Annotated in this window: 39 protein-coding genes, 1 tRNA gene and 1 pseudogene (1 of these 41 running past the window's edge); 14 read left to right on the top strand and 27 right to left on the bottom strand. The window is 67.1% G+C overall.

Annotated elements, in window-relative coordinates:
* The 9 genes from hisB to B2742_RS11965 all read right to left on the bottom strand — a co-directional run.
* Positions 1 to 511 carry the beginning of an imidazoleglycerol-phosphate dehydratase HisB gene (gene hisB, locus B2742_RS11925; protein WP_292066533.1) on the bottom strand. The gene continues 926 nt to the left of window position 1, outside the view, so the window shows 511 of its 1437 coding nt (coding positions 1-511); its start codon is at positions 509 to 511; its stop codon lies beyond the left edge, outside the window.
* Complete coding sequence (gene hisD, locus B2742_RS11930; RefSeq protein WP_292066535.1) at positions 508 to 1815, bottom strand: histidinol dehydrogenase; 1308 nt, start codon at positions 1813 to 1815, stop codon at positions 508 to 510. The genes hisB and hisD overlap by 4 nt, the downstream gene beginning before the upstream one ends.
* Complete coding sequence (gene hisG / locus B2742_RS11935; protein ID WP_292066537.1) at positions 1815 to 2696, bottom strand: ATP phosphoribosyltransferase; 882 nt, start codon at positions 2694 to 2696, stop codon at positions 1815 to 1817. Before hisG ends, hisD begins: the two co-directional genes overlap by 1 nt.
* Positions 2697 to 2706: 10 nt before the next feature.
* A complete protein-coding gene (locus B2742_RS11940; protein ID WP_292066539.1) occupies positions 2707 to 3024 on the bottom strand; it encodes a YerC/YecD family TrpR-related protein in 318 nt (105 codons plus the stop codon).
* A 75-nt stretch (positions 3025 to 3099) separates the two neighbouring features.
* On the bottom strand, positions 3100 to 4155 hold the full coding sequence (locus B2742_RS11945) for a 2-oxoacid:ferredoxin oxidoreductase subunit beta (protein WP_292066540.1): 1056 nt from the start codon (positions 4153 to 4155) through the stop codon (positions 3100 to 3102).
* Positions 4152 to 5990, bottom strand: coding sequence for a 2-oxoacid:acceptor oxidoreductase subunit alpha (locus B2742_RS11950; protein WP_292066542.1), 1839 nt, complete (start codon positions 5988 to 5990; stop codon positions 4152 to 4154). The genes B2742_RS11945 and B2742_RS11950 overlap by 4 nt, the downstream gene beginning before the upstream one ends.
* The gene (locus B2742_RS11955) at positions 5987 to 7768 is read right to left on the bottom strand and encodes an FAD-dependent oxidoreductase (RefSeq protein ID WP_292066544.1); all 1782 of its coding nucleotides are present in this window, start codon (positions 7766 to 7768) and stop codon (positions 5987 to 5989) included. Before B2742_RS11955 ends, B2742_RS11950 begins: the two co-directional genes overlap by 4 nt.
* A 351-nt stretch (positions 7769 to 8119) precedes the next feature.
* A complete protein-coding gene (locus B2742_RS11960; RefSeq protein ID WP_292066546.1) occupies positions 8120 to 9070 on the bottom strand; it encodes a LysR family transcriptional regulator in 951 nt (316 codons plus the stop codon).
* Positions 9071 to 9152: 82 nt separating this feature from the next.
* Positions 9153 to 9956, bottom strand: coding sequence for a CPBP family intramembrane glutamic endopeptidase (locus B2742_RS11965; protein WP_292066548.1), 804 nt, complete (start codon positions 9954 to 9956; stop codon positions 9153 to 9155).
* Positions 9957 to 10427: 471 nt separating this feature from the next.
* Here B2742_RS11965 and B2742_RS11970 point away from each other — a divergent pair, with 471 nt between their 5' ends.
* From B2742_RS11970 to B2742_RS11980, 3 genes are all read left to right on the top strand, one after another.
* Positions 10428 to 10883, top strand: coding sequence for a FixH family protein (locus B2742_RS11970; protein ID WP_292066550.1), 456 nt, complete (start codon positions 10428 to 10430; stop codon positions 10881 to 10883).
* A 204-nt stretch (positions 10884 to 11087) separates the two neighbouring features.
* Positions 11088 to 11495 (top strand): hypothetical protein, encoded by a 408-nt coding sequence (locus B2742_RS11975; protein WP_292066552.1) that lies wholly within the window; start codon positions 11088 to 11090, stop codon positions 11493 to 11495.
* Positions 11496 to 11591: 96 nt separating this feature from the next.
* A complete protein-coding gene (locus tag B2742_RS11980) occupies positions 11592 to 12350 on the top strand; it encodes a helix-turn-helix transcriptional regulator (RefSeq protein WP_292066553.1) in 759 nt (252 codons plus the stop codon).
* 224 nt (positions 12351 to 12574) lie between these two features.
* Here B2742_RS11980 and B2742_RS11985 read toward each other — a convergent pair whose 3' ends face one another.
* The 4 genes from B2742_RS11985 to B2742_RS12000 all read right to left on the bottom strand — a co-directional run bounded on the left by B2742_RS11985 (position 12575) and on the right by B2742_RS12000 (position 15754).
* Positions 12575 to 12724, bottom strand: a complete 150-nt coding sequence (locus tag B2742_RS11985) for a hypothetical protein (protein WP_292066555.1) — start codon at positions 12722 to 12724, stop codon at positions 12575 to 12577.
* A gap of 77 nt (positions 12725 to 12801) precedes the next feature.
* Positions 12802 to 13761, bottom strand: a complete 960-nt coding sequence (locus B2742_RS11990) for a CPBP family intramembrane glutamic endopeptidase (RefSeq protein ID WP_292066557.1) — start codon at positions 13759 to 13761, stop codon at positions 12802 to 12804.
* On the bottom strand, positions 13755 to 15206 hold the full coding sequence (locus tag B2742_RS11995; protein ID WP_292066559.1) for an MFS transporter: 1452 nt from the start codon (positions 15204 to 15206) through the stop codon (positions 13755 to 13757). The genes B2742_RS11990 and B2742_RS11995 overlap by 7 nt, the downstream gene beginning before the upstream one ends.
* The gene (locus B2742_RS12000; protein WP_292066561.1) at positions 15203 to 15754 is read right to left on the bottom strand and encodes a hypothetical protein; all 552 of its coding nucleotides are present in this window, start codon (positions 15752 to 15754) and stop codon (positions 15203 to 15205) included. The genes B2742_RS11995 and B2742_RS12000 overlap by 4 nt, the downstream gene beginning before the upstream one ends.
* A gap of 127 nt (positions 15755 to 15881) precedes the next feature.
* Here B2742_RS12000 and B2742_RS12005 point away from each other — a divergent pair, with 127 nt between their 5' ends.
* A complete protein-coding gene (locus B2742_RS12005; RefSeq protein ID WP_292066563.1) occupies positions 15882 to 16769 on the top strand; it encodes a LysR family transcriptional regulator in 888 nt (295 codons plus the stop codon).
* 139 nt (positions 16770 to 16908) lie between these two features.
* On the opposite strand, the gene B2742_RS12010 is transcribed toward B2742_RS12005, so the two are convergent.
* A complete protein-coding gene (locus B2742_RS12010) occupies positions 16909 to 17469 on the bottom strand; it encodes a Pycsar system effector family protein (RefSeq protein ID WP_292066564.1) in 561 nt (186 codons plus the stop codon).
* Between the two features lie 152 nt (positions 17470 to 17621).
* Positions 17622 to 18437: a metallophosphoesterase gene (locus tag B2742_RS12015; protein ID WP_292066566.1), complete on the bottom strand. Its 816-nt coding sequence runs from the start codon at positions 18435 to 18437 to the stop codon at positions 17622 to 17624.
* Positions 18438 to 18623: 186 nt separating this feature from the next.
* On the opposite strand from B2742_RS12015, the gene B2742_RS12020 reads away from it, so the two are divergent.
* Positions 18624 to 20864, top strand: coding sequence for a CHASE2 domain-containing protein (locus tag B2742_RS12020; protein WP_292066570.1), 2241 nt, complete (start codon positions 18624 to 18626; stop codon positions 20862 to 20864).
* 6 nt (positions 20865 to 20870) lie between these two features.
* On the opposite strand, the gene B2742_RS12025 is transcribed toward B2742_RS12020, so the two are convergent.
* Both B2742_RS12025 and B2742_RS12030 read right to left on the bottom strand, forming a co-directional pair.
* The gene (locus tag B2742_RS12025) at positions 20871 to 21689 is read right to left on the bottom strand and encodes a FecR family protein (RefSeq protein ID WP_292066572.1); all 819 of its coding nucleotides are present in this window, start codon (positions 21687 to 21689) and stop codon (positions 20871 to 20873) included.
* Positions 21686 to 22966 carry a hypothetical protein gene (locus B2742_RS12030; RefSeq protein ID WP_292066574.1) on the bottom strand — a complete coding sequence of 427 codons (1281 nt, stop codon included), beginning with the start codon at positions 22964 to 22966 and terminating at the stop codon, positions 21686 to 21688. Before B2742_RS12030 ends, B2742_RS12025 begins: the two co-directional genes overlap by 4 nt.
* A 269-nt stretch (positions 22967 to 23235) precedes the next feature.
* Here B2742_RS12030 and B2742_RS12035 point away from each other — a divergent pair.
* The 3 genes and pseudogenes from B2742_RS12035 to B2742_RS12045 all read left to right on the top strand — a co-directional run.
* Positions 23236 to 23364, top strand: a pseudogene (locus B2742_RS12035) (IS6 family transposase); the annotation flags it as partial.
* A gap of 324 nt (positions 23365 to 23688) precedes the next feature.
* The gene (locus B2742_RS12040; RefSeq protein WP_292066577.1) at positions 23689 to 24672 is read left to right on the top strand and encodes a helix-turn-helix domain-containing protein; all 984 of its coding nucleotides are present in this window, start codon (positions 23689 to 23691) and stop codon (positions 24670 to 24672) included.
* A 466-nt stretch (positions 24673 to 25138) separates the two neighbouring features.
* Positions 25139 to 32314: a hypothetical protein gene (locus B2742_RS12045; RefSeq protein ID WP_292066579.1), complete on the top strand. Its 7176-nt coding sequence runs from the start codon at positions 25139 to 25141 to the stop codon at positions 32312 to 32314.
* A 254-nt stretch (positions 32315 to 32568) separates the two neighbouring features.
* Here B2742_RS12045 and B2742_RS12050 read toward each other — a convergent pair.
* Positions 32569 to 32658: transfer RNA gene (locus B2742_RS12050), tRNA-Ser, on the bottom strand.
* A gap of 148 nt (positions 32659 to 32806) precedes the next feature.
* Between B2742_RS12050 and msrA the strand changes: the two genes are divergently transcribed.
* Positions 32807 to 33457, top strand: coding sequence for a peptide-methionine (S)-S-oxide reductase MsrA (gene msrA, locus B2742_RS12055; RefSeq protein ID WP_292066581.1), 651 nt, complete (start codon positions 32807 to 32809; stop codon positions 33455 to 33457).
* A 2-nt stretch (positions 33458 to 33459) separates the two neighbouring features.
* Positions 33460 to 33801 carry an MmcQ/YjbR family DNA-binding protein gene (locus B2742_RS12060; protein WP_292066582.1) on the top strand — a complete coding sequence of 114 codons (342 nt, stop codon included), beginning with the start codon at positions 33460 to 33462 and terminating at the stop codon, positions 33799 to 33801.
* Here B2742_RS12060 and B2742_RS12065 read toward each other — a convergent pair.
* The 8 genes from B2742_RS12065 to flgF all read right to left on the bottom strand — a co-directional run bounded on the left by B2742_RS12065 (position 33798) and on the right by flgF (position 40154).
* Positions 33798 to 35597 (bottom strand): DUF885 domain-containing protein, encoded by a 1800-nt coding sequence (locus tag B2742_RS12065; protein ID WP_292066585.1) that lies wholly within the window; start codon positions 35595 to 35597, stop codon positions 33798 to 33800. The two genes, B2742_RS12060 and B2742_RS12065, sit on opposite strands and share 4 nt — an antisense overlap.
* A 49-nt stretch (positions 35598 to 35646) precedes the next feature.
* Positions 35647 to 36057: a hypothetical protein gene (locus tag B2742_RS12070; RefSeq protein WP_292066587.1), complete on the bottom strand. Its 411-nt coding sequence runs from the start codon at positions 36055 to 36057 to the stop codon at positions 35647 to 35649.
* 122 nt (positions 36058 to 36179) lie between these two features.
* Positions 36180 to 36608 carry a hypothetical protein gene (locus tag B2742_RS12075; RefSeq protein WP_292066589.1) on the bottom strand — a complete coding sequence of 143 codons (429 nt, stop codon included), beginning with the start codon at positions 36606 to 36608 and terminating at the stop codon, positions 36180 to 36182.
* Positions 36609 to 36646: 38 nt separating this feature from the next.
* Positions 36647 to 37114 carry a hypothetical protein gene (locus tag B2742_RS12080; RefSeq protein ID WP_292066591.1) on the bottom strand — a complete coding sequence of 156 codons (468 nt, stop codon included), beginning with the start codon at positions 37112 to 37114 and terminating at the stop codon, positions 36647 to 36649.
* Between the two features lie 149 nt (positions 37115 to 37263).
* Entirely contained in the window at positions 37264 to 37998 is a 735-nt protein-coding gene (flgH, locus tag B2742_RS12085) for a flagellar basal body L-ring protein FlgH (protein WP_292066594.1), read from the bottom strand.
* Positions 37999 to 38012: 14 nt separating this feature from the next.
* Complete coding sequence (locus B2742_RS12090; RefSeq protein WP_292066596.1) at positions 38013 to 38618, bottom strand: flagella basal body P-ring formation protein FlgA; 606 nt, start codon at positions 38616 to 38618, stop codon at positions 38013 to 38015.
* On the bottom strand, positions 38615 to 39403 hold the full coding sequence (gene flgG, locus B2742_RS12095; RefSeq protein WP_292066598.1) for a flagellar basal-body rod protein FlgG: 789 nt from the start codon (positions 39401 to 39403) through the stop codon (positions 38615 to 38617). The genes B2742_RS12090 and flgG overlap by 4 nt, the downstream gene beginning before the upstream one ends.
* Positions 39404 to 39419: 16 nt before the next feature.
* Entirely contained in the window at positions 39420 to 40154 is a 735-nt protein-coding gene (flgF, locus tag B2742_RS12100) for a flagellar basal-body rod protein FlgF (RefSeq protein WP_292066601.1), read from the bottom strand.
* A 176-nt stretch (positions 40155 to 40330) separates the two neighbouring features.
* On the opposite strand from flgF, the gene B2742_RS12105 reads away from it, so the two are divergent.
* The 4 genes from B2742_RS12105 to B2742_RS12120 all read left to right on the top strand — a co-directional run bounded on the left by B2742_RS12105 (position 40331) and on the right by B2742_RS12120 (position 43437).
* Entirely contained in the window at positions 40331 to 40984 is a 654-nt protein-coding gene (locus B2742_RS12105; RefSeq protein WP_292066604.1) for a flagellar basal body-associated FliL family protein, read from the top strand.
* A gap of 2 nt (positions 40985 to 40986) precedes the next feature.
* Positions 40987 to 42069: a flagellar motor switch protein FliM gene (gene fliM, locus B2742_RS12110; RefSeq protein ID WP_414633064.1), complete on the top strand. Its 1083-nt coding sequence runs from the start codon at positions 40987 to 40989 to the stop codon at positions 42067 to 42069.
* The gene (locus B2742_RS12115) at positions 42069 to 42614 is read left to right on the top strand and encodes a DUF6468 domain-containing protein (protein ID WP_292066606.1); all 546 of its coding nucleotides are present in this window, start codon (positions 42069 to 42071) and stop codon (positions 42612 to 42614) included. The genes fliM and B2742_RS12115 overlap by 1 nt, the downstream gene beginning before the upstream one ends.
* Positions 42615 to 42681: 67 nt before the next feature.
* A complete protein-coding gene (locus tag B2742_RS12120) occupies positions 42682 to 43437 on the top strand; it encodes a MotE family protein (protein WP_292066609.1) in 756 nt (251 codons plus the stop codon).
* Positions 43438 to 43458: 21 nt separating this feature from the next.
* Here B2742_RS12120 and B2742_RS12125 read toward each other — a convergent pair.
* On the bottom strand, positions 43459 to 44193 hold a 735-nt coding region (locus B2742_RS12125; RefSeq protein ID WP_292066611.1), incomplete at its 5' end, for a DMT family transporter.

The following is a 44193-nucleotide window of genomic DNA, read 5'->3' on the forward strand; positions in this document are numbered from 1 at the left end:
GGGCGAGCGTTTCCGGCTGGCCGAGGGCGGCGCCGACGCGGGCGCCGGCCAGGCCATATGCGAGCGAGAGGCTACGCAGGACGATCAGGTTGGCGTGGTCCTGGAGGACGGTCGTGGCCGATGGGGCGTCCGCGAACTCGGCCATGCCTTCATCGATGACCAGCAACGCCGGGGCGACCCGTTCGGCCATTTCGGCCACCGCCTCGGGCGAGCCGAGGGCGCGGAGGATGACGACACCGGTCGCCGCGCCGGCGGCGGGCGGAGCGTAGAGGGCGGCGAGGGCGCGATACGGCTCGGCGTCGGGGGCCTCGACGCGCTGTCCGTCACGGGCGGCGAGGCGGAAGACCAACTCGAGGCCGTGGGTCAGGCCGCGGACCGGCAGAACGCTTTCGGCGCTCACGCCATAGATCTGGGCCATGCGGGCGGCCAGCGCGCGCGGCTCGGCCGGATATCGGTCGAGGCCGTCGCCGCCGGCGACCAACGGGGGGAAGGGGGCGGGCAGGTTGTTCATGCGCCGGTCCTCAGATCCGCGGCGCGGGCGTGGGCTTCCAGTCCCTCCAGCCGGGCGAGGCGGGCGGCGACGGGCGCGAGGGCGGCGGCCCCGGCCTCGGTCACGACCTGGACCGACATGGTGGTCATGAAGCTGGCCGTGGTGACGCCGCCCATGGTGCGCGCGGCGCCGTCGGTGGGCAGGACGTGGCTGGGGCCGGCGGCGTAGTCGCCGAGGGTCTCGGCCGCGAAGCCGCCGACGAAGACGGCCCCGGCGGCGGAGATGCGGCTAACCAGTTTGTCGGCGTCCACGGTCTGCAGGGCGAGGTGCTCCGGCGCATAGAGGTTGGCGACCTCGCAGGCCTCGGCGACGTCGCGGACGCGGATGGCGCGGCCTTCGGCGAGGGAGGCTCGGGCGATGTCGGCCCGGGGCAGGGTCGCGAGTTGCTGCTCCACCTCGGCGAGGATGGCGTCGATGTTGGCCCGGCTTACAGAGACGAGGATGACCTGGGCGTCGGCGTCGTGCTCGGCCTGGCTGAGCAGGTCGGCGGCGGCGATTTCAGGGTCGGCGTCACGGTCGGCGATGACCAGCAGTTCGGACGGACCGGCGGGCATGTCGACGGCGGGGCCGCCGGGCAGGTTCGACGCCTGCTTCTTGGCCTCGGCGACCCAGGCGTTGCCGGGGCCGAACAGCTTGTCGCAGGGTTCGATGACGCCGTCGTCCAGTTCGGCGCCGAAGGTCAGGGCGGCGATGGCCTGGGCGCCGCCGATCAGCCAGAGCGCATCGAGTCCGGCCTCGGCCGCGGCGAAGATCATCGCCGGGTGCGGCTCGCCCGCGGCCGAGGGCGGGGTGACGGCGATGCGGCGGCCGACTCCGGCGACACCGGCGGGGATGGCCAGCATCAACAGGGACGAGAACAGCGGCGCCGAACCGCCGGGGACATAGAGGCCCGCCGAGCGCAGGGGACGCCAGACGAGGCGTGAGCGGACGCCGGGAATGATCTCGACGTCGGGGGTGTCCTCCGGTCGTGTGGCCTCGTGGAAGATGCGGATGTTCTCGGCCGCCATGCGGATGGACCGGGTGTCGGCGGGCCGCAGGGCGTCGCGGGCGGCAGCGACGCGGTCGGGCGTCAGCTCCAGCCGGCGCGGTGCGGCGCCGTCCAGTTTCAGGCTCCAGTCGGTCACGGCAGCGCCGCCGCGCGCGCGGACGTCGTCCATGATCTCGCGCACCGTATCGGTCACGCGCGACTCGGTGCGGCGGCGGGGACGGGCCAGGGCCTCAAGGCGGCCGGCGGCGTCGAGGGTGCTCCAGTCGATACGTCGCATCACATCATCTTCTCGATCGGAAGGACGAGGATGGCCGAGGCGCCGGCGGCCTTGAGCCGTTCCAGCGTCTCCCAGAAGACGGCCTCCTGACAGACGGCGTGGACAGCGACGGCGTCGTCGCGGCCGGACAGGGGCATAACCGTTGGCGCGCCGGCGCCGGGCAGGATGGCGGTGATTTCGGCCAGGGCCGAACGGGGGGCGTTCAGCATGACGTATTTGGCGCCCTGCGAGGACACCACCCCGGCCATGCGCTCGACGATGCTGTCCAGCAGGTGCTGCAGGCCGGCCTCGGGCGCGACGGGCGATTTGATCAGCACCGCCTGGCTGTCCAGCACCGTCTCCTTCGCCGCCAAGCCGTTGGCCTCCAGCGTCGCGCCGGTCGAGACCAGGTCGCAGATAGCGGAGGCGAGCTTCAACCGGGGCGCCACCTCGACCGCGCCGCGCATGGTGACGATGTCGGCGGAGACGCCCTGCGCATCCAGATAGCGGCGCAGGATTTTCGGATAGGAGGTGGCGATGCGCAGACCGTCCAGCGAGGCCGGGCCGTCGTAGGCCAGGGTCGGGGGGATGGCGATCTTGAGGGTGCAACGGCCGAAGCCCAGCGGCATCAGCACCTCGGCCGTCGGGCCGCCGTTGCGGACCTCCTCCAGCACATTCTCGCCGACGATGCCGAGGTCGCAGACGCCGTCTGCGACGAATGTGGGAATGTCGTCGTCGCGGACGCGCAACAGGTCGATCGGGTAGTTTTCCACCCGATAGAGCAGGTCGTTGTTGCCCTTGACCACGCGCAGGCCCGCGTCGCGGACGAGGTCGAGGCTGCGGTCGGACAGGCGGCCGGATTTCTGGACGGCGATACGCAGCCGCCCCTGGACAGTGCTCATGACGGGGTACTCAGACTTTCGGGTTCAGACGGTCCAGCACCAGGCGGTAGCCCTGATGCGGCATCTCTTTCAGGAAGCGGGCGACCCGCACGACGGTGGTCGGGCTGGCCTGGGCCTCGGCGGCGATCTCGCGATAGGACTTCCCGCCGGCGTCGAGCAGGCGGGCGACCTCCCAGCGCTCGGCGAAGGCCCGCACCTCGGACGGGGTGCACAGGTCGGCCAGGAAGGCGTCGACCTCGTCCCGCGTGTTCAGCGACAACAGGGCGTCATAGAGGGCGACGCGGCTGTTGGCCGTGGCGGCGGCGTTGCGGGGGAGGGTATCGGTCATGGCGCGTTCCACTATGGTGTAACGCTGGAACGGTCAAGCGGATAAATCTCGCGGTGCTGCAATGGGCTCCGAAGATTAACGCAGCGCCGCGTTGATCCGGTCGAGGGCCGCCGCGCCCGGGGTCAGCTCGGCGTCGGACAGGGCGTTGAGCGGCCGGGCGACCGTCGCCAGCGCGTCATGCAGATCTTCCGACTCGGGGTCGACATAGAGCAGGCCGGTGACGATCTCACCGACGGCCTGTCGTTCGTGCAGATAGGCCATGGCCTTGACCCGGTCCGTCGCGTCGTAGTCCTGGGCCACCTTGCGCAGCATCAGGATCGAGCCGTCGTGCTGGGCGACTTCCACCAGAGAGCCGGGCGCGTAGGCGGCGGTGACGGGTACGCGGCCGAGGATCACGTCCAGCCGGTTGACCGCCTCATTGTGCTCGCGCACCCAGTCGAAGCTCTTGGTCGAACCCTTGTGGTTGTTGAACGCCACGCAGGGGCTGAGCACGTCGATGAAGGCCGCACCCTTGTGGGTCAGGGCCGCCTTGATCAGGGGGACCAACTGGTCCTTGTCGCCGGAGAAGCTGCGGCCGACGAAGGTGGCGCCCAGTTGCAGGGCCATGGCGACCAGGTCGATCCCGCTGTCGGAATTGACCACGCCCTTCTTGGACTTGCTGCCCTTGTCGGCGGTGGCGGAGAACTGGCCCTTGGTCAGGCCGTACACCCCGTTGTTCTCGACGATATAGGCCATGTTGACCCCGCGCCGCATGGCGTGGGCGAACTGGCCCAGACCGATCGAGGCGCTGTCGCCGTCGCCGGAGACGCCCAGATAGATCAGCTCGCGATTGGCCAGATTGGCGCCGGTCAGGACAGAGGGCATCCGTCCGTGCACGGTGTTGAAGCCGTGGCTGGCGCTGAGGAAATAGTCCGGCGTCTTGGACGAGCAGCCGATCCCCGACAGCTTGGCGAGGCGATGGGGCTCCAGATCAATCTCGAAACAGGCCTGGACGATGGCGGCGCTGATCGAGTCGTGGCCGCAGCCCGCGCACAGGGTCGAGACCCGGCCCTCGTAGTCGCGGCGCGTGAAGCCGAGCGCGTTGGTCGGCAGGGAGGGATGATGGAACTGTGGCTTGACGATGTAGGTCATTGCGCCATCTCCCCGGCCGCAAGGGCGTCGACCGCGCCCATCCCCCGGGCGAGCTCGGACTGGATGAACCGCGCGGTGATCGGCGAGCCGTCGTAGTTGAGCACCTTGACCAGACGGGCCGGATCGACCCCGCCCTCGTTGATCAACAGGGTGCGAAGCTGGGCGTCGCGATTCTGCTCGACCACGAAGACCAGTTCGTGATGGGCGATGAAGTCGAACACCTCGCCGGGGAAGGGGAAGGCGCGGACGCGCAGGGCGTCCACGTTCAGGCCCTGTGATTCCAGACCCGCCAGGGCCTCGTCCATCGCCGGTGAGGTCGAGCCGTAATAGATCACGCCGAAGGAGGTCTGTTTCGGGGCCCTGCGCAGGATCGGCGCGGGTACGAGCGTTCTGGCGGTCTCGAACTTGCGCAGCAACCGTTCCATGTTGTCGACATAGACGGACCCCTCCTCGCTGTAGCGGGCATAGGGATCGCGGGAGGTGCCGCGGGTGAAATAGGCGCCCTTCGACGGATGCGTCGCCGGCAGGGTGCGGAACGGGATGCCGTCGCCGTCGACATCCTTGTAGCGGCCGAAGTCCGCGCCCGCCTCGAGCATCTCGGCGGTCATGACCTTGCCGTGGTCGAGGCGGCGGCTGTCGTCCCACCGGAAGGGTTCGACCAGCCATTCGTTCATGCCCATGTCGAGGTCGAGCATGACGAAGACCATGGTCTGGAGCCGGTCGGCCAGATCGAAGGCCTGGGCGCCCATTTCGAAGCATTCGCCGGGACCTTCGGGCAGCAGCAGGACGTGTTTGGTGTCCCCGTGGCTGGCGTAGGCGGCCGACAGAATGTCCGACTGCTGGGTGCGGGTCGGCATGCCTGTGGACGGTCCGCCGCGCTGGACGTCGAAGATCACCGCGGGAATCTCGGCGAAATAGGACAGGCCGATGAATTCCTGCATCAGCGAGACGCCTGGCCCCGAAGTGCAGGTGAAGGCGCGCGCGCCGTTCCAGCCGGCGCCGACGACCATGCCGATCGAGGCGATTTCGTCCTCCGCCTGGACGATGGCGTAGCGGGCTTGCCCGGTTTCCGGATCGTGACGCAGCTTGCCACAGTAGTCCGTGAAGGCTTCCGCCAGCGAGGTCGACGGCGTGATGGGGTACCAGGCGCAGACCGTGGCCCCGCCGTAGACTGCGCCGAGCGCCGCCGCGGTGTTGCCGTCGACGAAGATCCGGTCGCCCACCGCATTGGCCCGCTCCAGCTGCAGTCCGAGCGGTTGGAGGGTCTGTTTCGCGTGGTCGAAGCCGATGTGCAGGGCCTCGATATTGGCCGGGATCATCGCCGGCTTCGAGGCGTAGGCCTCGGCCAACAGGCTTTCGACCACCTCCTGCTCGATGCCGAGCAGGAAGGTCAGGGCGCCCAGGCAGATGATGTTCTTCATCACCTTGCGCTTGGACGGCTCGACGTAGGCGGCGTTGCACAGGGCCGTCAGAGGGACGCCGACGACGGTGATGTCATCGCGGAACCGGCTCGGCGGCATCGGCTTGGTGGAATCGTAGAACAGGTAGCCGCCGGGATCGATCTCGGCGACGTCGCGGTCCCAGGTCTGGGGATTCATGGCGACCATCAGGTCGACGCCGCCGCGCCGGCCGAGCCAGCCGTGGCCGCTCACCCGGATCTCGTACCAGGTCGGCAGCCCCTGAATGTTCGACGGGAAGATGTTCCTCGCGGCCACGGCCACGCCCATCCGCAGGATGGCCTTGACGAACAGGCCGTTGGCGCTGGCCGAGCCCGAGCCGTTGACGTTGGCGAACTTCACCACGAAGTCGTTCACCGCCCGGGTCGGCCCCGTCATTTCGAGCACCCGCCGGCGTGGGTCATCTCGATGATGACCTTCTGCATGTCCCAGGCCCCCGTCGGGCAGCGCTCGGCGCACAGGCCGCAGTGCAGGCAGACGTCCTCGTCCTTCACCAGCACCCGTCCCGTGGGCAGGGCGCCGGAAATGTAGAGGTCCTGGGTCAGGTTCAGGGCCGGCGCCTTGAGGCGGGGGCGCAGGTCCTCTTCCTCGCCATTGACGGTGAAGGTGATGCAGTCGGTCGGACAGATGTCGACGCAGGCGTCGCATTCGATGCACAGCGGCGTGGTGAACACCGTCTGGACGTCGCAGTTCAGGCAGCGCTGGGCTTCGGCCAGGGCGAGGGCGGCGTCGAAGCCCAGCTCTACCTCGGCCTTCACATTTCCCAAGGCTTCGGCGATCGGCAGCTGGGGCACGATCTGGCGATCATCGTCGGAGATGTCGTTGTCATAGCTCCACTCGTGGATGCCCATCTTCTGGGATGAGACCAGCACGCCGGGCGGCGGTCTGAGGCGCACGTCATTGCCGCGGCAGAAATGGTCGATCGAGATCGCCGCGTCGTGACCATGGGCCACGGCCCAGATGATGTTCTTGGGCCCGAACGCCGCGTCGCCGCCGAAGAAGACCTTGTCGTTGGTCGATTGAAGCGTGGTCTCATTGACGACGGGCATGCCCCATTCATCGAACTCCAGACCGATATCGCGCTCGATCCAGGGGAAGGCGTTCTCCTGACCGATGGCCACCAGCACGTCGTCGCATTCGATGTGCTGATCCGGGGCACCGGTTGGTTTCAGTGTGCGGCGGCCCTTGTCGTCGATCACCGGCGTGACCTTCTCGAAGGTGACCCCGGTCAACTGGCCGTCGGCATGGGTGAAGGCCTTGGGGACGAGAAAGTTGAGGATCGGGATGCCCTCGTGCGTCGCGTCCGTCTTCTCCCAGGGCGAGGCCTTCATCTCCTCGAACCCGGAGCGCACGACGACCTTGACGTCCTCGCCGCCGAGGCGGCGGGCGGTGCGGCAACAGTCCATGGCGGTGTTGCCGCCGCCCAGAACGATCACCCGCCGGCCGATCTTCTCGATATGGCCGAACGAGACGCTCGAAAGCCAGTCGATGCCGATGTGGATATTGGCGGCGGCTTCCCGTCGGCCCGGCACGTCCAGATCGCGTCCGCGGGGCGCCCCGGTGCCGACGAAGACAGCGTCGTAGTCTTCCTTGAGCAGCGCGCCCAGGCTGTCGATACGCTCGCCCAGCCGCATCTCCAGGCCAAGGCCGGTGATGTAGCCCATCTCCTCGTCGATCACGCTTTCGGGCAGGCGAAACCGCGGGATCTGGCTCCGGATCATGCCACCCGATTTGGCGTCCGCGTCATAGACGACCACGTGATAGCCGAGTGGGGCGAGGTCCCGCGCCACGGTCATCGAGGCCGGACCCGCGCCGATGCAGGCGATCTTCTTGCCGATCCGGTTGAGCGGCGCGACCGGCATGCGGGCGGCGACATCGCCCTTGTTGTCGGCGGCGACGCGCTTGAGCCGGCAAATGGCCACCGGCTCGTCCTCGACCCGCCCTCGGCGACAGGCGGGCTCGCACGGGCGGTCGCAGGTCCGCCCGAGGATGCCGGGGAAGACGTTGGACTTCCAGTTGACCATATAGGCGTCGGCGTGGCGCCCTTGGGCGATCAGCCGGATGTATTCGGGAACGGGCGTATGGGCCGGACAGGCCCACTGGCAATCGACGACCTTGTGGAAATAATCCGGCGCCTCGGTGTTCGTGGACTCCAACGCGTGGAACTCCTCTTCCCCCGCTCCCGCGCCTGGGTGGGAAGAGCTGTCCGAATACACAGGACCGCTCGCCCTACGCACGCAACAGAAGCTCGAGCGACCATTCAGACCGCGCCCGTAGTCTCAATCAGTACGTCCGGGGGCGCCGCCCGTCCAGCGGCAACCTGTGCCCGTCGCCGGGCCCGGCGACGGGAACGCTAAGCCCGTTCGGCTCGCGTTGTGCGGTCCGCTGTGCCGCGATCCGCTCCGCCGCATCGGGCCGGTCCCCGACATGGATGCCGCGGGTCATGGTCACATGGGCCTGTTCGAACGCTCCGGCGCCCGGGAGCGGGCGCGGCCGGTACGTCCTGATCACCCCCTGCGGCGCGAGAGCTCGAGAGCCAGAAAGTCAAACACCGTGCGCATCCGCGCGCTGGTGTTCAACTCTCGATGGGCGACAAGCCACATGGGCACGATAAAGGGCGCCATCGAGGGCATCACCCGGCGCACCAGAGGCTCGGCGTCACCGATGTCCTCCGTAATCAGGCCAATGCCCGCGCCGTTCTTCACGAACTCCCACTGGACGAGGTGGTTGTCACAGATCACCGGAAAATTCCTGCGGGTGACGCCCACGCCGACGGCGTTCAGCGCCTTCATCAGCACATCGGTGCTGGCGAAACCGAGGAAGTCGGCGACCCTCAGATCGTCAAGCGACTGCAGTGGGCCGAGCGTGTCCAGGTAGGACCGGGAAGCATACATGTAGGCCTTGTCGTCCCGGATCTTTCTGGCGATCAGCTCCTGCTGGGTCGAAGCGACATTGCGGATGGCGATGTCGGCTTCGCGGCGACGCAGATCCGATGACGCGTTCGACGCGACGATCTCCACCTCCAGGCCGGGATGCGCCTTGCGCAGTCTGGCAATGATCGGCGGAAGCAGAAAGGCGGAATAGGCCTCGCTCGCCGTGATGCAGATCGGCCCGTCGAGCGACTGCGACTGACCGGAAGCGGCGATCGACAGACGGGTCGCCGCCTCGCCCATGCCTCGGACATGCTCCAGAAGTTCAAGACCGGCCGGGGTGAGCACCAGCCCACGACCGATGCGTTCGAACAGCACCAGGCTGAGCTCTGCCTCCAGGGCCTCGACCTGGCGGCTGAGCGTGGGCTGGGTGAGACCGAGGGCGCGCGCCGCCGCCGTCAGCGACCCCTCCTCGGCCGTGACCAGGAAGGCTCGGGCCCTGTTCCAGTCGAAGTTTACTGATCGCCATTCCATGCAGATCTGTATGGCCTGAATCCATTTCCCTGCAATCCCTGCCGGTCCACGCATGGGTATAGCGACGATCTCAAGTCCGGGGCGTTCGTCGTGAGAGCTACCGAGGAGCGGCTTTCGACTGGCCGGCGTTGACCTGTCAGCACCGTGCTGGATGTGTCGACAAGTGACCGGCCCGCCATGCTAGCCAAAGCGCCGCGGCACCCAATGTGGAGCAGATGGCGACCGCGGGTAGCGAGGCTTCTGGGCCGAACGCGCCGCCCGTAAGCCAATCGGGCAGACCGCTGCGGGCCGTGCTGCGAGACATCGCACTGCCGAAGTCGCCCCCTGATACCGCGGCGCCAAACAGGTAGCCTTGAGTGAAATTCCAGGCGGCATGAAAGCCGATCGAGACCCAAAGCCGTCCAGTCAGTGCGTAGAATGCGGCCAGCATGATGCCGGCTTCAATCGCGACGCAGGCCGCTGTGAAGAGGGTCGCGCCAGGATTGCCGATGTGTCCTGCCCCAAACAGCAGAGCCGAGACGATGAAGGCAGGCCAAGGGCCAAACCCCCGCCAGATCAGCCGCAGCAAGATCCCGCGAACCAGCACTTCCTCGAAGACCCCGGACTCAAGGGCCAGGCTGACGGCTCGCCAGGCCGGCGCCGGGCCCAGGAATTCGAAGTCATAGAGGCGAAAGCCGATCATGATCGCCATGACCGCGGAAAAGGTCAGGGCCCCCAACAGCCCGCCCGCCAGCAGACCAAATGGCGCCGCCTTGAGAGCAAGCTCGCCGGGCGCCCGGTCTTCTCCGAGTCTCACCAAAAGGGCGTAGGCGCCCAGAATGATCAGACAGCCCAGAACATGGGCGACGAACTGGGTCGCCGGGTCGTCCGGCAAGACCTGCGAAAGGAATTCCATGCTGGGCCCGAAGGCCAGGGCGACAGCCAGAATGAGCGCGAGCATCCAACCGACTGTCCGCGCCCAGAGGAACTTTCCGGGCCGCAAGACACGTCGGTTCCCCAGATCCACCGGGATGAACTGGTGGAGGATTCCTCGGCCTGTGACCGAGGGCGGTCGGCCGCTCATTCGCGAATTTTCATGGGCCATCACGGAAGCTCTCTTTGAGTAGGCCGAGGGTCGGAATGCGTTCCGTAGGGGAGAAGGCGTTTTCAGTTACCGCGTCTGCACATGCGGGGGTTTGGACGGACCCGGCCGAAGAGGCTTGAACGAAACGGCTATTCGCAGGCGTCGCTGCTTTTCAGTTTACACGGCGCTCACTCGCAACGAGCGGCGGGTCCCTGATGTCAGCCCTTCCGTTCAAGCCGCTCAAACAGGCGCCCCCCAAGCTCCCGACCTCACCGGCCGATGACGTGGAAAGCCTATGCCCATCAACCAAACCCACCTGCTCGCGTGCAGCCCAAATGGCGAAGCGTGATGTGGTACGAACAATCCCCACGCGCCGAGGGGAGCTTCTGCAGAAGCCTGCGCGCACTAACCGCCGCGGTATTCGGCCTCACGTCGTCGGGTACTGCAGCGGCCGCCCGAGATCATGACCCCTCCCTGAGACGAACGAGCGACAGGGCCCTGTTCCAGATTCACATTTCCAGCGACTTCCTTCCCATCCCTATCCGGCGGATCCACACTTGGACGGTTCAGGTTTCCAATCAGGACGGACGCCCCGTTGAGGGCGCTTCGATCGAAATTGCCGGCGGGGGGCCGGTGCATCACCACGGACTGCCAACCCGGCCACGGGTTACGGCGACCGGCAGTCCCGGCGTCTACAAGATCACCGGGGTTCGTTTCCCGATGACCGGGCGGTGGATTTTGAACCTGGCCATCCATACTCTCGACGGTCGATCTGACACCGTGACCTTCAAAGTCATTCTCTGACGCGCCCGCGGCCATCAGCCTGACTGCTCTTTCACCGATGCACTCGGGTCGGGCCGGGGGGGGGCTGGATTGGACGGGTGACGCACAATGCCGATCCTCATTAGCGCCAGATTTCCGTCAACCTGGCCTTCGGGTTTCGGCCCTTGCGTTCAAGACCCGTCCCTATGGCGGTCCTAAGCGAGGTCGAGACAAGGAGAAGTCGATATGGAATTCGCAATCGGCGTGGGTTTGGCGCTTCTGGCGGGCCTGTTCCTGTCGTGGGTGGGGATGGACAGGGATCGGGCGGCATACCCCGTGATCCTTATCGTGATTGCCGTACTCTACGAACTGTTCGCGGTGTTGGGCGGCTCAACCCCTGCATTGTTGTCAGAGCTCCTGCCGACGGCCGTCTTCGTCGGCGTGTCCGTCCTGGGCTTCCGCACAAGCCTGTGGTGGGTGGTCGCCGGCCTCATCGGGCACGGCGTTTACGACATCTTCCACCCGGCAATCTTTACGAACCCGGGCGTGCCCACGTGGTGGCCGATGTTCTGCATGGCCTACGACGTAGCGGCCGGCGTTTTCCTGGCCTGGCGGCTCACGCGCGGCCGCGGTCTCCAGGCCCAGTTTGCCTGATTGATCAGGGCCGCAGGGTGGCTCCCATCCTGCGGCCCTGTCGTCGTAGTCCTTCCAAGCAAGCTTCACAGCAGTTAAGTCTTCCGTATGGAGGTCTTGGCGCAAACGCGTGTTGTGCTGTGGGAAGGCGGCAGCCTTTGGCTGGTCGATGCTGCCCGCTTCGAGGGGGAAACCCGAAGCACCGATTTCCACGCCCACCACGCCATTCAGGTCACCCTCGGTCTTGGCGGTCAGTTCCGTCTGGTCGGTGACGACGGCGCCAGTGTAACGCGAGATGGGGTGGTGGCCGCGGATGCCCTTCATCGGTTTGAGGCGGAGGGGCGCTTCGCACTTCTTTTCGTTGAACCCGAGAGCCGGCTCGGTCGAGCGGTCGCGGCCCGCCACATCCAGGGGATGCTCACTGAGCTTGCACCGTCGCCAATCCTTGCGGCCGAACTGGACGCATTCAAGACGTCCGACTGGCGAGCCCCGGATAGCGAGATTGTCGCATGGGGACGGAGGCTTGTCGGCGTGCTGGCGGCCGATGAGCGCGCCGAGATACCCGACTATCGGATCCGAAAGGTCATTGCGTGGGCAAGTGAACGGCTTGATCGGACGCTGAGCCTGGCTGACGCCGTCCCGATCGCGGGCCTTTCGTCGAGCCGGCTACGGCACCTGTTCGTCGAGCAGACCGGCTTGCCGTTCAAGACCTACCTGCTGTGGTTGCGGCTCAGCCAAGCTGTCGCGGTCGTGGCGACGGGGTCACCGCTTACCGCGGCGGCGCATGAGGCCGGGTTCTCGGATTCAGCGCATCTCAGCCGTACTTTCAGGCGGATGTTCGGGGTCGCCCCCACTGCTCTGCGGATGCTGACCTGATCCTTCGATCAAGCGAAAACGCGGGGCGGGCGCCGGTGAGCAGCGCCAGGAAGTCTGGGGTTTCTCAGACGGCCAGGCCGCAGATTTGGATGCTGATGCGGCGCGAGCAGCCTGCTCCTGTGCCAGGCTTGGACGATCGACCGAGCGGGCTATTCCTCGAGCAGCGCCGTGCCCGAAACGTAAAGACGGGCCGACTGTGAGATCGGCCCGTCATTCGGCGCTCCTCAGTTGGAGGCGCAGTTCGTCTCAGTGGTGCAGCGGCAGTCGTCGCCGCACTGGCAGTCGGGACCGCAGGCGCAGTGGCCTTCGGTGGCGCAGGAGCCCTTGGCGGGCGCCAGATCGGCCTTGGGGGTGTTCTGATCGGCGTTGGGCATCGAAGTCTCCTCAGTTCTTGTTGTCGATGCTCAGGTTCTAACCTCGGACCCAGCCCGCTTCTTGAACGCAAGGGCTGTTATCGAACAGGGGTCTTCGGGGGGTGTTTGCTGCTCGGAGCTTGGCGTCCGACAAGCGGGTCCGCCAGGCTCGACGGTCCCTTCGGAAAGCTCCTCGACAAGACGGCCGCGAAGACCAGGACGGCAATCAGGCCCGGCAGACTGGCCTCAAGGCCGAAGGCGCCGCCGGTCAGCCAGTCCATGCCGGCGGCCTGGACCGGGACCAGCAGGCTCGGCTCGGCCGCGCCGCTCACTCCGAATCCCAACAGAACGCCCTGGGTGACATTGGCCGTGAAGTGCAGGCCGATCGGCAGGGCGAGGCTCCGCGTCCGGACATAGGCCATGCCGAAAAGAACCGAAGCGGCGAAGATGTTGACGCCGGCCCAGATCTTCGTGGCCCCCTCCATCCCGGGATTGCCAAGGTGGGTCAGGACGAAGAAGGCGCCGATCACCAACTGCGCCGGCCACAGCCCGATCCCGTCGATGAGGCGCTGGAACAGAACGCCCCGGAACAGCAACTCTTCGGCCAGGGCAACGCCGGCCATGAGCAGGATGGCCGACCCCAACGCGGAAGGGTTCGGCGGCGCGATCTCCCACTGGACCCAGCCCCCCAGCGTCAGGAACAGGGCCGGCGCCGCCATCAGCAGACCACCAAGGATGGCGCCCAATCCGAACTGGGTGAGCCAGCGGACGTCGGCGCGACCGGTCACCTCGGAGACGGGTCTTCGGCGCAGGGCCTGGATCGCCACAGTCGCGAGAATGATGATGAGCGCCTGCTCGTAGATCGTGATCTCGCGGCCGAGATGGGCGGAAAGGACGATCGTCGGGGCCAGCAGCGCGGCAAGAAGAACCATAAAGGCCGCGACCCACCAGCCGTTCCGAAGTCGGTGATCGCGGTCGACAAAAGCTGCAGCAAACCATTTTGGCATGAGGGGTCTCCCTGGCCGTTGTGGGCGGCGATAGGCCGCAAGCTTTACCATGAGCGCGCCGTCAGGATCGCTCCGGCACCGCGATCACCGTCTCGGAAACGGGAGAGGCTGACCAATCCGGCGATGAGAGCGAGAGCGGCGCCGATCCCCAGTCCGAGGCGGGGAGCCGCTTCGCCGGGCGTCAGTGTGAACAGCAGCGTCATGAGAACCGCCCCGGCGGTCTGCCCGGTCAGCCGGGCCGCGCCCTGCAAGCCGCCAGAGGCGGCGCTCCGTTCGAGCGGAGCCGACAGGAACATGTTGCGATTGTTCGGGGTCTGGAACAGGCCGAAACCCATGCCGCACGCTGCCGCGAAGAAGAGCATCGGCCGGACGTCCTGCGCCAGGGGCCACAACGCAGCCACCATCAGTCCCAGGGCGAGTAAGGCCCCGCCGGCCGCGCACAGCCAGGCCGTCGGGAACCGGTCCGCGAGCCGGCCTGAGGCGATCGCGGTCACGGCGACGCTGAGCGGCCAGACCGTCATGTAGAACCCCGTGGCGGAGGCGCTCTGACCAAGTCCATGCTGGAGGTAGAAGGGCAGCGCCACCATGGCGGCGGCCTGGCCTGAGAAGCAGAAGACCGAAGCGATCACGGAGAGGCGCAGCGACCGTCCACGCAGAAGGTCGAGCGGGATGAGCGGGGCCGCCTTCGGCATCTCCCTGCGGAGGAGCAAAACAAGGCACGCCAGACCGGCCGCGGCCACGGCGCCCGCCATGAACGGGCGCGACGGCGAAAGCTGCGCGCCGATGAAGAGGCCACCGAACATTCCGCCGCTGAGACCCATGCTGATCAGGTCGAGGCGATGGGAGCCAGCCGGCGTTCGGGGCAGCTGCCGGCAGGCAAGAAGGACGGCGACGCCCAGGGGAATATTGAGCGCATAGAGCCAGGGCCATTGAGCGTGGGAGAGAATCAGCGCGCCCACCCCGGGACCGGCCGATGAGGCTAGGGCGACCGTCAGCGCATTCCAGCCGATGGCCGCGCCCAGCCGCTGGGGAGCCACCGAAAATCGCAGCAGCGGAACCCCGAGCGCCATGATGGCGGCGCCCCCCAGCCCTTGCAGGGCCCGGCCCGCGACCAGCCAGGCGAGCGTTGGCGCAATCGCGCAAAACCCTGAGGCGAGCATGAACAGCAGGGCCCCGAGGGTGAAGACCGGGCGGTAGCCGAACCGCTCCCCCAGGGCCGCGCACGGCAGCAGGGCGACCAGCAGGGCCGTCTGATAGGCGGTGACGACGAGCACCGCCAGGGCCGGAGTGGCGCCGAGGGCGTTGGCGATCGTCGGCAGCGCCAGGTTCGTCATCCCGGCGTCCAGCACCACCAGGGTCATCGCGGTCAGAACAGCGGCGATCGCGACGAGGCGTACGGGCGTGGGTGGTCTGCGCTTGGGCGCCGCGCGCCGTTCAGAACACCGCACCCGCATCGACCCGGCGGGACCCGCCGGATCCGGGTCCAGCGGCATCATGCGCGCGCCGGGCCCGGGACCCAGAACCCCTTGTCTTCCACGTAGCGGGTCAGGCGATGATGCTGCCGATCCTCCACCCGCAAGTCGCGTTCCGTAAAGCGGAACAGCAGGGCGGTATCGCTGACGCACCGGGTGTCGTGAATGTCCCCGGGCAAATAGAGCTGGGCTTCCCCGGCCCGAACCAGCGTGCTGTTCCGCTTGACCAGCCGGACCGCGCCGTCCTCGTCCTCGATCCGGGCGTAGGCGCCCATCTCGATCTCGCCTTGCTGGATGCCGTAGAGGACCCAGCTCCGGCCATGGTCGTGCGGCGGCCGATAGAGCCCGGCCTGTTCGGTGTGGGCGAGAAGCACAAATCCATGGTCCGGGTCGCGATAGAGCTCCTCGTTGGCAGGGGCATCCCTGTGCAGCGCGCCGAGCCAAGCCTCGCCGGAGGGTGCGCTGAGCAGCGTCTCCATCCGCCTCTGACAGGCTTGACCCAGCTCACTGGTCAGCGGCCCCCACTGGGACCGGACACCTTCGATAAATGCCTGCAGTGCTGTCTTGCCCATGATCGTACCTCCGTTCGGGAGCATGGGCCGGAGGGTACGGTCTCGCGGTTATTGCGGAAGACGCAGCAGTTGCAGTTTATTAGTGCGTCAGACGCCACAATAGGCGCCGGCCGCCCGGGACTGAGCCATGTCGCCTCCGGATCTGAACCTGTTGATCACCCTCGACGCCCTGTTGACCGAGGGCAGCGTCGCCGGCGCCGCCCGGAGGCTGCGTCTCAGCCCCTCGGCCATGAGCCGCGCGTTGTCCCGCCTGCGCCAGACCACCGGCGACCCGCTCCTCGTCAGGGCCGGCCGCGGCCTGGTCCCGACGCCCAGGGCGATCGAGCTGAGGGACCGGGTCCGCCAGATCGTTGATGAGGCAGGGGCGGTGCTGCGTCCTGACGACCACCTCGACCTCGCGACGCTGATCCGCACCTACACCGTCAGGACCAGCGACGGATTTGTGGAGAATTTTGGCCCTCGCCTGCTCGCCATGATCGCCGCGGAAGCCCCGGGGGTCCGCCTGTTCTTCCTCCAGAAGACAGACAAGGACAGCACCCCTTTACGCGACGGGCGCGTCGACCTCGAGACCGGCGTCATCGAGGAGACTACAGGCCCGGAAGTGCGCAGCCAGGCCCTTTTCCGGGACAGGCTGGTCGGCGTTGTACGGAAGGAACATCCGCTCAGCCGCGCGGCCGTCACGGCCACCGGGTATCTGAAAGCCTCCCACGTTGTGGTGTCCCGCAACGGTCTGGAGGAAAGCGCCGTCGACAACCCCTTCCTGCCGCCGGGTACGCAGCGGGCGGTGGCTACGATCGTCAGCGGCTTCTCCGCGGCCCTGTCGCTGGTCCGGGCGTCGGACCTCGTGGCCACAGTTCCGGACCGGCATACCCGCAACCTGCGTGAAGGCCTGTTCAGCTTCTCCCTTCCGCTGGATTCTCAGGCTTTCACGGTTTCGATGCTGTGGCACCCGCGAATGGACGCCGATCCCGCTCACCGCTGGCTACGGGGCTGTGTTCGAAAAGTCTGCGCCTGAACAACCACCCGCACCGGCCGCGCTTCACGGCCATCACCCAATGGTCGTCATCCCAACGCCGCGCCAGCTGCGGATATCGGGTCGCCAGCCTGGGACGAGCTCTCCGTGCGCGTCCAGGGGTGGGCGGTCTCCGGTCCCGCTATTTCAGGAAAACGAGCTCGAACAGGAAGGCGCCGAAGGTGCCGACCAGACCGGCCAGGAACGCGGCATAGGCGAACGAGAGATAGCGATATTTCTTGAACTGCAGCACCCGCCCGTTCTGGTAGAGATCGCGCGCCATGACCCTGTATGTCGCCTCTTCGGATCGGAGGGTGTCGATGATGTGGTCGATATAGTCGTCTTCCGGAATGCCGGAGAAGGCGCCGAAGAAGACCACATTGGTGTTCGGCCCGATCGTCGCGGGCGGCTTCATGATCTTCGGGCGCAGGGCCAGGACCGAGAAGAGGGTCGCAAGAAACGAGAACGAAGCGAGGATCAGCAGGGGCACGGTGGCCCGGCTGGATGTGATCTCGTTGATGGCGAGGGTGAAGACCACGAAGGTCGCCCCCATCAGGATCGAGGCCTTGCTGTCGGCCATCTCCGACAGGGCGATATGGCCCGACTGGGCCGTGACGAGGAGGTTGTGGACCTCCTTGGGGAACTCGTAGTCGGGATGCCCGACGGGCGGGCGCGTGGAGACGGCGGACTTTTCCCTGGGCATCGGCCGAACCTCGGGCAGCGGTTATCCTGAAGCGACCGGCCCGGATACCCGAAGCGGTCTCCATGACGACCTTAGACGCGAACGCGGCCGGTTCACAACGCAGGTGGCCCCGACCCTGCTCCCGGGGCTGGAGAGCGTGGTCGGAGCTCGCCCTATTGGGCCCGGATTCGGCCGGTCCTGGCGTCCAGCGTGGCCAGAACGCGATGCTCGCCCGCCGTTCCGAAATGGCTGGTCAACGGGCCGCCCGTCCACAGGTGCAAGGCGAAGCCCGGATCCTCCTCGACGATTCGCGGCCGATCGCGATCCGTCCCGCGCGACTCGTCCTCGAGGTCCAGCACGACCTGCGGCGCGCAGGGCGGCGCGACGATCAGGGGGTGACCCGCGAACTGGGTGACGAGCGGACGGTGGAGATGCCCGGCGATCAGTCCGACGACCTGTGGCCGGGCCGCCAGCGCCGCCGCGAGACGTTCCGACCAGACGCCGTCGACGCCGACGTCCATCCAGGCGATCCCTGATTTCACGGGCGGATGGTGGAGGGCGATCAGCGTCGGCGTATCGGGCCGCGCCTCCAGGCGTGTGGTCAGCCACGCCGCGCGCCGATCGCAGAAGGCTCCGCCATGGCGGCCGGTCTCCACCGTGTCCAGCACCAGGATACGAAGGCCTCCGGACTGGGCCTCGTACTGGACGAAGCCGTCGCCATCGGGCTCCACGCCCAACCCTTCGATGAAGACCTCGCGCAGGTCGTGATTGCCCATCACCGGCAGGATCGGGGCCGAAAGGGGGGCGAGAAGATCCTTCAGCCGACGGTAGCAGGATGCGTCGCCACCCTCCGTCAGATCACCGGTGGCCAGCACCACATCCGGGCCGATCTCCACAAGCCGGGCCACCACCGTGCGCAGACGCGCCACATTGAGCTCAGAGACTGCTCTCCCGCCGATATGCAGATCCGTGATCTGAGCGATCAGCATCGTCGCGAAGTCCCGTCCATGGCGCGCCGAGGTCCTTGATGTCAGAAGCGCCGCGGCCAAGCTAGGCCCCGCGCGCTATTGGGCTGTCCAACCCCGCCATGGCTGCATTAGGCTGGCCACGTCGTCGCTGCTTGGCTTGCGACTGGAAAGCGTGACCGCCGGACCGGGCAAGCAGCTGGAGCGACCATGTCTATCAGGGCGGCGCTGGGGAAGTGGCGGCACGGCGTATCGCCGCCGATGCTCGGCATAGCGGCGCTGTTCGCAATCACCATCCTGCAGGTGATCGGCGTCCCCATCGCGGACCGCATCGGCCTGGCCGTCTTCGACGCGTATCAGCGCGCCGCGCCGAGACCCTATGAGGACGCGCCGGTCCGTATCGTCGACATCGACGACGAGTCCATCCGGCGCCTGGGTCAATGGCCGTGGCCCCGCGAAGAGATTGCGGTCCTGACCGACCGGCTGACCGAGGCGGGGGCCGCCGTCATCGCCTACGACATCGTCTTCTCCGAACCTGACCGGACAGCCCCGGGCCGCCTCGCGGAACGGCTGCGCACGAGCGGCGACCGCGAGGCGGCCGCCGTCATCGCCCGCCTGCCTGACCCCGATGAAACCCTGGCGCGCTCCCTGGAGGCGTCGCCGGCGGTGCTGGGCTATTTCCTGACCCATGACGGTCACGCGCAGGCGCCGTCGCCCAAGGCCGGAATCGCGATCGCGGGCTCTTCGCCGACGAGCGTACCCGCCTTCTCCCATGCCATCATGCCCTTGCCGGGACTGTTGGAAAGCGCGTCGGGCGCGGGGTTTGTCAGCACCATCGGCGACGCTGACGGCATTGTGCGGCGCGCCCCCCTGATCGCGCGTCAGGGCGATGAATTCGTACCCAGCCTTTCGCTCGAATCCCTTCGTCTGGCGCAACAGGCCGGTTCCATCATGGTCAGAACGAACAACGCCAGCGGCCAGCGCGGAGGGGATGGCGGGGACGTGGTGGCGGTACGGGTCGGACAGTTCGAGATCCCGACCACGGCCCAGGGTGAGATGTGGCTGCGCTTCACGGGCCCCCAGCCCGCTCGCGTGGTGCCGGCCTGGCGCGTGATGGAGGCCCGGATGACGCCGGCGGAGCTTGAAGCCGCCTTCGCGGGCCGGATCGTCTTCGTCGGAGCGGGGGCAATCGGACTGCGCGACCTGGTGGCGACGCCGATCGAGGAGCGCACCCCGGGCGTCACCGTCCATGCCCAGGTCGTGGAGCAGGCGATCCTCGGCCGCTTCCTGGTTCGGCCCGACTGGGCTCTCGGGCTCGAGCGGGCCCTGATGGTGTTGGCGGGCCTTGCCCTGGCGCTCGCCCTGCCCTGGATCGGCGCCCGATGGAGCGCTGTGGCGGGTCTGGTCGCGGTCGCCGCCATGATCGGGCTGAGCTGGTCGGCCTTTCGCGAGATGGATTTCCTCGTCGATCCGACCTGGCCGATCATGGGCCTGGTCGCCGTCTACGGGGTGGTGACCTTCGCCACCTATTTCCGCGAGGAGCGGCGGCGGGCCTTCATTCACGGAGCGTTCGGTCGGTACCTGACGCCGGAGATGGTCCGACGCATAGCCGCGGATCCCGGCGCTCTCGAACTGGGCGGGCAGGAACGCGAGATGACCGTGCTCTTCTGCGACATCCGCGGCTTCTCGCGTATCGCGGAGCAGATGACGCCGCAGGCGACCATCCGCTTCCTGATCGCCTTCCTGACCCCGATGTGCGACCTCCTGCTCGAACGGAAGGCCACCATCGACAAGTTCATCGGGGACGCCATCCTCGCCTTCTGGAACGCCCCGCTCGACGATCCGGACCAGCACGTTAACGCCGCGCGGGGCGCCCTGGGCATGGTGGCCGCGCTCAAGGTGCTCAACGAGACCATGCCGGGGCGCTCCGTCGACCCGTGGCCGGGCGAGGTGAAGATCGGGATCGGCATGAGCACCGGTCCCTGCTGCGTCGGCAACATGGGCGCCGCCCGGCGGCTGTCCTATTCGCTGATCGGGGACACGGTGAACCTCGCGTCCCGGATCGAGGGCCTGACCAAGACCTACGGTGTTCCGATCATGATAGGCGAGGCCCTGCACCGGTCCATTCCGACCTTCGCGACGCTGGAGATAGACCGGGTGAAGGTCCTCGGCCGCGACGCGCCTGAGACCTTGTACGCCCTGCTGGGTGACGAGAGCCTCGCCGGGGATAATGACTACATGGCTTTCGCAGAAGGCCATGCGGCGCTGCTCGACGACTACCGCGCCCGGAACTGGCGCGCGGCCCTGCGGCGGATCAAGCAACTGGCGGCGGCCGCGGAGCGGTTCGGGGTGGGGGAGACCTACGCCCTGATCGCCGCGCGTATCGCCGCATTCAGGAAAACCGATCCTGGCCCCCAGTGGGACGGGGTGTTCCTGGCGACTGAGAAGTAGCGTGGCCTAGGGGGTGCCAGGCGATTGCCCATATCGCCCGCGCTCGCCGAATTCCTCGTGGATCAGAGGACTGACGATCAGGGGATTCAGCTCCGGCGCCGTCGGGCCGCGCCGCGGATCGCCGAGCAGGGCGGCCAGTTCGGCAAGGCCGTGGTCCGAGATCAGGAAGGGTCCGATCGGGGCCTGGCCCGTCGCCGGCACGAAGACCGCGTATCCGACAGACTCCACCGGCACCGTGACGCCCCCCGACGTGACGTCGATAGCGCCCGCCGGCTCGTCCGGCGCGCCGCCCGGGCCGCGCAGCAGGATCAGCGAGGCGCTTTCGGGATCGGATCCTGTCACGCCCGGCACGCCGAGTTCGAAGCGGGCGATGTTGATGGCGTCCTCGCCGACGACCCCCTCGACGATGGTGCCGCGAACGCCGATCGCCGCCGCCGGCGTGCGGATGGCGGTCCCGCCCGGCGTGGCCCGGGTGGGCCTGCCCGACATGAACCGGAACGAGCCCCTCGCGACCTCGGCTCCCACGGCGCTGGCGGATCGGTCGGGGTCGTACACGAACCGGTCGATCACCAGTCGGGCGTTGGCGCCGACCTGGAAGCTGGTGCCGTCCCGCAGCAGGATCTGCACGTGACTGGCGCGGCCGGTGTTGACCGGATTGCCCAGCGATACGCGTTCGCGAACGCGCGCCTGGTGAATTTGCGGCTCCGCCTGGGTGGCCATGCGCACGTCGTTGACGACGACCGCGTTGGCGCCGACGGTCTGGGCGACCGCAGGCGTTCCCACGCCCACCAGCGCAAGCGCGAGGCAGGTTCCGATGCGGGTCATTGCGGACTCCCTGACCGTCCAAACCGGTAGACCATGCGCACCTCAGCGCCGAAGCTGTTGTGATCGTGCAGCAGGCTGGCGCCGTCGTACCAGCGCGCGGAGTGGCTGGCGGCGGCCTCCAGGAACATACCGTGGCGATCGAGCGGCACGCCGACCACTGCCCGCACATAGGCCCGTATCTCGGTTGCACCGCCCCCCAGGGCGCCCTCGCGAAAGTCGATATATCTCAGCATGGCGGAACCGCCGATGTAGGCGCCATTGTCGGAGATGGGCGTTTGCGTGGCCGCGAACACCCGGCCGCCGAAGTAGCCCAGATCCGTCTGTTCGGCCTCCTTCGCCTCCACCGCGATGCCCGCGGTCCAGGCGCGATCGGCTCCCGATATGTCGCGATAGCTGAGCATGACGTCGTAGCGCATGCCGTCCCGGAGCGAGGCTGCGGCCGGCCCCAGATAGTCCTGATCGACCGCCTCGAGCCTGACGGTCCAGCGCCCGGTCGGGCTCGCGGTGTCGCCGAGTTCCGCCTGGAGCCCAAATTCGGTGACCAGTCCGTCGCCGGCCAGCCGCGCATGTCGCGCCATCAGGCCGGTCGCCAGGCGCTGATCCTCCCCCCTGAGGCGGAAGTCGTAGCCGAGCCGCGCTGAGCCGGTCAGGTAGTCCGCGTCGGGCCCGGAGATGTCCGTCCGGGTCTCGAAGGCGGCGCCGGCGTAGCCCTGGCCCGACAGACGGGATGCGAAACGCGCGTCCAGCGCGCCCGACGCCGTGATCGCCAGCCCTTCCTCGGAGGGCGCGGGGAAGCCCGGGATCTCGATCTGGGTCGTCAACGCCCCGAGCGCGTCGGTCTCGTATCCCAGGCCGAGCGTCAGGACGCCCGTGACGCCGTCGCCGCGTGTGGCGAACGGAGTCAGGGGAGCCGGAGCGCAGGCCTCGCGCGCCTCCGCCCAGCCGGTCGCGGTCGCATTGCGCACGTTCGCCAGCTGATAGGCGCCCCGGCGGTAGTCAGCGAGACGGCACAGGACCGTCCCGTAGTAGAGCCGCACCTCGTCCGAACCGGCGTCGGGCCGCAGCAGGAGCGAACGCTCAAGCGTCGCGGCGGCTCCGGTCAGGTTCCCGGCCCCGACCTGCCGGCGCGCCGCCGCCAAAGTTCCGGCGTCGCTTTCCGTCGCGTCGATGAGGGCGTCGACTTCTGCCTCGCCGGCTTCCTGGGCGGCGGCGGCGCCGCAGCCCAAGGCCGCCATGCCCGCGACGATGCCGACCAGACGCCAACGGACGTGTTTCACGACCAAGCCCCCTCAGGATCCTGATCGCAATCTATGTCAGTCGCTGGCGGCGTCCAGTGGTTTCGTAACATCGTTCGGTTAACCGGAATGCCCGGAAGCCATGGGCACAATTTCGGCGGAACCCTCAAACGCCTCGGATGGCTCTCGCAATCCCGCAAAAATCAGTGACATCAAGCGGCGGTGGCGGCGCTGTGAGGCAAATGCTGAAAGGTCTCCGGCAAATTCGGCGCAAGCCGCTGTCGGGGATGATCAAATCCCACCCCTTAGTCCGAAGATTTCTCACCACCCACGCGGCGATCTACAACACCTTCAACATCCAACGTCACCTGATCAGCAGACCCCCTCTTCGCCGTTTCCGCGCCGAAGCTGCCGCGGCCTGGGCGAAGGCCGTTGCCTGATTTCAGACGGGGTAGGGCGGCGTTCGACTCGGCGGAGTTAACCTGTCAGCAGCCCCTGCGAGGCCTGGCCGACGATGCCTGGACTGCGGCGACCCATGCCGCCTGACGCGGGAAGGGGAGGGGCATTCTGCAGCCGTCCGGACGTATGTGGTCAGTACCGGTTTCGATTTGGCCACACTACCCGGCTGGCCGGTCAGTGTTGCCGCCAGCCCAAGTTACGGCTGACAGGGCCTGACAGCGCCACACCGCGGGTTGTTCAAACGATCCGATTCACCTCTATTCATCCTCAGTCTGGCGATCCAGTAACCTCCTGTCGGTGGACGTATGCGTGACATCCTTCGTTTCTCGAGTTCGGCGATCCCGCCCGCTCGTCGATTTGAGGCCTATCGTGAACTACATACCCACCGTTCAGAAATCCTGCCGGGGCGTGAAGCGTTTAAGGCCGAGGTCGTCGCCTGGCGTCTGGGCGACATGCTGGTGTTCGACCGTCGTCTGTCAGGGGTCGTGCATTCAAGGCAGGAACGCGTCAACGGCGATGGCGTGGATCGTTTCGTGGCGACGCTGGTGCGGTCCGGGCGACTGAGCGGACAGGCGAGGACTGGTTTCGAAGTCGAGCCAGGGCAGATCATCATGCTCGACACCCGTCGCGCGGTCATCATCGAGCATCACGCTGCGCATATCGTCACCGTCAGTGTGGCCCGCGGCGTGATCGAGGCTGCCTTCGATCGGACGGACGGTTTGCATGGCCAGATTCTGACCGCCCCTGCGAACGGCTTCCTGGCTGATTTCATGGTCATGCTGGCCGAGCGAACCGCCGACATGGCCCCTCTGAAGGTCGCTCCGGTGAGCCGCGCCTTTCTGGATATCCTGTCGACGGCGGGTAGCGTCACAGCGTCGCAGGGGCTGGAACTGAGGCGGCTGGAGCTGGCTCGCCGACGGGCTGTTGACCGCTATATCGATGACAACCTGTCGGACCGGAAACTGTCGGTCGGAATGATCAGCCGGGCCACCGGCGTGTCGCGCTCGGCACTGTATCGAATGTTCGCCGAGCAGGGGGGAGTTGGCCGCCATGTGAAGGCGCAGCGGCTGGCCGCAGTCAGGAAGGCGCTGGATAATGGCGGCACAGAGCCTCTGGCGGCTCTCGCCCATACCCTCGGTTTTGCCAGCGACAGTCAGATGAGTCGTCAGTTCAGCCTCGCCTATGACACGACGCCCGGCGCCTATCGCCGGGCCTGGGCAGAGCGCGGGGCCGATGACCCTACCCAAGGCCGCGATCAACGGGCGGCCTGGATGAGGGAATTGAACTGAGATCATCTTGTTCAAATGTCCCGAAGCCGGAACGCACAGACATTTCACCGGTATTTCGGCGATGTTAGAAATCCGTGTTTTCTGGTGCACTCGAACGCGAAGCATCGTTCGAATGCAGGGTTGAGCGAGCAAACAGTCGTCTTCGCGACTGTTTCTGGCGGTGCATCTCGGGGGTTGGTTCATGTCGATGCGATTTTGGGAGCCTGGCGGCGGGTCATTGCCGCGAGCGCACGTCGCAACGAAACGCCGGCCTAGAACCGACCGTCACCCGTACTTCTATTGCGGGACGCAGAGCGGCGCTTTCAGCTGCATCCTCGCGCCCGCGGCAGCGGTGGGGCTGCACGCACAGGCACTCGACTAACGGCCCTGCAGATAACGGCGTGTTCGGACAACCGGCGCCGTCCGTATTTCAACGACTCCAACAGCGCCGTCAGAACGCTGTGACGCACAAACAATGGGGACTTTCATGATCATCGGTACACGCGGGCTTTCCAGACTTCAGCTGCACGGTGCGCGCGCGCCGCGTTCGCGTTCGATGCTGGCGGGGCTGCTGACGGGTACGGCGCTGGGCTGTTCGTTGATGGTCGCAATGGCGACGCCCGCACTGGCCGATAACGAATGCGGTCCGGCAGGAGCCACGGTGGTGTGTCCCGCCAACACCTACAACACCGGTATCCGCTATGCGAACCTGGCCGAGGCGCTGGCGTTGAACGTCCCCGTGGGCGCGTTCGTCAACACGACGGCGAACTACACTGCAGGTATCGAGGTCCAGGGCGGCAACTTCGACGTCTCCATCTTTCAGCGCGGGCCGATCCGCACATCAGGCCTGGACGCCCCGGGCATCTACGTTGAGACCAATGCGGGGAACGTAACGATCGACGCGGATGACGTCGCGACCACAGGCGATTACTCGACGACGTCCAACTTCGGTGCCGAAGGCATCTTTGTTTACAGCAACACCGGCGATGTATCCGTCACGGCCCGCAATGTCAGCGTCGACGGGTTCGCCACCAGCGCGCTCGCGGTGGTGGTCAACAATGCGGATATTGTCTTTGACATCGACGCCATAACTTCCACGTCTACAAACTCGGCCACCGTCTTTGCGCAGACCCAGGGTTCGGGCGACGTCACCATCACAAGCGGATCGATCGACAGCCGTAACCAGGGGATCGCTGTCTTCGGCGCGGGCGCCGGCACGGTGATCGTCACCAGCGACTCGATCAGTATCGCCAACAGTGATGCCCAAGGCCACTTCGGCATCATCATGGGCGTCAACGCCAAGGACGTGATCGTCGATAGCGGCTCCATCAGCACGACGGGCCTTGCGGCGCGCGGGATAGGCATCACCGCAGCCAGCGTCGACATCACCAGCGACAGTATCGTCACCACCGGCGGGCCGACGACGACCCGTGCCTCGGACGGCATTGCGGTGATCGCATTGACGGGCGACGTCACCATCGACAGCGGCACAATCAGCACCAGTGGCCTGGCAGCGCGGGGCGTGGGCGCGACCGCCAATCTGGGCTCTGTCGATATCACCAGCGGTTCGATCACCACGGCAGGCAACGGCGCCCTCGGGATCCAGGCTTTCGGGTCAACCGGGGTAACCATCGACAGCGGATCCATCTCGACCTCGGGTACGACGAACACGGGTGGCGGTATGACTCGCCAGGCCGATGCGATCTGGGTCACGGGTGGCGCAGGTGCGAACTTCTCCATCACCAGCGACAGCATCACCACGACGGGGGTGGATGCGCGGGGTATCGTGGTCGATGACGACGGCGTGGTTGGCTATGGCGTCAGCAACGCGGCGGCCGGAACGGGCGCTCTGGTCATCGACAGTGGCGGGATCACCACCGGGGGCTTCGGGGCGCGTGGTATGGCGATCAGCCATGCGGGGGCGGTGGATATCGTCTCCGGCACGATCGCCACCGAGGGCGACAGCGCCAGCGGCATCACCCTGTTCGCCTCGGCGGACACGGTCATCAACAGCGGGACGATCACCACCGAAGGCCAGGATGCGTTCGGCATCGAGGTGCGGGGCGCGACCGGCGACGTGACCATCACGTCGGACAGCGTGACCACGCTGGGCGACTATTCGAACGGCCTGCTGGTCTTCGCCGACGATGGCGCGGTCTCGATCACCAGCGGGTCGGTTTCGACGTCGGGCGACGGCGCCACCGGCATTTCGGTGGTCACCAACAGCGGCGCAGTGACGATCGATTCCGGCTTCGTCTCGACGTCCGGCGACTACGTCTATGATGAGCGCGGCGCGGGCGAGGATCGCTTTGCCGAAGGCATCTCGGTCTTCACCGACACGGGCGCCATCTCGATCACCAGCGATGTCGTCAACGTCTCCGGCCTTTACGCCAGCGGCATCGTCGGCATCACCAATAACGCCGACATCACCATCGACAGCGGCGACATCAACTCCACGGCCATCCAGTCGGTCGTGCTGTACGCCCAGGCCGGGGCCGGCGGCGACATCGTCGTCGACAGCGACAGCATCACCGGCATCAGCCAGGCCATGAGCCTGGTTGGCGTCGATGACATCACGGTGCGCAGCGGGTCGGCGGCGACGACGGGCGCTCGCGGTTTCGGCCTGTTTGCTTCGACCACCAGCGGCGTCATCGACATCACCAGCGGCTCGGTTTCGACAGAAGGCATTCGCGGCGCCGGCATCACCGGCCTTGCCAGCGAGGGCATGGTCACGATCGACAGCGATGCCGTCTCGACCACCGGGGCGGGGGCCCTGGGCATTCGCGCCAACGGGCGTGATGGCGTGACGGTGACCAGTGGGACGATCACCACCATCGGCGGCATCAACACCAATGTCGCCAACACCAACACCGCGTCCTCCGATGGCATCTTCGCCCGCAGCGTCCTGGGCGACATCATCATCGACAGCGGGACCATCAACGTCAGCGGCCTGGGCGCCGCCGGCATCAACGCCTTCGCCAACATCGGCAATGTGACGGTGAACAGCGGCTCGGTGACGACGGCCGGCGACTCGACCACGGCCACCGGTGTGACCTTCTTCACCAACGGCATCTACGCCCAGTCCAGCGGCGGCGCCGGCAATGTGTCGGTGACCAGTGGCTCGATCGATGTCTCGGGCGCCCGGGCCTGGGGTCTTTACGCCCGCAGCTTCGGCGGCGCCGTCAATGTCGACAGCGGATCGATCATCACTTCGGGCCTCAGCGGGCGCGGCATCTATGCGGTGGGCCTGACCGACGTCTCGGTGATCAGCGACAGCATCGTCACGAGCGGCGAGAAATCTTCGGCCAACGCCAATGCCGCCGACGGCATCTTCGCCGCCAACCAGACCGGCGACATCACCATCGACAGCGGCACGATCCAGACCAGCGGCCAGGGCGCCGTCGGCATCTACGCCAACGCCCCTCTGGGCGCGGTGAGCATCATCAGCGACAGCATCTCGACCGCTGGCGATCAGGCGGCCGGCATCTGGGTTCAGGCCCCGACCGGCACGATCTCTTTGGTCTCCGGCGATATCGAGACGGACGGCTCAGCCGCTGACGGCATCCGGATTGATGGAGGAGCCGGCGACGTGTCGGTCACCGCCGAGACGGTCAACGTCGCCGGCCTGGGCGCCGAGGCCATCACCATCACCACCACGACCGGCGACATCACACTCGACGTCGGGACCCTCATCAACACCGGCGCTTTCGATGCCGGGATCAACAGGAACGCATCGGGCATTCGGGTGTCCAGCCAGGGTGGAGCGATCGAGGTTACCGCCGATTGGATCGAGCTCGCGTCCATCGACGCCATGGGCATCAATGCCGATACCCAGAACGCCGATATCGCCATCTACAGCGGGTCCATCTTCGGTTCGGGAACGGCGGGCGCGCTCATCGAGGCAAGCACGACAGGCATCGGTCAGATCCTGATCAACAGTGACAGTCTTGCCGGCAGCAGCTTCGGCATCAACGCCAGCGCCGACGACCAGATCACAATCAACTCCGGCTCCATCACCATCGACGGCAGCGCCGCGACGCGGCCGAACAGCGGCATCCTCGCTCTCAGCTCGGGCGGGTCAGTCATCATCGACAGCGGCGAAATCGCGACCACCGCGCCGGGCGGTTTCGGAATCATGGTCCTCGCGGGTGGCGATGCGTCGATCACCAGCGGTTCGATCAGCACCGCAAGCGGTGCAGGCCTGAACTACGAGGGCGTGCTGTACACCGGAAACGGCCTCGACATCACGGCCGCCGGCGACATCACCATCGACAGCGGTTCGGTGTCCACGACGGGTCTGGGTTCCACCGGCATCTTCGCGCAGTCATTCGGCGGCGGGGTGTCGATCACCAGCGACGCCGTCACAACCTCGGGCGACAGTGCAGCGGGCATCCTCGCGCTTGCGTCGGGTGATATCGTGATCGACAGCGGCACGGTGGTCACCAGCGGCGATTTCGATTTCGGCTACGATTTCGCCGCCGAGGGCATCTATGCCGAGAGCGTCTCCGGCGCGATCTCCATCACCAGCGACGACGTGACCGTAGGCGGTTACGCCACGTCGGCCATCGTGGCGTTGACCTCCGACGGAGCGATCACGGTTGACAGCGGCTCGGTGGTCTCAACCTCGACCAATTCCGCGACCGTTTTCGTCCGGGCCCGGGACAGCGGCGCCATTTCAATCTCCAGCGACTCGCTCGTGTCCAACAACCAGGGCGTGGTGGCCAACGGCCAGGATGATGTCATCATCAACAGCGAAGCCATGAGCATCGGCGTCTCGGAGACACCGGAGGCCGGGCACCTGGGAATCTCGGCCGTCACCACCAGCGGAGGCATCGTCATCAACAGCGGCACGCTGTCGACGGCCGGGCTACGGGCTCTTGGCATCGGCGCCACCGCGTCCGAAGGGACGGTCACTGTTGACAGCGGCTCGGTCATCACCCTCGGCGACGGATCGCGCGGCATCAGTGTCGGCGGCCGTGACGGTGTCACCATAATCAGCGACAGCGTGTCGACCTCAGGCGGCCTGTCGGTCGTGAATCCGACCCTGACCCGGAACTCGACCGGCATCTTCGCCATGTCGCAACTGGGCGATGTCACGGTCGACAGCGGTTCAGTCATCACGGCAGGCGAGGGTGCTTATGGCATCAACGCTTTGGCCAACACCGGCTCGGTGAACGTCACAAGCGGCGCCATCGCCACAGCGGGCCTGGACGCGACAGGCCTGTCCGCTTCCAGCCTGATTTCGACCACGGTGGTCAGCGGTACGATTTCCACCACCGGCGACTATGGCAAAGGCATACTGGCGGACAGCCTTGGTGCGGTTTCGGTGACCAGCGAGTCGATCACCACCGCGGGCGGCGTCGCCGATGGCCTGGTGGCGCGCGGCTCCACGGTCATGGTGGATAGCGGGACGATCCGCACGTCCGGCATTCCCGTGGGCGAAGGCATCGCTCAGGAAGCCCACGCCCTGACGGCCTTCTCCAGCGCGGGCAACGCCACCATCATCAGCGACAGCATCACCACCCTGGGAGAATACTCCCTGGGCATCATCGGCGGAGCGACCGACGGAAACCTGTCGATCACATCGGGCAGCATCACCACGGCGGGGTTGAACTCAGCCGCCATCGTGGCCTTCGCCACCCGCGGCAATGTCGCCATCGACAGTGGCTACATCACCACGTCGGGGACGGGGGGTGACGGCATCCAGGCCAATATCGAGGGCCAACTGTCGATCCTCAGCGACTTCATCATCCTGTCGGGGAACTCCTCGACCGGCATCAATGTGGCCGCCGCTGGAGGTCTTTCGATCGCCAACGGATCGATCGTTTCGACCGGCGATTTCTCGGTGGGCATCCGGGCGTCCAGCCCCGAGGCGATGACGATCACGACCGGCGACATCTCAATGAGCGGTGAGGGGTCCATAGGCGTCATCGTTCAAAATCTGAACGATCTGACCCTCAACGTTACGGGCGACGTCACCTCGACGGAGAGCTATGCCGCCTATCTGACCGGTGAGGGCGCAGCCACGATCAACATCACAGCCGGGAGCAGCCTGGACGGGATCACGGGCCTGTATCTGAACACGACCGAAAGCTCGACCATCAACATCCTGGGCGAGATTATCGGTCGCGGCGGGCTTGCGATGGACATCAACGGCGCGGCCGTCACCATCAACAACAACTCCAATACCATTATCGGCGGTGTCCGCCTGACCGACGAGGCCGACACCTTCAACAACAACGGCACCTGGATGGCGTTCGGCGAGAGCGATTTCGGTGACGGTGACGACAATATCGTCAACAACGGACTGTTCGAATCGGCCGGCGGTGACGTCAGCATCATCGGCCTGGAAACATTCCGAAACGAGGGTGTCATCGACCTGCGCGATGGTGTGTTGGGCAACTCGGCCGATATCGGCGGGGCCGCATATGTCGGCGGGGCCGGTTCGACCCTGCTCGTAGATGTCGACTTCTCGACCGGCCAGAGCGACTCACTCGTCGTGGGATCGGCGTCCGGTTCGACCGAGGTCGTGGTCAACAATGTGGCGACCACCGACGGCTTCAGCCCTGGCTTCAGCTTCATCGAGTCAGACACTCCGTTGACGGGCGACGAGTTCTCCCTCGATGCATCGTCCCTCGGCAGCGGCTTCGTGGCGCTGGACCTGCAGTACGATCCGCTCACCAACAGCTTCGTGCTGGCGGCCCTGCCCAGCGACGACTCGGTTTCGATGTTGCGGTTGGGCGCTGCGGCCCAGGACTATGCGTCCAAGTCGGGCGAAGCCTGGACCTCGCGAATGGAAGACGTTCGCGACAGCAACTGGTCGGGTACCGGTCGTCGCGGGCGCACCGAGGCCTGGGGCCAGATCCTGCTCGGCGAGCGCGACCTCGAGCAGGCGGGCACGTTCGATCTGTTTGGTACTGTCGTGGCGCGCGACCTTTCGTCCGAAACCGAGTGGAGTGGCGCTCAGTTTGGTGTTGATCGGGCCCTGAACGTGGCAGGCGACAATCTGATCGTCGGCTTTACCGGCGGGTTCGGGGACTATCGAATGGCTTTCGATCAGTCAGCCACCATCTTCCACCTGCGTGGCTTCAACTTCGGGGGCTATGGCGCCTGGCAGTTGGGCGGTCTCAACCTCAGCGGTCTTGCCAAACTGGACGTATTCGAGGCGACCGCCACACTGCGCGACCTGGGCGCTCGATCCGAGCTGGACGGCCACAGCGTGGATGTCCAGGTCGAGGCCGCCTATCGCCTGACGTTCGGCAACATGTTCTTCGAACCGGTCGCATCGCTTGATTATATCCGCGTTGACCTGGATCAGCTGGCCGTCGCCGGAGCCACGGCAGACTTCGAGACGGCGACCAGCCTGCGCGCCCGCGCTGGCGCCCGCTTCGGCGGAAAGACGATCGTGGGGGCCTACACCCTGACGCCGTCGGTCGGCGTGTTTGCCATTGAGGAGCTGGAGGGCGAGAACGAGATGCTCTTCTCCCTGAACGCCACCAGCTATTCCGTGGCGGACATCCCTTACGACACTCACGGTCGCGCCGACTTTGGCGTCGGCATTGATGGCCCTGCCGGCTTGCAGGCCTTCCTGAAGACCGAAATCGACTTCGGCGACGGAGCCGAGGGCGTCACAGCCCGTATCGGCGCACGCTGGAGCTGGTAGTCTTCATCTGGTGCGAAATGGACTGAAGATTGAAGCACGCCCCGGTCCAAGGACCGGGGCGTTTTTCATTGCAGGCGCTGTCATGTCAGTCCATCGCCGATTTGTCCCACGCCAGCGGGCCGGAGAAGGTCGGTTCGTGGAATTGGGACTTAGGCGCAGATTCCAGGATTGCGAAAAATCCGGATGAGTTTGAAGTGCCGGCGGAGGGCGGTCCTAAATAGCTGAGTTATAAGAGCAAAATTAGGCCGGGTGCGTGGCGGACAGAGAGGGATTCGAACCCTCGGTAGGCTTTCACCTACACACGCTTTCCAAGCGTGCGCGATCGACCACTCCGCCACCTGTCCGTTTCCACGACGCGCGTGAAGCCGCCGGAGGTCGATCCGGCGGGAGGCGAGGCTGATAGAACAACGCGCCCCCCTCGGCAAGCGGCGGATGGCGCCCCATATGGAGGATTGATCGTCCGACCCACCGCGGCCCAAGAGAGTTCCCGCCATGTTGTTCCAGAAATCCCCCGACCTGCCGACCGCCGCCGAGGCCCTGCCGGGCCGATCCTCGCCCCTGCCCACCGATGAGGTCCACTACGTCTCCGGCCGACCCTTGAAGGGGCCGCATCCGGAGGGGTTCGAGACCGCGATGTTCGGCATGGGCTGTTTCTGGGGGGTGGAGCGCATTTTCTGGCAGCTGCCCGGGGTCTGGGTGACGTCGGTCGGCTATTCCGGCGGAATCACGCCCAACCCGACCTATGAGGAAACCTGCACCGGCAAGACCGGCCACGCCGAGGTCGTGCAGGTGGTCTTCAATCCGCACGAGATCCGCTACGGCGACCTGTTGAAGGCCTTTTGGGAGAACCACGATCCGACCCAGGGCATGCGCCAGGGCAATGACGTCGGCACCACCTACCGGTCGGCGATCTACTGGCTGGACGACGCCCAGAAGGCCGAGGCGGAGGCGTCGCGCGACGCCTACCAGGCCGCGCTGGCCAAGGCGGGCCGGGGGACGATCACGACGGAGATCGCGCCCGCCGGTCCCTACTATTTCGCCGAGGACTATCACCAGGGCTATCTGGCCAAGAATCCGGCCGGCTACTGCGGGATTGGCGGAACCGGCGTCGTCTGTCCGATCGGTGTGGGCGTGGAGGCCTGATCATGGATCGCGGCGGGGTCGGCAGGGTCTGCCTGGCGCTGCCCGCCGCGAGGCTGGACCATCCGTTCGGGGACCACCATGACGCCTACCGCGTGGGCGGCAAGATGTTCTGCATGGTCGGCGAGCGCGGCGGCATCTCGTTCAAGGTTTCCGACATCGCCTATGAGGTGCTGACCGAAAGCGGTCACGCCCGCCCTGCGCCCTATATGGCGCGGAACCGGTGGGTGAACCTGCCGCAGATCGACGACTGGGCCGATGAGGAGCTGGCCGAACATCTGTTCATCGCCCACGGCATCGTGGCGTCGAAACTGACGAAGAAGGCGCGGGCGGCGCTGGGCCTCTAGTCCGTGGGCCGCGCCTTCTCCTCCGCGATCCAGCGGTCCATCCGCTCATCCAGCAGGGCCATGGGCAGGGGGCCGTCGACCAGCAGGGCGTCGTGGAACCGGCGCACGTCGAAACGGTCGCCCAGTTCGGCCTGAGCCCGCGTCCGGATCGCGCGCAGGCGGATCTCGCCGATCTTGTAGGCCGTGGCCTGGCCGGGCCAGCCGATGTAGCGCTGCAGTTCGGTCTCTATGTTCAGCGGGGCGAGGGCCGAGTTGTCGCGGAAACAGGCGCGGGCCTGTTCGATGTCCCAGCCCATCCAGTGAATGCCGGTGTCCGACACCAGCCGGCAGGCGCGCCACATCTCGTAGCTGAGGCGGCCGAACCGCTCATAGGGGGTGCGGTAGAAGCCCATCTCCTCGCCGAGGAATTCGGCGTACAGACCCCAGCCCTCGACGAAGGCGGTGACGTCGACGCTGCGGCGGAAATAGGGGCCCGCCTCGGCCTCCTGCTGCAGGGCGATCTGCAGATGGTGGCCAGGCACCGCCTCGTGCAGGGTCAGGGCCGGCAGCTCGTACAGGCCACGCTGGTCGAGGCTGGAGGTGTTGACCATATAGCCGCCGGCGACGCCGTTCTCCAGCGAGCCGCCGTTGTAGCGGCCGGTGGTGTAGTTGGCTTCGATCTCGCGCGGCACCGGGCGCACGCCATAGGGCAGGCGGGGCAGGGTCCCGAACAGGGCCGGCAGGCCGTCGTCGGCGCGCTTGGCCATTTCCGAGGCCTTCTCCAGCAGCTGTTCGCGCGTGCTGGCGTAGAATTGGGGGTCGGTCCGCAGAAAGGTGAGGAAGGACGCGAAATCGCCGGTCCAGCCGGCGGCGCGCAACTCGGTGTCCATGCGGGCGCGGATGCGGGCGACCTCCTGCTGGCCGATGGCGTGAACCTCGTCCGGCGTCAGCTCGGTGGTGGTGAAGCCGCGGACCAACCAGGCGTACAGTTCACGCCCGCCAGGCCTGTGGACCAGGCCGAGGGTCTCGGGCGCGCGGGGCAGATAGTCTTCGCGCAGGAAACGCGCCCATTCGCGCCGCTGCGGCATGACTCCGTCGGCCACGACCCGGGCGGCGCGTTCGCGCAGGGCCGCCTGCTGTGCTGCGGGGATTGAGGCCGGCAGGGTCGCGAACGGCCGCAACAGGGGGTCAGCCCCCGGGTCGAGCGCCGCCTCGGGCTCGATCAGGGTGAGGGCGTTCTCGACGATGGAGCGGGGTTGGACCAGGCCGGTGTCGAGGCCCCGCTGGGCGTTGGCCAACTGGTCGGCATAGACCTTGGGCATGGCTTCCAGCCGGGCGATCCAGGCCTCGGCGTCGGCGGCGCTGGCGATACGGGTGATGCTGGCGACATAGGCCAGACCCTGGCCGGGCCCGCCTTCGGAGTTGAAGGCCTCGATGCGGCCGGTGTCGAGCGGGATGCGGGCGCGCGACCGCTGAACGACGTACGCCATGAAGGCGTGGTTCAGCCGGTCATCGTCGCTCAAACCGTCGGGGTCGATCGCCGCCAGACGGTCAGCGAAGCCCTTCAGCACCGGTTCCTGCGCCTCCTCGAAGGCCCGCGAGGCGTCGGACAGGCGCGACAGGGCGGCGCGGTCGCCTTCCATGCCTGCCGTGACCGGCTCCACCGAACGGAGCCAAGTTTCATAGTCGGCGAGAACCGAGGCCAGCGCGGGGTTCTCGGCATTCCGCACGGCGGTGGGCGGGGTCGTCTGGGCCGTGACGGGTGAACCGGCGGCGGCGAACAGGGCGATGGCGCCGGCGGCGATGACGAACTTCATGAGGTCCCTCCCAGGTCGGGCGGGACTGCACCGGAGCGGCGGCGTCGCGTCAACCGCAGAAGGCGAAGAACCGCTCGATATTGGGTCGGGATTCAGGATGGGGCGCGTAGGCCTCACGCTCCCCGTCCTGCCACAGGGCCATCCAGCCCAGCCGGCGGAAGCGCTGGAACACGGGGGCGGCCGCGGCGGCGGCGGCGGTGAGCAGGACGCCGTCGTGCAGTTCGGACGGTTCGGACAGGGCCGGGAATCGTTCGGTTTCGCCGCCGGCCTCGACAAGGATCTCGGGCTTCGCTTCCGGCCCTCCGATCGCGCTCAACATCAGCCGCCCGCTGCCCGCCCGGCAATCGAGGCCCAGTCGGAGGTCATCGCTCTCGGCCAGTCCATAGACCAGCCGGGCCTCGCCATCGTCCAGATGGTAGAACCAGTCGTAGCCATCGACCGGCGCGGGCGCGCTGCTCACAGCCTCCGGAGGCGTCGTCGTCGGAGCCTCTACCGTGGCGCAGGCTGCTGCGCCAAGCGACAGGCCGGTTAGAACAATCAGGACTCGCGCGTGCATCGACCTCTCCCGATCGGTTCAGCCGATCAGCCAGAGCACAGTTCCGCGAAGCGGCGCAGCTTGGCAAGGTGCGCGGCGGGAACCTCGACCGGGCGGCGCTCATCGCCGACCGCGATCGCCAGCTTTCCGTCCACCGTAAAAGCCGCGAACACCGGGTGGTCAGTCCGCAGGGCGAGCTTGGAAGCGCCGGCCCGCGCCGTCTCCGCCTCGGCGACGGCGGACGCCTCGCCGGCGGTGACCCGCGCCATCCCCGTCAGCGGCGCGCCGCCATAGAGGCTCACCAGAGCCACACTGGTTCCCGGATCACACTCAAGGGTGGCGCGCAGACTGGCGGTGTCGGGCACTTCATTGGCGAGCACCACGGGCGTTGTGTCGGCATACAGCGTCCACGTCCAAGCGGGTTCCGGCGGCGAAGTCTGCGTGGCCAGGGCCGCGATGATGAACAAGGCGATCATGGCTCAGCCCCCACCGATTGGTCCGTCCACTGTTGTGGTCAGACGCGGTCGGAACCGCAATAGGCGAAAAAGTCGCCGATTAGGCGGCGCTCGTCCGGGGTGGCGGACAGTTCGAACTGTCCGGCCTCGGCCGTGACCGCCAGTTTGCCGCTTCGGGCCAGCTGCTGCATGGCCGGATCGCGCACCGAGATCCGCGTCTCGTCAACCATGCCGCCGCTGAGCGGATCAATCGCCGCCGACATCGATGCCTTGATCAGGCGCCGGCTCGCCGGCTGGACGTCGCCATAGACCGTCGCCCGGGCCTGTCCCGGCTCGCAGGTCATCATCAGGGCCAGTTGATCGGAGTTGGCCACGCCATAGGCGAGTTTCGCCAGCGAACCTTCCTGGCTCAGGTGCCAGCCCATCGGAGCCAGGCCGACATGCGCATCCGCATCCGTCGCCTGCGAGCGGGCAGCGAAGGCGATGAGCCCGAGGGCGGCTACGGCGGGAATGGCGATCTTCAGCATGAGGAACCTTCTCGTCTGGTTCCGAAACGCCACATCCCGTTAACGGTTCACGGCTCCGCTTGGACGCCCCTGACCGCATCCCGACGTGTGGCGAATTTATCGCGCGTTCGGCGAACGGCCCTTTTCCCCTGACTGAGGCGAAGCGCCGCCTAGAAGGGGCTGAAGCGCTCCACCAGCGACTGCGCCGCGGGCGCGCCCTGGATCCGGCTGATATCGCCGCGGCCACCATAGCTGATGCGAGCCTCGGCGATCTGGGTGTGGGCGATGGTGTTGGCCGAACTGATGTCCTCGGGCCGCACGATGCCGGCGACGGTCAGTTCGCGGACCTCCCGGTTGGTGCGCACTTCCTGCCGACCCTGGATGACCAGATTGCCGTTGGCCATCACGTCGGTGACGACCGCCGCTATGGTCAGGCTGACCTTTTCGGAGCGGTTCACCGAACCGGTCCCGTTCGAGTTCGATTCGCCCTCCAGCCCGACCAGGTTTTGCGGATCGAAGCCGCCGGGGAAGGCCCGGCCGAGGCTGTTCTCGAGGCCGAAGAAATTACTGATCCCGCCCGAGATGTCGTTGGACCGACTGCGGGCCGTGGAGTTCTGGGTCTGGGCGCGGTCGTCGATATCGATATTGACCGTGACGATATCGCCGATGCGGCGCGCGCGCTGGTCGCCGAAGAAGGTCCGGGCGCCGGTACGCCACAGGCTGTTGGCGCTGGCGGCGCGGTCGGCATGTTGCTGCTCCGGCGACGGCAGGTAGGTCTGGCTGGTCGGTATCAGGGCGGCCGGGTAGCCGATCGGGGCCAGTTCCGGACCGCGCACGGCCTCCATGGCGGTGGAGCAGGCGCCAAGCGAAAGGGCCGCAGCGGTGACGATCAGAACGGTACGCATGGACCTGTATCTCTCTATCGGGCGGTGAGTTGCTGGGAGGCGCGGGCTTCCTGGCCGGCGAGAGCCTGACCGGGGCCGATGGCCACGGTGTCGATGGTGCGGCCGGACTGCAGATTGCGAACCGCCAGACGTTGGCCGGCGGCGGCATTGCCCTCGGCGCGGCCGGTGATGGTCAGGCGGACGCCGCCCACCTCATAGGCGACCTCGACCATGTCGTTGCGGCTGATGACACGGTCGGCATAGGCGGCCCGGACAGACCGCGGAGGGGCGGCGCTGACAGGCGCCTGGTCGGCGGCGGCAGAGGATGGCGGGGCAGGGGAGGCCGCGGATGGCGCCGCCGCGGTGCTACGCACCACCACCCGGCGCAACCCGGCCGGATTTGCCCAGTCGAGTCCGGACTGGCGCGCCAGACTCTGAAGCTGCCCGGCCTCGAAGACGATGGAGGGGCCTGCGCGCGAGCCGATCACGACATCCGAGGCCGCGCCAGCGCCGTCGAACACGTCGCCCAGGGTCACGCGTCCGTCGCTGTCGACCGGATTGGCCTTCAGGGTCACCGGGCCGGCCGTGGCGGCGCCCGCCGTCAGCAGGGCGGCGATCGCGCCGAGGATCAGGGACCTCACGATTTCACCTGCGCGCTGACCGACAGCATCTGGTCGGCAGTGGTGATGACCTTGGAGTTCATTTCGTAGGCGCGCTGGGCGATGATCAAGGCACTGATCTCGGCCACCGCGTCCACGTTCGACGCCTCGGTGTAGCCGTGCAGCAGCTGGCCGAAGCCGACGTCGCCGGGCGTGCCGACATTGGCCGCGCCCGAGGCAGCCGTCTCCATCAGCAGGTTGTCGCCGATCGCTTCCAGCCCTGCCTCGTTGAAGAAGCTGGCCAGCTCGAGCTGGCCGACGATCGACGGCTCGGTCTGGCCTGCGGTGATCACCTGGACCTGGCCCGATTTGGAAATGGTCACGTCCACGGCGTCCTGCGGGATCGAGATGTTCGGCTGCACCGCATAGCCGTCGTCGGTGACCAGCTGGCCCTCGCCGTTGAGCGCGAAATTGCCGGCCCGGGTGAAGGCGGTCTCGCCGGACGGCAGCAGCACCTGGAAATAGCCGCGTCCGTCGATGGCGACGTCATAGCTGCCGCCGGTCTGGGTGGGAGATCCCTGGTCGGTGATGCGATAGACGCTGCCGGCCTTGACCCCCGCGCCGATCTGGATGCCGGTCGGGACCACTGTGCCCTGGCTCGACGACTGCGCGCCCATGCGTTCGACGTTCTGGTACAGCAGATCCTGGAATTCGGCCCGCTGCCGCTTGAAGCCGACGGTGTTCATGTTGGCGATGTTGTTCGAGATGACCTCGACGTTCAGCTGCTGGGCGGCCATGCCCGAGGCAGCGGTTCTGAGCGCGCGCATGTCTCAGTCTCCCTTTCTATGCCCGGCCCAGCCGCTCGACCGAGCGGCGGGACAGGTCGTTGGCGTTCTCGATCATCCGCGTCACGCTCTCGTAGGCGCGCTGGATCTCGATCAGATTGGTGATCTCGAGGATCGGATTGACGTTGGAGCCTTCCAGCATGCCCTGACGCACGCGGGCGTCCGTGGCCTCGATGGCGACGGCGTTGGAGGCGTTGCGGTACAGGCCGTCGCCGCCTTTTTCGAGCGCGGCCAGGGTATCGAAGCGAACCACCGACAGCCGGCCGACCGGCTCGCCGTTCTGGCTGATCGTGCCATCCGCGGCCACGGCGGGTTCGCCCAGCGAGCGGTCCAGAATGATGTCGCCGCCGTCGCCCTGCACGGCCGCGCCGCCCTGGGTGGTCAGCCGGCCTTCGGGGTCGAGGGTGAAGGCGCCGTCGCGGGTATAGGCCTCGCCGGCGCCGTCGTTCAGCTTGAAGAAGGCGCCTTCGCCCTCGATGGCGAAGTCCAGATCACGGCTGGTCTGTTCCAGCGCCGCCTGGCCGTAGTCGCGGCCGACGCCGTTATCCAGCACGAAGCTGACGCCCGGCCGGATGAAGGCGTTGCGGGCCCGCTCGCCGATCTCGGCGCCGAGCAGCAGTTGTTCGACCTTGAAGCCGGTGGTGTCCGCATTGGCGATGTTGTTGGCCACGATGTCGAGCTCGCGGCGCAGCGTCATCTGGCGTGACAGTCCGACATAGGCGGCGTTTTCCACGGGGCGGCTCCTTTCGCCCATCCCCTCGCAATGGTCGTGCCAACAGGGTTAATCCATTGCCGGCGGGCTTCTGGCCGGGATTTCCCACCGTCTCACCCGGCAGGATTTGCCGGTTCTTAGCGGCTCGTTAACCAAAAAACGTTCGTATGGACCGAGAGATTCTCGGGGCACGTTCCATGTTCAAATTCGGCAAGAAGAAGGGCCCAAAGGAAGGCGGGGACGATGCCGGCAACCTGCCCGCCGTTTCCGACGCGCCCCCTGCCGAGGGCGAAGAGGGCGCGCCGAAGAAAAAGAAGCTGCCCCTGCTGTTCATCGTCATTCCGGCCGCGCTGGTCGTGCTGGGCGGTGGCGGCGGCGCGGCCTTCTTCATGATGCAGCCCAAGCCGGCCTCGACGGAAGAGGACGGTCACGGCGCCGAGAAGAAGGGCGGTCATGAGAAGAAGGCCGAAAAGAAGAGCGGGGGACATGGCGCCGCCGACGGTCCGGCCGATCCGGCTTTGGGCGTCATCGCCGAGGGGCCGGACGGCGTCACCTTCCTGACCCTGCCTGACATGGTGGTGAACATCCAGGCGCCGGACGGCCGTCCGACCTTCCTGAAGCTGAAGCTCACCTTGGAGACCCACGACGCCCATGTGGCCGAGCAGCTGCAGGCCGAGATGCCGCGAATGCAGGACATGTTCCAGGGCTTCCTGCGCGAACTGCGCCCTGAGGACCTTGCCGGTTCAGCCGGCAGTTTCCAGCTCCGCGCCGAAATCCTCCGACGGGTCAATCTGATCGCGGCCCCGGGCAAGGTCGACGCCGTTCTGATCGAAGAAATGCTGGTGCAGTAGGCATGACCGACGCGGCTTTCGCCGACAGCGCCGACCCGTTCGCGGAAGCAGCCGATCCGGCGATGGATACGGATGGGGAAGCCCGTTCGGCCACGCTCTCCGAACGGGTTCTGAACCAGGACGAGATCGACAGCCTGCTGGGCTTCGACATGGGCGAGGGCGATGACGGCGAGCGGTCGGGCATCCGCGCCATCATCAACTCGGCCCTGGTGTCCTACGAGCGCCTGCCGATGCTCGAGATCGTCTTCGACCGCCTGGTGCGGTTGATGACGACGTCGCTGCGCAACTTCACCTCGGACAACGTCGAGGTCAGCCTCGACAACATCTCCTCGATCCGGTTCGGCGACTATCTCAACTCCATCCCCCTGCCGGCCATCCTGGCGGTGTTCCGGGCCGAGGAGCTGGACAACTACGGTCTGCTGACGGTCGATTCCAACCTGATCTATTCGATCGTCGACGTGCTGCTGGGCGGACGCCGCGGCACGGCGGCCCTGCGCATCGAGGGCCGGCCCTACACCACGATCGAGCGGGTGCTGGTCCAGCGGATGGTCGAGGTCGTGCTGGCCGACGCCCGCGCCGCCTTCGAGCCCCTGACGCCGGTGCATTTCAGCCTCGACCGGCTGGAGACCAACCCGCGCTTCGCCGCCATCGCCCGCCCGGCCAACGCCGCCATCCTGGTCAAGCTGCGCATCGACATGGAGGACCGGGGCGGGCGTATCGAACTGCTGCTGCCCTACGCCACGCTGGAGCCCATCCGGAAGATGCTGCTGCAGCAGTTCATGGGTGAGAAATTCGGCCGCGACAACATCTGGGAAGGCCACCTGGCCACCGAACTCTGGACCACGGAAACCGAGGTCCGGGCCGTGCTGGACGAGCAGCAGCTGCCACTCTCCAAGGTGCTCGATCTGAAGGTCGGCGACACCCTGATGCTCAACGCCACGCCCGATTCGGACATCTCGGTCCGCTGCGGCTCCATTCCGGTGACGACCGGCAAGATGGGCCGCAAGGGCCAGCATATCGCCGTGCGGATCGAGGCGCCGATCAGCGTCGAGGCCGCCACCAGTCTGACCAAGGGAAGACGCTGATGACCGGAATGATCCTCGACGGCGTACTCATGCTGTTGCTGGTGGCCGCGCTCGGCTACGGCGTGCGGCTGGAAAAGAAGCTGTCGGCCCTGCGCGCCGGCCAACAGGCCTTCGCGACCGCCGTCACCGAGCTCAACACCGCGGCGGGCCGGGCCGAGTCGGCGTTGGCCAGTCTGCGCGCCTCCGGCCACGAGACGGACCTGCTGCACGACCGCATCGTCAAGGCGCGTGAAGTCAGGGCGCAGCTGGAATCGCTGATCGCCCGGGGACCGGACACCCCGAGGGCCCCGGTGCGGGATGTTCCGAAGCCGACGCTGGTCTCCGCCCCGGCGGCCCCCGTCGCCGTGACTGCTGACGACGAACGCGCCCTGCGCATGGCGGCGCTGGCGGAACGCATCCAGGGCATGGCGCCGGCCAATCGCGCGGCCGCCCCCGTCGCCGCCATCCTCGGCGCCCTGACCGCCGGACGGACCGCTAACCAGGCTGCGAAGCAAAGTCTCAACCAGACGCGCCGCAATCTGGACGAAGACCTCTTCGCCGCCTGAGCCTTTTCTCGCCCTGTGCCCGGCGCGCGTCGCCGGGCGGTTTTGGGGCCTATTCGAGTAGCCGATCATGAGCAAGATTCCCCGCCTGCTGCCCCTGATCGCCGTCGCCATCGGCGGGGTGGTCCTGGTTCGCGCCGTCGGCGTCGCGCCCGGCCTGTTCGACGGCGCGAAGGCGTGGGCCGAGGAAGCCGCGCCCGCCGCCGCCGCTGCCGCTCCGGCCGCCGCGATCTGCGCCCTGACGCCCGAGCAACTGGCCCAGCAGGCGGGTATTTCACCGGCCGAGCTGCGCATCCTGCAGTCGCTGGCCGGCCGCCGCACCGAGCTGGACGCCCGCGACGCCGATCTGGCCTCGATGCTGCCGCTGCTGGCCACGGCCGAACAGAAGCTGGACGCCCGGGTGGCGGCGCTGGAGGCCGTGAAGGCCGAGGTCCGGGTCCTGTTGGGCCAGGTCAGCGAGCAGGAGAAGGCCGAGAACGACCGGATGGTGGCCGTCTATTCCGCCATGCGTCCCCGCGAGGCGGCCCGCGTCTTCGCCACCCTCGACGATGATGTCCGTCTGCCGGTCGCCGCCGCCATGCGACCGCGGTCGCTGGCCGCCATCATGGCCCAGATGGATCCCGCCGCCGCCCGCAGCCTGACGGAGAAGCTGTCCCGTCGGTTCGAGGCGCGCCAGCAGCTGGCCGCCCGCGCCGCCGCCGCGTCCGCCGCCGCGGCGGCGGCCTTGGCGGAGCCGCCGCGCAGCTTCAACTTCGGCTGGTTGATCCTGGCGGCCGCCGGCATTGCTGCTGCCTTGATCGCGCTGTTCCTGTACGCACCGCACTGACACAGGCGCCTTGCGTCGGGCTCAGCGCGGCGCCGGTGGTTCCCGCGCGATCTCGGGGTCGGTCACCGCGCGGCGCGCCAGCTGCGCTTCGCGGTGAGCGATGTAGGCGTTGGCGAAGAAGATGATGGCGGCGCCGGCAACGATCCAGGCGTCGAGGTACTCCTCGAACAGCAGGTAGCCGGCAGCGGCGACGATCGGCACCTGCAGGAAGCTGATTGGCGTCAGCATCGATGCCTCGCCGAGCTTCAGCGCGCGCGCCCAGCACATGTGGCCGGCCGTGCCGAAGAACCCTGCCAGCACGATCCACAGCCAGGTGATGCCCTGCGGGTTCTCCCACACCCACAGGGCCGGCAGCAGTGACATCGGCACCCACAACAGGGTGGTGTAGAGCACGATCGCGTCCGGCTTTTCGGTGCGCGAAAGGAACTTGATGCTGATCGCCACCGCCGCGCTCAGCGCCGCCGCCAGCAGCGCTACCAGCACCCCGGGGCTGAACTCCGCACCCGGCCGCAGGATCAGGACCACACCGACGAAACCCAGCGCGACCGCGGTCCAGCGTCGCGCACGCACGACTTCCCCCAGCACCAGGACCGCGCCGATGGTCACGAACAGCGGCGTCGAGTAGGACAGCGAAACCGCCTGCGCCAGCGGCAGGTTCACGATCGCCCAGAAGCCGCAGAGCATCGAGACGATGCCGATGGCCGAGCGGAACACATACAGCGGCAGCTTGGCGGTCTTGAGCAGTCCGCTGCCGTG

Source organism: Brevundimonas sp. UBA7664 (assembly GCF_002483305.1).
In the GTDB taxonomy this organism is placed as follows: Bacteria; Pseudomonadota; Alphaproteobacteria; order Caulobacterales; family Caulobacteraceae; genus Brevundimonas.

What these genes read in the sequence shown, in the direction of transcription:
- hisD (WP_292066535.1), bottom strand. Translation starts at nt 1,815, where the DNA reads ATGCGACGTATCGACTGGAGCACCCTCGACGCCGCCGGCCGCCTTGAG.
- hisG (WP_292066537.1), bottom strand. Translation starts at nt 2,696, where the DNA reads ATGAGCACTGTCCAGGGGCGGCTGCGTATCGCCGTCCAGAAATCCGGC.
- B2742_RS11940 (WP_292066539.1), bottom strand. Translation starts at nt 3,024, where the DNA reads ATGACCGATACCCTCCCCCGCAACGCCGCCGCCACGGCCAACAGCCGC.
- B2742_RS11945 (WP_292066540.1), bottom strand. Translation starts at nt 4,155, where the DNA reads ATGACCTACATCGTCAAGCCACAGTTCCATCATCCCTCCCTGCCGACC.
- B2742_RS11950 (WP_292066542.1), bottom strand. Translation starts at nt 5,990, where the DNA reads ATGACGGGGCCGACCCGGGCGGTGAACGACTTCGTGGTGAAGTTCGCC.
- B2742_RS11960 (WP_292066546.1), bottom strand. Translation starts at nt 9,070, where the DNA reads ATGCGTGGACCGGCAGGGATTGCAGGGAAATGGATTCAGGCCATACAG.
- B2742_RS11965 (WP_292066548.1), bottom strand. Translation starts at nt 9,956, where the DNA reads ATGCTCGCGCTCATTCTGGCTGTCGCCCTGGCCTTCGGGCCCAGCATG.
- B2742_RS11970 (WP_292066550.1), top strand. Translation starts at nt 10,428, where the DNA reads ATGTGGTACGAACAATCCCCACGCGCCGAGGGGAGCTTCTGCAGAAGC.
- B2742_RS11975 (WP_292066552.1), top strand. Translation starts at nt 11,088, where the DNA reads ATGGAATTCGCAATCGGCGTGGGTTTGGCGCTTCTGGCGGGCCTGTTC.
- B2742_RS11985 (WP_292066555.1), bottom strand. Translation starts at nt 12,724, where the DNA reads ATGCCCAACGCCGATCAGAACACCCCCAAGGCCGATCTGGCGCCCGCC.
- B2742_RS11990 (WP_292066557.1), bottom strand. Translation starts at nt 13,761, where the DNA reads ATGGTAAAGCTTGCGGCCTATCGCCGCCCACAACGGCCAGGGAGACCC.
- B2742_RS11995 (WP_292066559.1), bottom strand. Translation starts at nt 15,206, where the DNA reads ATGATGCCGCTGGACCCGGATCCGGCGGGTCCCGCCGGGTCGATGCGG.
- B2742_RS12000 (WP_292066561.1), bottom strand. Translation starts at nt 15,754, where the DNA reads ATGGGCAAGACAGCACTGCAGGCATTTATCGAAGGTGTCCGGTCCCAG.
- B2742_RS12005 (WP_292066563.1), top strand. Translation starts at nt 15,882, where the DNA reads ATGTCGCCTCCGGATCTGAACCTGTTGATCACCCTCGACGCCCTGTTG.
- B2742_RS12010 (WP_292066564.1), bottom strand. Translation starts at nt 17,469, where the DNA reads ATGCCCAGGGAAAAGTCCGCCGTCTCCACGCGCCCGCCCGTCGGGCAT.
- B2742_RS12015 (WP_292066566.1), bottom strand. Translation starts at nt 18,437, where the DNA reads ATGCTGATCGCTCAGATCACGGATCTGCATATCGGCGGGAGAGCAGTC.
- B2742_RS12020 (WP_292066570.1), top strand. Translation starts at nt 18,624, where the DNA reads ATGTCTATCAGGGCGGCGCTGGGGAAGTGGCGGCACGGCGTATCGCCG.
- B2742_RS12025 (WP_292066572.1), bottom strand. Translation starts at nt 21,689, where the DNA reads ATGACCCGCATCGGAACCTGCCTCGCGCTTGCGCTGGTGGGCGTGGGA.
- B2742_RS12040 (WP_292066577.1), top strand. Translation starts at nt 23,689, where the DNA reads ATGCGTGACATCCTTCGTTTCTCGAGTTCGGCGATCCCGCCCGCTCGT.
- B2742_RS12045 (WP_292066579.1), top strand. Translation starts at nt 25,139, where the DNA reads ATGATCATCGGTACACGCGGGCTTTCCAGACTTCAGCTGCACGGTGCG.
- msrA (WP_292066581.1), top strand. Translation starts at nt 32,807, where the DNA reads ATGTTGTTCCAGAAATCCCCCGACCTGCCGACCGCCGCCGAGGCCCTG.
- B2742_RS12060 (WP_292066582.1), top strand. Translation starts at nt 33,460, where the DNA reads ATGGATCGCGGCGGGGTCGGCAGGGTCTGCCTGGCGCTGCCCGCCGCG.
- B2742_RS12065 (WP_292066585.1), bottom strand. Translation starts at nt 35,597, where the DNA reads ATGAAGTTCGTCATCGCCGCCGGCGCCATCGCCCTGTTCGCCGCCGCC.
- B2742_RS12075 (WP_292066589.1), bottom strand. Translation starts at nt 36,608, where the DNA reads ATGATCGCCTTGTTCATCATCGCGGCCCTGGCCACGCAGACTTCGCCG.
- B2742_RS12080 (WP_292066591.1), bottom strand. Translation starts at nt 37,114, where the DNA reads ATGCTGAAGATCGCCATTCCCGCCGTAGCCGCCCTCGGGCTCATCGCC.
- flgH (WP_292066594.1), bottom strand. Translation starts at nt 37,998, where the DNA reads ATGCGTACCGTTCTGATCGTCACCGCTGCGGCCCTTTCGCTTGGCGCC.
- flgG (WP_292066598.1), bottom strand. Translation starts at nt 39,403, where the DNA reads ATGCGCGCGCTCAGAACCGCTGCCTCGGGCATGGCCGCCCAGCAGCTG.
- B2742_RS12105 (WP_292066604.1), top strand. Translation starts at nt 40,331, where the DNA reads ATGTTCAAATTCGGCAAGAAGAAGGGCCCAAAGGAAGGCGGGGACGAT.
- fliM (WP_414633064.1), top strand. Translation starts at nt 40,987, where the DNA reads ATGACCGACGCGGCTTTCGCCGACAGCGCCGACCCGTTCGCGGAAGCA.
- B2742_RS12115 (WP_292066606.1), top strand. Translation starts at nt 42,069, where the DNA reads ATGACCGGAATGATCCTCGACGGCGTACTCATGCTGTTGCTGGTGGCC.
- B2742_RS12120 (WP_292066609.1), top strand. Translation starts at nt 42,682, where the DNA reads ATGAGCAAGATTCCCCGCCTGCTGCCCCTGATCGCCGTCGCCATCGGC.